The organism is Arthrobacter sp. Y3221048, assembly GCF_059092685.1.
The window spans coordinates 346,030-403,115 of sequence record NZ_JBNHHX010000004.1 but is presented as its reverse complement, the minus strand read 5'-3'; the positions used below and the strand labels follow the sequence as shown (position 1 = coordinate 403,115).

Here is a 57,086-nt window from a genome sequence, read left to right as displayed (position 1 = left end):
CGAACACGGGATCACGGCCGACATCGAACTGGTGGGCGCGCCGGACCTCGACCAAGCCTATGACCGCATGGTGGCCGGCGACGTTGCCTACCGGTTTGTCCTGGACATCGCCACGCTGAACCGCTGAATGATGCGCTGACCGTGATGGATCGACTGGCCGGGCCGTGACCGCACCGAGGCGCCGGGCCGACGGGAGCCTGACCGACTCCTACTGACCCCGAGTAACCCCAACCGACAAGGATTGCGTACATGAGCACCATCTTTACCAAGATCATCGACGGCGAGATTCCCGGCCGCTTCGTCTGGAAGGACGACGACGTGGTGGCGTTCCTGAGCATCGGCCCGCTCGCGGACGGGCACACGTTGGTGGTGCCGCGGCAGGAAGTGGACCGCTGGACCGACGCCCCGACCGACCTGCTGCAGAAACTCACCGCGGTCGCCCAGGCCATCGGCAAGGCCCAGGTGGATGCGTTCGGCGCCGCCCGTGCCGGCCTGATCATCGCCGGGTTCGAGGTGAACCACCTGCACCTGCACGTCTGGCCCTCCAACTCGGAGGCCGAGTTCGACTTCAAGCGGGCCCAGCGGGACCCGGCCCCGGACGTGATGGACGAATCAGCCAAACGCATCCGGGCGGCGCTGCGCGAGGCCGGCCACGGGGACGTCGTCCCCGCCGACTGACGCGGAACGCCGCTTCCTGCCGCGTGGGAGTCTGGGCGCGGCGGGGGACGGCGACGTTGCACGGGCGGGAACGAGCGCGCGGCGCGGGTGGCAACCCTTTGCGAGAGTGCCTCAGTTCACGAGGCCCGCCCTCGAAGTCCACCCCTGTCCTCGAGGACAGGGTCAATAACCCCTGTCTTGGCAGCCAGACCCTGTCCTGGTGCCCAGGTCAGGGTCAGCGGGCGATGACTTGGCGGCCGGCCCCTGTCCTCGCCGCGGTGACACGGACGGTGCCCTGCGTCAGCCGGCGAGGGCCTCGTTCAGGGCAGTTCGGACGCGCTTCTCGGACACCGAATATGCGGTGCCGAGTTCCTGCGCGAAGAAGCTGATCCGTAGTTCTTCCAGCATCCAGCGAACCCTGTCCAGCCCCGAGCCGTCCAGGTTGCCGGGCTTCAGCGCCGCCCGCGCGTCGTCGTACTCGTCTTCGAGCCGCTGCACGACGGCCATGTGCTGCACGTCCCGGCCCACGGCAGTCGGCAGTTTTTGCAGCCGGCGCTCGATCCCCTCCAGATAGCGCGGCAGCTGGCTGAGCTGCGCGTAGCCCGTAGCCGCCACGAATCCGGGGAAGACCAGCTGCTCCAGTTGGCTCTTGACGTCGGAGAGCGGGCTGATCAGGGCCAGGCTGGCGTTGGACTTCAGCTCCTTCTGGATCCGCCGGGTGCTGGAGAGGATCTTCTCCACGGTGGCGGTCACGGTGAAGACGGTGTCGATCAGTTCCGCGCGGACCTGCTCGTACAGTGCGTCGAAGCCGGCCCGGGTGAACGGCAGTTCGGCCGGCACCAGCTTATCCACCGCGGCCCGCGTGCAGTCGTCGATCAGCGACGCCACCGAACCGTGCGGGTTCTGCGTGAACGTCAGCTTCTCCGTATTGTTCAGGTGGTCCAGCACGTACCGCTGCGGCGAGGGCACCCGCAGCACCAGCAGCCGGATGATGCCCGAGCGCATGGCCGCCTGCTGGCCGGCCGGCGTCTGGTAGACGCGGACACCGACGGTGCTGCCTTCGTCCACCAGGGCCGGATACCCGGTCACGGTGTGCCCGGCCACCTCGCGCCTGACCTCGCGGGGCAGGTCGCCGTCCGGCCAAGCGGTCAGGCCGCTGCGTTCCTGCAGGCCCGTGACGGCCTGCCCAGAAGTGCCCGACGCCGGTGTCCCGGCAGCGGGGGCCGCACCGGTGCCGGCCGCGCCGGCGGCGGAGCCCTTGCCGCCGCCGCGCTTCTTGCCGGGGGCGCCGCGGCGCTCACCCGGCGACGGCTGGGCGGTCTTGGGCGTCGCGCCCAGCGACTCGGCGATGGCCCGCCGGTTGGCCGGCGCAAAATCCTGCTGCAGCCGGGCCAGGTCCTTGGCCTCGTCCAGCACCTTGCCGTTGCCGTCGAGCACGCGGAACGCCATGCGCAGGTGCGGCGGCACGGCGTCCCAGTTCCAGGAGCCGGGCGGGATGATGTGCCCCTTCAACCGGCGCAGCACCAGCTCCAGCGCGGGCTCCAGTTCATCTTCGGCGGGATCAAAGTCCGCCGCCAGGGCCGCCGCCGCGCTCCGGGCAACGTCGGGGGCCGGAACGAAGTTCTTGCGGACCTGTTTGGGCAGCGACTTGATCAGCGCGGTCACCAGCTCCACCCGCAGGCCCGGGATCTGCCAGCGGAACGGGGCTGCGTCCAGCTGGTTGAGGAACAGCACCGGCACGTGTACCGTCACGCCGTCGGACGGGTCCGGGGTTGCCCCCAATGCCACCGGCGAGAATTCGTAGCTCAACGGGAGTTCGAAGGTCCCCTGCTGCCAGGTCTTCGGGAACGCCGAGGTGTCCAGTTCCTCGGCGTCGGCGGCCAGCACGGCGTCCGGATCGAAATCCAGCAGCGCCGGATTTTCCGCCCGGGCGTCCTTCCACCACTTGTCGAAGTGGCGTTCGGAGACCACCTCGGGGCCGATCCGCTCGTCGTAGAACTCGAACAGCGTTTCGTCGTCCACGCGCAGGTCGCGGCGGCGCATCCGGGTCTCCAGTTCCTCGACCTCGGCCAGCAGCTTGCGGTTGCGGTGGAAGAACTTGTGGTGCGTGTGCCAGTCGCCCTCCACCAGGGCATGGCGGATGAACAGCTCGCGGCTGAGTTCCCGGTCGATCCTGCCGTACTGGATCCGGCGCTGCGGGACGATCGGCACCCCGTACAGGGTGACCTTCTCGTAGGCCATCACGGAGCCCATCTTCTTGGACCAGTGCGGCTCCGAATACGTGCGCTTGCACAACTGCGGGGCAATCTCTTCGGCCCAGGCGGGATCGAATTTAGCCGCCACTCTGGCCCACAGCCGGGAGGTTTCCACCAGCTCGGCGGCCATCACCCAGTCCGGCGACTTCTTGAACAGCGCCGAGCCGGGGAAGATGGCGAACCGGGTGCCGCGCGCGCCGGCGTATTCGCGCTTGCGCTCCTCGTAGACGCCAATGTGGCTGAGCAGGCCGGCGAGCAGGGACTTATGGATGTCGTCGTGCCTGCCCACGGGGTCGACATCCCCCGATTCGAGGGAGATGCCCAGCGGCTTGGCCAACTGGCGTAGCTGCGCGAACAGGTCCTGCCACTCCCGGACCCGCAGGTAGTTGATGAACTCGGTGCGGCACAGTTTGCGGAACTGGGTGGAGGAGAGCTCCTGCTGCCGCTCCTGCAGGTACCGCCACAGGTTCAGGATGCCGGTGAAGTCGGACTTCTCGTCCACGAAGCGCTTGTGCTTCTCGTTGGCCTGCTGCTGCTTGGCCGCATTGTCCCCATGGGAACGTTCCCGCGGGTCCTGGATGGTCAGCGCCGCCGCCAGGACCATCACCTCGCGCACGCAGCCGCGCTGGCCCGCTTCCACGATCATGCGGCCCAGCCGCGGGTCCACCGGCAGTTGCGCCAGTTTGCGTCCGACGGCGGTGAGCCCCGCCTTCGCCGCGGGCGCTCCCTTGGCGCCGGGCTCGGGCAAGGCACCGAGTTCGCGCAGGAGGGTGACGCCGTCGTTGATCGCGCGGGACTCGGGCGGCTCCACGAACGGGAACGCTTCGATGTCCTTGGGGCCGCGGGCCACGCCCATGGCGGTCATCTGCAGGATGACCGCGGCCAGGTTCGTGCGCAGGATCTCGGGGTCGGTGAACTCGGGCCGGGACTCGTAGTCCTCTTCGGAGTAGAGCCGGATGGCGATGCCGTCGCTCACCCGGCCGCAGCGGCCCGAGCGCTGGTTGGCCGAGGCCTGCGAGATGCGCTCAATCGGCAGCCGCTGGACCTTGGTCCGGTGCGAGTAGCGGGAGATGCGCGCCGTGCCGGTGTCGATCACGTACTTGATGCCCGGAACGGTCAGCGACGTCTCGGCCACGTTGGTGGCCAGCACGATCCTGCGCTGGCCGCCCGGGGAGAAGACACGATGCTGCTCGGCCAGCGACAGCCGGGCATACAGGGGCAGGATCTGGGTGCCGGCCAGCCTGCGGTTGGTCTTGATCCTGGCCGTGAGGGCGTCGGCGGCATCGCGGATTTCGCGCTCGCCGGAGAAGAAGACCAGGATGTCGCCCGGCGCCTCCAGGGACAGCTCGTCCACCGCATCACAGACGGCGTCGAGCGGGTCGCGGTCTTCTTCGAGCTCGTCCACGTCCGGGTTGTCGGGGTCGGTGGCCGCCGGCTGGTTCAACGGGCGGTAGCGGATTTCCACCGGGTAGGTCCGGCCGGAAACCTCGATCACCGGCGCCGGTTCGTCGCCGCTGCCGAAGTGCCGGGCAAAGCGGTCCGGATCGATCGTCGCGGAGGTGATGATGACCTTCAGGTCCGGACGCTTGGGCAGGATTTGCCTCAGATAGCCCAGGATGAAGTCGATGTTGAGGCTGCGTTCGTGGGCCTCGTCGATGATGATCGTGCTGTACTTCTTCAGGAGTTTGTCGTGCTGGATCTCGGCCAGCAGGATGCCGTCCGTCATCAGCTTGATCCGGGTTTCCCGGCCGACTTCGCCGGTGAAGCGGACCTGGAAGCCGACCTCCTGGCCGATCTTCACGTCCAGTTCCTCGGCGATGCGTTCGGCCACCGTCCGGGCCGCCAGCCGCCGGGGCTGGGTGTGGCCTATCAGCCCCTGCTCGCCCAGGCCCAGCTCCAGGCACATCTTCGGGATCTGCGTTGTCTTGCCGGAGCCGGTTTCGCCGGCGATGACGGTCACCTGGTTCGCGGCGATGGCCGCCATGATGTCCTCGCGCCGCTCTGAAACCGGCAGGGCCGCGGGGTACGTGATGTTCACAGCCATGATTGACCTCAGTCTAGTCGCTGGACCGGCCGCCCCGGACCGGCCGCAGGGGAAGCCCGGGGAGGCGCGTGCCCGTGGACGAAAATAACTATCCGGCGACAACCGGAGGCAATTTGTCCTGTGGACGAGACGTATCTCATATGGTTGTCCTGACCCCGCGGTTCTGATTAGACAATGTGACTCGGTTCACAGGTAAGATCTTCAGGACGCTCCCGCAGGGTTGCCTGCCATAACCGCCGGCGCCGATGACGACGCCGCGTGTGGCGGACCGCTTCAGCCGCGCCGGGGAGGGGCGGCGAGGCGGAAAAGTGCCGGACTATCCGGCACGTGATGGACATTCGAAAGGAACATTGTGAAGAAACGTTCGACCATGTTCGGCCTGGGGTCTGGCCTGCTGGCCACCGCCCTGCTTGTTTCCGCGTGCGGCAATGCGGGATCGACCGAGGGCAATGCCGCCGAAGGCAGCACCAAATCGGTGGAAATCGGCATCAGCCAGATTGTCTCGCACCCGTCCCTGGACGCGGCCCGCGAGGGGTTCAAGAAGGCGCTGGCCGACAACGGCTACGTCGAGGGCGAGACCGTGACCTACGACGAGCAGAACGCGCAGGGCGACCAGGGCACCGCTACCTCCATCGCCGGCAAGTTCGCCAGCGACCAGAAGGACCTCATCCTTGCCATCGCGACACCCACCGCCCAGGCGGCAGTGCAGGCCATCGTCGACACCCCGATCCTGTTCACCGCGGTCACCGATCCGGAGTCCGCTTCGCTGGTGGAAAGCATGGACGCTCCGGGATCGAACGTCAGCGGTACCTCGGACCGCAACCCGGTCGAAGAGCAGCTGGCCCTGGTCAAGGAGCTGAACCCGGACGCGAAGTCCGTGGGCATCGTCTACTCCTCGGGCGAGGTCAACTCCACCGTCCAGGTGGAATGGGCCAAGGAAGCGGCCAAGGAACTGGGCCTGGAGATCAAGGAAGCAGCAATCTCCAACTCCGGTGAAGTCCAGCAGGCCGCCGAGTCGCTCGACGTCGACGCGTTCTACGTACCGACCGACAACAACGTGGTGTCCGCCCTGGAGTCCCTGATCCAGGTGGCAGAGTCCAAGAAGATCCTGACGATTGCCGCCGAGGGCGACTCGGTGAAGCGCGGCACGGTGGCCACCTACGGCATCAACTACGAAAAGCTGGGCTACCAGACCGGCGAGATGGCAGTGAAGATCCTCAAGGGCGAGGCAGAACCGGCATCCATGCCGGTGGAGACTCAGTCCGAGCTGGAACTCTACGTCAACCCGGCTGCCGCTAAGCGCATGGGTGTGACCCTGCCGGACGGCTACGCCGACACGGCTGACCACGTCTTCGAGTAAGCCCGAACTTCCAGCTCGAGCCGAAGAAGTCCGCAGTCCATCCGGCGGCCGGCCAGCCCGGCCGCCGGATCGACGCCACGAGAGAACCAAGGTCCTTTACCTATGATTACCGCGGTTGAGCTTGGGCTGATCTACGCGATCATGGCCCTGGGGGTCTACCTGACCTTCCGCATCCTCGATTTTCCCGACCTGACGGTCGACGGCAGTTTCACCACCGGCGCCGGAGTCGCCGCCATCAGCATCATCAACGGGATGCCGCCGGTCACGGCCACCGTCCTGGCCTTCATCGCCGGCATGGCTGCCGGCACCGTCACCGGCCTGCTGCACACCAAGGGCAAGATCAACGGCCTGCTGGCCGGCATCCTGACGATGATCGCCCTCTACTCCATCAACCTGCGCATCATGGGCCGGGCCAACCTGCCGCTGTTGCGCGAAGACACCCTGATCACCCCGCTGCGCGAGTCGGGGATGCTCGGCGGCATCGGCGCCATCGCCATCTTCCTGCTGGTCGCGCTGGTCGTGAAGGTGATCATGGACTGGTTCCTGCACACCGACATCGGACTGGCCATGCAGGCGACCGGCGACAACGAACAAATGATCCGCAGCTTCGGCGTCAGCACGGACAACCAGAAGATTTTGGGCCTGGCCTTGTCCAACGGGCTCGTGGCGGTCTGCGGCGCGTTCATCGCCCAGTACCAGGGCTTCGCCGACATCGGCATGGGCATCGGCCTGATCCTGGCCGGCCTGGCCTCGGTGATCATCGGCCAGGCGATCTTCGGAACCCGCCTGATCTGGATCGCCACCTTGGCCGTGGTGCTCGGTTCCGTGCTGTACCGCGTGGTCATCCAGCTGGCCCTCCAGGCCGGCCTGCAGCCGAACGACATGAAGCTGGTCTCGGCCGTGCTGGTGGTCATCGCGCTGGTGCTGCCCCAGTGGAAGGTCTTTCGCCGTGTCGGCGGGCTCGGAAAAATGAAGAAGTCCCTGACGGGAGCGAAGGGCTGACATGCTGGATATCAAGAACGTTCACAAGACCTTCTTCGCGGGCACCGTCAACGAGCGGGTTGCCCTGCAGGAGATCAACCTGTCCCTGGCCGCGGGCGAATTCGTCACGGTGATCGGCAGCAACGGCGCCGGCAAATCAACCATCCTGAACATCACCTCCGGCAAGCTGCGCCCGGACGTCGGCACGGTGAGCATCGACGGCAAGGACGTCACCAGGCTGGCCGACCACCAGCGGGCCCGCTTCGTCGGACGCGTCTTCCAGGACCCGATGGCGGGAACGTCACCGGAGATGACCATCGAACAGAACCTGGCCATCGCCTACGAACGCGGCAAGCGCCGCGGACTGCGCCCCGGCGTGACCCGCAAGAAGCGCGAATTCTTCAAGGAAGAGCTGCGTTCGCTGGAGCTCGGGCTGGAGAACCGGCTCAAGGCCAAGGTGGGCCTGCTCTCGGGCGGCCAGCGGCAGGCACTGTCGCTGCTGATGGCCACGTTCAGCAGCCCGAAAATCCTGCTGCTGGATGAGCACACCGCGGCCCTCGATCCGCAGCGCGCGGAGCTGGTCAGCCGCCTGACCGCGGAAGTGGTCGACCGGCACCGCCTGACCACGCTGATGGTGACCCACAACATGGAGCAGGCGCTGCGGCTGGGCACCCGGCTGATCATGATGCATGAGGGCCGGATCATCCTGGATCTGGACCAGGAACAGAAGCAGAAGGCCACCGTGCCGGATCTGCTGCACGAGTTCGAGAAGATCAAGGGCGTGGTCGACGACCGCACCATGCTCCAGTAGCGTCCGCGCTCCCGGAGCCATCGGCCCGCGTCAACGTACGACGGCGGCTGTCCCACCTATGCGGTAGGGGGCGGCCGCCGTTCCCGTGCCGGCGGCAGCAGCCAGCCGGCCCGCGAGCTCCGCGGCGCGCTGCCGGAATTCCGCCGGCTCCAGGATTTCGAACGCAAGGCCGGTGGCGGCCAGCTCCACCAGTGGGTAGTCCAGCGAATCGTAACCCGCCCGCAGCAAGGTGGCGCCGCCGTCGTCGGACAGGACGGCGATGTTCGGCGGGATCCTCTCCGCGACTGCCTGCAGCGGAGCGTGGATCCGTACCACCACGTCGAACCTGTACGGGGACCTGGTGATCGATTGTTGGACGTAGGCGGCCAGGTCCGGCTGCGGCAGCTGCCGCGGGGCAAAGCGTTCACGGGCCGAGGGAACCGATTCGAACCGGTCCACCCGGAAGGTGCGCCAGTCCTGCCGGCCCGTATCGTAGGCCACGAGATACCAACGGCGGCCGGTGTCCACCAGCCGGTACGGTTCGGCCAAACGGCGGCCGGACTCGCCGTCTGCCTTGGCGTAGCGGAAGCCGATCACGCGCCGTTCGGCAATGGCGGTGGAGATCCCGGTCAGCACCTCGGGATCCACGGCGGCGGTGGGGCCGGCCAGGGTGACCACGGCGTTCTTCAGGGTGGAAAACTTGGGGCGGAGCCGCGCGGGCAGCACCTGCTCCAGTTTGGTCAGCGCCCGAAGCGAGGCCTCGCCGACGCCGGCCACCGGGCTCGCGGTCACCGCCCCTAGGCCCAGCGCGACGGCGAGCGCTTCGTCGTCGTCCAGCAGCAGCGGCGGAAGCTGCGCGCCCGCGCCCAGCTGGTAGCCGCCGGCGACGCCGGGGGACGCATTGATGGGATAACCGAGGTTGCGCAGCTTGCCGATGTCGCGGCGCACCGTGCGTTCGGTGACGCTCATGCGCTCGGCCAGGGCGGAGCCGGTCCACTCCCGGCGCATCTGTAGCAGGGAGAGCAGCTGCAACAGCCGCGCGGACGTTTCGAGCATGGCCCACCTGTCATCTGCAGCCGGAGCGTGCGGAATCATGCAGCACGCGCGGGTGCCGGTAGCTCCGGCAACAGGGCCACTCTAGTCCTGATTGAGGACAGGAGCTGTCCGGTATGCAAACCGGGGTGGCGCCGGGAAACTCTGCGCCGTGCCAGGGTCGTGGCCGGCTCTGGGCAAACGGCCGGCTGCCCGGCATGATGGACTCCCAGGCTCCGGAGCCGAGGAGCCGCCGTTGGGGAGGAGCCGGCATGCCTTTCAATGCAGCCGAGGAGTTGCTCGAGCAGCTGACCTGGCATTGGGACGCCCAGGCCCGGCCGCGGCTGGAGGGCCTCACTGACGAAGAATACTTCTGGGAGCCGGCCGAGGGATGCTGGAACGTGCGCCACCGCGGCACGAGTACGGCACCGATGGCGGTGGGCGCCGGTGATTTCACGATCGACTTCGCACTTTCGGAGCCGGTGCCGCCGCCGGTAACCACTGTCGCCTGGCGGCTGGGCCACATTCTGGTGGGCGTGCTGGGCAGCCGGAACGCCTCGCACTTCGGCGGTCCGCCGGTCTTGTACGAATCGTTCGACTATCCGGGCACGGCGTCAGCGGCGTTGGAGTTGCTGGACGAATACTATGCGCGCTGGATTGCGGGAGTCCGTGCACTCGGCGACGAGGGGCTGGCGCTGCCCTGCGGGCCCGCCGAGGGCCCCTATGCCGATCGCTCCATGGGGACGCTGGTGCTGCACATCAACCGGGAAATGATTCATCATTTGGCCGAGGTCGCACTGTTGCGCGACCTCTTCGCCCACCGCCAGTAGTCCCGGAACCGGGCGGACCCGAGGGGCCAAGCCCGGCCGGACGTGCCGGCCGGGGGGGGGCAGGCCCCGCAGGTCCCTCCCGGAGGGAGGCCGTCGGTGCGGACAGGGGGTGGGGTCAGGCCAGTCGGGCGAGGTCGGTGTAGGGGCGGCTCGGGGTGGAGCCGGCCGTCCAGTCGGCCTGCGAGCGTTCCGGCGGGGTGATTCCCCGTCCGTCACGGAGGATCAGCCGGAGGGTACCGGTGATAACGAGGAGTGCCAGGGCGGTGATCAGGAGGAGTTCCATGCCTCCATGGTGGTCCTGCCGCCGACCAAAAAAGAGTGGCAGAAACGACCATAAAGCATAAAAAACTGCCATACTGGGGACATGCTGAAAAAAGTGGCCTTGGTAGTGCTTCCGGGAGCTGCCCCGTTCGAATTCGGGGTGGTCTGCGAAGTCTTCGGCATCGACCGGTCCGACCGCGGGACCGGCGTTCCGGCGTTCGACTTCCGGATCTGCACTCCTGAGCCGGGGACCGTCGGCACCAAGCTGGGGTTCTCCCTGAATGTCCCGCTCGGACTGGAGGCCGCCGCCGACGCCGACCTGGTGGTGGTGGCACCGTACCAGCGCATGGACCAAGCCCCCGAAGCACTTCTGCAGGCCCTGCGTGCCGCCCATGCCCGCGGCGCCTGGGTGTTGTCCGTGTGCTCGGCGGCCTTCGTGCTGGCCGAAGCGGGCCTGCTGGACGGCCGCCGCGCCACCACGCACTGGCAGTACTCGCACCAACTGGCTGCCGAATATCCCCGGGTCGACGTCGACGAAAACGTGCTGTACGTGGAAGACGACCGCATCATCACCAGCGCCGGCACGGCCGCGGGAATCGACGCCTGCCTGCACCTGGTCCGGACCGAACTCGGGGCATCCGTGGCGACGGCCATCGCGAGGGACATGGTGGTGCCGCCGCACCGGGCCGGAGGCCAGGCGCAATATATTGACCGGCCCATGTCGCTGGCCGGCTGCCATACCCTCAAAGACCTGCTGGCGTGGCTCACCGAAAACCTGGCCCAAGAGGTAAGCGTTGCCCAGCTGGCCGCCCGGGTGCACATGTCCGAGCGCACCTTCGCCCGGCGGTTCCGGGCCGAGACCGGCGCGACGCCGGCGGCATGGATCAACGCTCAGCGGGTGCTGCGCGCGCAGGAACTGCTGGAGGAATCGGACCTGAACGTCGAAGAGATTGCCCGGATCACCGGGTTTGGCCAGGCGGTGCTGCTGCGCCACCATTTTGCCAAGGCCGTCGGCGTGAGCCCTGCCTCCTACCGCCGCACCTTCCGTGGCAGCGGCGCCACCGCCGGCGCGCGGCAGCCGGCAGGCAGTGCGGCCGGCTAGGGGCTGGTTCTCACCCCGGCAACCGGGGGAGTGGCCTTGTCCCGCGGCCGGTGTGCATGCACAATCATAAGTGTGCTTAGTAGTCCGTCGGGCGACGCGCGGCGGATGGTCACGGCGCATCGAGGCTTCGGGTGCGCGCACTCGAAGCGAATAAGGGAGAACCGGTAATGAGTTCAGCAGAAGGGGCCAGGAGCCCGAAGCAGCGGCGCAATGAAGTGGTAGCGGCGGAGAGGCGCCAATTCGGCGGCATCAAGTGGGGTTCGGCGTTCTTCGGCTGGCTCGCGGCTACCGGGATCGGGGTCATCCTGACGGCGCTCGTAGCCGCCATCGGCACGGCAGTGGGGATCGCCGAGAGCGCCGATCCTGCGCAGGTTGCCGATCAAGCGTCCCAAAACCTGGGGACGGTCGGAATAGTGGGCGGCATCATCTTGGCCGTCATCCTGTTCATCTCGTACTTCTGCGGCGGATACGTCGCGGGCCGGATGGCCCGCTTCGACGGGGTCAAGCAGGGGTTGGCCGTGTGGCTGTGGGCAATTGTGGTTGCGATTGTGCTGGCCATCCTGGGTCTGATCGCCGGCAGCCAGTTCAACGTCCTGAGCGCCTTGAACAGTTTCCCCCGCGTGCCCCTCGGCGAAGGGGAGTTGACGACCGGCGGCATCGTTTTTCTAGTCGTCGCGGCACTGGTCTCGCTCGCCGGTGCCATTCTCGGCGGCAGGTCCGGAATGCATTTCCACCGCAAAGTGGACCAGGTCGGCGTCGACCGCCAATTCGACGGGCCGCGGGACGGCGAGTGACGCGGGTCCGGCGCTGGCCGACTGTTGTTAACGAGAGAATCCCCGGCGGTTTCGCCGGGGATTCTCCCTTGTCCTGCACATCAGTGCCCTCGATAGGATTCGAACCTACGGCCTTCTGCTCCGGAGGCAGACGCTCTATCCCCTGAGCTACGAGGGCGCGGCACCGGCTGATAACCCGGTGCCCTGCGGGACCTATTGAGCTTATCAGTATCTGAGCCGCCAGAAGAAATGCGCCCGGACCGGGCCCGGCGGCGACGGGGCGGGGGAGCGGCCGGTCCGGTGCGCAGGTCCGTCCGGCCGGGCGGCTGCGAGCCCGGTCACAGCCAGGCCGCCGAAAGCCGGGCGGATCAAGGGATTGCCCTATGCTTGTGGGGTGACTCCTGAAGAACTTTCCGCTGCCATTGCCGCCTGTCTGCAGGCCGCCGTCGACGCCGGCGACTTCGCCGTCGAAATGCCCAGCGAGGTCCGCGTGGAGCGCCCGAAGAACCGCGAGCACGGGGACTGGGCCACCAACATCGCCATGCAGCTGGGCAAGAAGGCCGGCATGAGCCCGCGCCAGTTCGCCGAAATCCTCAGCGCGCGGTTGGAGAAAATCGACGGCGTAAGCCGGGTGGACATCGCGGGACCCGGATTCCTGAACATCACCGTGGACGCCGCCGCCGCGGGAACGCTGGCCCGCAGCATCGTGGAGGCCGGCAGCGCCTTCGGCACCGCCAGCGACCTGGCCGGCCAGCGGATCAACCTCGAATTCGTCTCCGCCAACCCGACCGGTCCCATCCACCTGGGCGGGACCCGCTGGGCGGCACTGGGCGATGCCCTGGCCCGCATTCTGGCCGCCCAGGGCGCCGACGTCACGCGCGAGTACTACTTCAACGACCACGGGTCGCAGATCGACCGCTTCGCCCGCTCGCTGCTGGCGAAGGCAAAGGGCGAACCCGCCCCCGAGGACGGCTACGGCGGGGACTACATCGGCGACATCGCCCAGGCGGTGCTGCGGCAGAACCCGGATGCACTGTCGGCGGCCGACCCGCAGGAAGAGTTCCGCAGCCGCGGCGTCGAACTGATGTTTGCCGGCATCAAGGAATCGCTGCACGAGTTCGGTGTGGACTTCGACGTCTACTTCCACGAAAACTCCCTGTTCGAGGACGGCGCGGTCGAAAAGCTGCTCCAGCAGCTCAAAACCTCCGGCAGCCTCTATTTCCAGGACGGCGCCTGGTGGTTGAGGTCCACCGACTTCGGTGACGACAAGGACCGCGTCGTCATCAAGTCCGACGGCAACGCCGCATATATTGCCGGCGACATCGCGTACTTCAAGAACAAGCGGGACCGCGGCTTTGACCTGTGCATCTACATGCTCGGCGCCGACCACCACGGCTACGTTGCCCGGCTGAAAGCCGCCGCGGCTGCCATCGGCGACGATGCCGACCGGGTGGAAGTGCTGATCGGTCAGATGGTCAACCTGGTCAAGGACGGCAAGCCCATGCGGATGTCGAAGCGGGCCGGCACGGTGGTGACCATGGAGGACCTCGTCGATGCCGTGGGCGTGGATGCCGCCCGCTATGCCCTCACCCGTTCGCACGCCGATTCCAACATCGATATCGATCTGGACCTGCTGGTCAAGCACAGCAACGACAACCCGGTCTTCTACGTGCAGTACGCCCATGCGCGCACCTGTGCCGTCGCGCGCAACGCGGCCTCTTCCGGCGTGGACCGCAGCGCGTTCAATGCATCGCTGCTGGACCACGCCACGGAGAACGAACTGCTGGCGGTGCTCGGCGCCTACCCGTCGGTGGTCGCCACGGCCGCGAAGCTGCGGGAACCGCACCGCATCGCCCGGCACCTGGAAGTCATCGCCGGCGCGTACCACCGCTGGTACGACGCCTGCCGGGTGACGCCGATCGGCGACGGCGAAGTCACCGACACGCACCGTACCCGTTTGTGGTTGAACGCCGCCGTGACCCAGGTCCTGGCCAACGGCCTTGGCCTGCTGGGCGTCAGCGCGCCGGAGAGGATGTAATGCCCGCAGCACACGAAACCGCCGCCGCCTCTCCGCTGGCTCCGGACTGGCTCACCTGCCCGCAGGACGTCAACCGGCTGGACGCCAAGCTCTGGGCCCGGGACGTGTCCCGCGGTGCGGAGGGCGAACTGGAAATCTCCGGCCTCGGCGTCACCCGGCTCAAGGAACAGTTCGGCACGCCGCTGTTCGTGGTGTCCGAGGACGACTTCCGGGCCCGGGCGCGCGAGTTCAAGCAAGCCTTCGACGAGGCTTTCAGCACGCTCTGCGGCGGCGTGGATGTGTACTACGCCGGCAAGGCGTTCCTCAGCGTGGAAATCGCCCGCTGGGTGGCGCAGGAGGGGCTGCGGCTGGACACCTGCAGCGGCGGGGAGCTGGCCGTCGCCGCCCGCGCGGGCATCCCGGGGGAGGACCTGGGCCTGCACGGCAACAACAAGTCGGACGCCGAGCTCCACCGCGCGCTGGACATGGGGCTGGGCCGCATCGTGGTGGACAGCCTGGACGAACTGGCACGCCTCGGAGCCATCGCCGCGGCCCGCGGCGAGATGGCCAACGTGATGCTGCGGCTGACCCCCGGCGTGCACGCGCACACCCACGAGTTCATTGCCACGGCGCACGAAGACCAGAAATTCGGTCTCTCGATGGCCAGCGCCGACGACGGCGCGGGGCACGACGCCGGTGGGCAGCCCCAGTCGGCCGGCTCCCCGGCCGCACAGGCCGTGGCGGCGGCGCTGGAGCACGAGTCCATTAACCTGCTGGGCCTGCACTGCCATATCGGATCGCAGATCTTCGAACCGGAAGGCTTCGCGCTGGCGGCCGAACGGCTGCTCACGTTCGTGGCCGAGGTCAAGCAGGTCCACGGCGTGGAGCTGCACGAACTGGACCTGGGCGGCGGTTACGGCATCGCCTACACCGAGGCCGACGCCCCCCGCCCGCCGGCAGAACTCGCCCAGGCGATGGCCGCCGTCGTGCGGTCCGTCACCGGGCGGCTGGGCATCCGGGTGCCGCGGATCTCGATCGAACCGGGCCGGGCAATCGCCGGGCCCAGCACGTTCACGCTGTACTCGGCCGGCACCCGCAAGACCGTCCAGGTGGACGTGGACGGCGGCGGCAGCAGCCCGCGGCGCTACGTGTCCGTGGACGGAGGCATGAGCGACAACGCCCGCCCCGTGCTCTATGACGCCGACTATTCGGCGGCGCTGGCCTCCCGTGTGACGGACGCGACCCCGATTATTTCCCGCGTGGTTGGTAAACATTGCGAGAGCGGTGACATTGTAGTCAGGAACGTTTACCTGCCCGAGGACATCGAGGCAGGGGACCTGCTGGCGGTGCCGGCGACCGGGGCCTATTGCTGGGCGCTCTCCAGCAACTACAACTACGTTGCCCGGCCACCTGTGGTTGCCGTGCGCGGCGGCGAGGCGCGGTTGATCATCCGAGGTGAAACCGAAGCCGACCTGCTGGCCCGCGACCTGGGCTGACCGCCGGTCGGGCAGCAGCCAATGCGAGTGAATAAAAGACTGAGAGTTTGGGCAGCATGAAAACGCTGAAGGTAGCACTGTTGGGATGCGGGAACGTCGGCGCCCAGGTGGCCCGCATCCTGATTGACGACGCCGATGTGCTCGCCGCACGGACCGGCGCGCGGCTGGAACTGACCGGCATCGCGGTGCGCAACGCCGCGGCCAAACGGGCCGTTGAACTGCCCGCCGAGCTGTTCACCACCGACGCCGCGACGCTGGTCAAGGACGCCGACATTGTGATCGAACTGCTGGGCGGCCTGGAACCGGCCCGGACGCTCATCCGCACCGCGATCGCCAACGGGGCCGCCGTCGTCACCGGCAACAAGGCCCTGCTGGCCGCCGACGGCCAGGAGCTGTACGCGCAGGCCGACGACGCCGGCGTCGAGCTCTCCTTTGAGGCGGCCGTGGCCGGGGCGATCCCGATCCTGCGGCCCATCCGCGAGTCGCTGGCGGGGGACCGCGTCACCAAGGTGATGGGCATCGTCAACGGAACCACCAACTACATCCTGGACCAGATGGATTCCACCGGCGCCCAGTTTGGCGAGGCGCTGGCCGCCGCGCAGGAGCTCGGCTACGCCGAAGCCGACCCCACCGCCGACATCGAAGGCCATGACGCCGCCGCCAAGGGCGCCATCCTGGCCGGGCTGGCCTTCCACACCGCGGTCGACCTGGCCGACGTCCAGTGCCAGGGCATCAGCTCCGTCTCCGCCGACGACATCGCCGCGGCCCGGGACGCCGGCTACGTGATCAAGCTGCTGGCGATCGCCGAGCGGCTGCGCGGCGCCGACGGCCGCGAGGGCGTGTCCGTGCGCGTCCACCCGACCCTGCTGCCGCGCCAACACCCGCTGGCCGCCGTGCACGGAGCGTTCAACGCCGTCTTCGTGGAGGCGGAAAACGCCGGCGAACTGATGTTCTACGGCCAGGGTGCCGGCGGTGCGCCGACCGCCTCGGCCGTGGTCGGCGACGTGGTCAGCGCCGCCCGGCGCATGGTCGGCGGCGGCCCGGGCCGGACCGAGACGGCGACGGTGGACCTGCCCGCCGTCGGGCTCGACTCGGTCAGGACCAGCTACTACATCGGCCTGGACGTGGCCGACCGGCCCGGTGTGCTGGCCCAGATTGCCGGCGTCTTCGCCGAGCACGGGGTCTCCATCGAAACCATGCGCCAGACCATCCACACCGAAGGCCCCCTGGATGCCGCCCACGACGGCGGCAAGGTGACCGCCGAGCTGCGCTTCGTCACCCACCGGGCCTCCGAGGCGTCGCTGGCCGCAACGGTCGAAGCCGTGCGCGGACTCGACATCGTCAACGCTGTTACCTCTGTCCTGCGAGTAGAAGGAATCTAAGTGGCCCACCAATGGCGCGGCGTCATCCGCGAATACGCGGACCGGCTGCCGGTATCGGAGCAGACCGAGATCATCACCCTCGGCGAAGGCGGCACCCCGCTGGTGCAGGCCAAGGCCCTCTCCGAACTGACCGGCTCCGAGGTCTACCTCAAGGTGGAGGGGATGAACCCCACCGGCTCCTTCAAGGACCGCGGCATGACCATGGCCATCACGGCGGCCGTGGAGGCCGGCGCCAAGGCGGTGGTCTGCGCGTCCACCGGCAACACCTCCGCCTCGGCTGCCGCCTATGCCACCCAGGCCGGGCTGAAGTGCGCGGTGCTGGTGCCGGCGGGCAAGATCGCCATGGGCAAGATGAGCCAGGCGATCGCGCACGGCGCCGAGATCATCCAGATCAACGGCAACTTCGACAACTGCCTGGAGGTGGCCCGCAAGCTCTCCGAGGCCTACCCGGTGTTCCTGGTCAACTCGGTGAACCCGGCACGCATCCAGGGCCAGAAGACGGCGGCCTTCGAGACCGTCGACTATCTGGGCGACGCCCCGGACATCCACGTGATGCCGGTGGGCAACGCGGGCAACATCACCGCGTACTGGAAGGGGTACCAGGAGTACGCGGCGCCGTACGAATCGGCCGTTGCCGGCATGCTCCCGCCGGTCGCCACCAAGACCCCCACGCTGTGGGGCTTCCAGGCCGCCGGCGCGGCGCCGCTGGTGCTGGGACACCCGGTGACCGAACCGGAAACCATCGCCACCGCCATCCGGATCGGCAATCCGGCCTCTTGGGACACCGCCGTCGCCGCACGCGACGAGTCCGGCGGGCTGATCGACTCGGTGACCGACGACGAGATCCTGGCCGCGCACCGCTGGCTCTCCTCCCGGGAAGGCGTCTTCGTGGAGCCGGGCTCTGCGGCGGGCGTTGCCGGCGTGCTCAAGAAGCACGCGGCCGGCGAGGTGCCCGCGGGCAAGACCATCGTGATCACGGTCACCGGCCACGGGCTGAAGGACCCGCAGTGGGCGCTGCAGACCCAGGACGGCAGCGAGGTGGCGCCGGTCAAGGTGGACTTCGACGTGGTCAGCGTGGCCAGCGCCCTTGGTCTTGAGTAGCAGCACCTTGCCGGGGGAGGGCACCGCGGTGGCCGGCCGCATCGCGCCCGGACAGCGCGTCACGGTGCGGGTGCCGGCCACCAGCGCCAACCTGGGTCCGGGCTTCGACAGCCTGGGCCTTGCCTTGGCGTACTTTGACACCGTCACGGTGGAATCGACCGACGACGGCGTCTTCCACGCGTCCGTGACCGGCGAAGGCGCGGCGGACCTGCCCTCCGATGAAAACCACCTGATTATCCGCACCTTGCGCAGCACGCTGCGTGAAGCGGGGTACGACGCCGGCGGGCTGCGACTTCAGGCCCGGAACCTCATTCCGCACGGCCGCGGCATGGGTTCCTCGGCCGCCGCCGTCGTGTCCGCCGTGCTGCTGGCCGACGCCCTGCTCCCGGAGCGGGAACGGCTGGGGGCGGCAAAAATCCTGCAGGTATGCTCGGCGCTGGAGGGCCACCCCGACAACGTGGCTCCGGCCCTGAGCGGACAGCTGGCCATCTCCTGGGAAGAAGACGGGGTGTTCTCCAGCACGTGCGTGCCGATCTGCCCGGACATCGTTCCGGTGCTGGCCATCCCGGCCCATGAGCTGTCCACGGAAACGGCGCGCAACCTGCTGCCCGAGTCCGTGCCGCATCACGTTGCCGCCGCCAATTCCGGCCGCGCCGCGCTGCTGGTCCACGCGCTGACCCGCGATCCGTCCCTGCTCAGGGCCGGCACCGAAGACTGGCTGCACCAGCGGCACCGGGCGCCGGCCATGGAACCGAGCGCCGCGCTCATCGCGGCGTTGCGCAGCCAGGGCCACGCCGCCGTCGTCTCCGGTGCGGGACCCACCGTGATGACCCTCGCCGCGGACGAGGCGGAAGCGGCGCAGGTCCAGCGGGCCATCGCCGCGCACCTCGAACACAGCGACATGCCGGGAGACTGGCGTGTGCTGAAACTGGCAGTGGACACAGATGGTGCTAAAGTGGAAGTGCACCCCCGGGATTAACCGGCGAGGACCTGCCGGATGCTCCGGATCAAGCAAGCCGAGTAGCCGTTTGGGCAGGATCCCCGTTCCAGGTGCAGCCTTTCAGGAGCCTTCCGCGGCACTCAACGGCGTTGCTGCCGGCCATCGGCCGGACAGGACCTCACTCGTTCCATCCGGACGGCTTGTTTCAAGGTTTTCATCTCTGATCACCCGGACTTGTTTCGGCATGACGCCGCAGGCAATACCGGACCCAGTCGGGCTTCTCATGCATCGGCCGGGTGGCAAACAACGCGGTGCGCTTCATATGCACACCGCCCGACGAGGGGGAAGGATCCTTCGTGACCGAAACCACTGACCTGACCGCAGGTGTGGAAACAATAGACTCTCCTGCACCGAAGAGTGCAGGCCTTGCCGGCCTGAAGCTGGCCCAACTGCAGGTGCTGGCGGGGCAGCTCGGCATCACCGGCGGCTCGCGGATGCGCAAGGGCGACCTGGTCGCCGCGATTTCCGACCACCAGCGTGGCTCTTCCGTAGCCGACCGCACGGCCAAGAAGGCCGACCAGCCGGTGCGCACCGAAGCGCCGGCGGCGGCCAAGGAAGAGACCGCCGGCCCGGCCGGCGACGGCGCAACCGGCGGCACGTCCGGTGGCGACCTGACCAAGGCGGCGGAGCGGGTCAGCCGCACCCGCAACCGCAACCGCCGCGCCAGCAGCGACGGCGCCGTGGCTTCCGCCGACGGGGAAGCAACGGCCGCCGCCACCGAAGCGCCTGCCGAAGCTCCGGCCGAGTCCCCGGCCCAGGCCCCCGCAGCGGACAACGCTCCGGCCGACGGTGAAGGACGCCAGGAGCGCCGCAGCCGCGGCCGCAACCGCCGTTCCGAATCCGGCCAGCAGGACACGCCCGAGACCAAGGCCGACGCCCCGCAGGAAGCCGCCGAGGGCAAGCCGGCCGAGGGCAGGCAGGACGAGAAGAAGGACAGCCAGGACGGCTCCGGCCAGCAGCAGCAGTCCGGCCGCGGCGACGGCCAGTCGGATCGCCGCAACCGCAGCCGCAACCGGAACGAAGCCGACCGCGACACCCGGGACAACCGCGACACCCGGGAGCGCGACACCCGGGACAACCGCGACACCCGGGAGCGCGACACCCGCGACACCCGCCAGGATGACGGCGACGACGGCGGCCGCGGCCGCAACCGCAACCGCCGCAACCGCCGCGACAACGACAGCAACAACACCCGCTACCGCGACCGCAACGAGCGGCGCCGCGGCCGCGACCGCGGCCCGGAGGTCGACGACACCGAGATTTCCGACGACGACGTGCTGCTGCCCGTCGCCGGCATCCTGGACGTGCTGGAGAACTACGCCTTCGTGCGCACCTCCGGCTACCTGCCCGGACCGAACGACGTGTACGTCTCGCTTGCCCAGGTCAAGAAGCACAACCTGCGCAAGGGCGACGCCGTCGTCGGTGCCATCCGCGCTCCGCGTGACGGCGATTCCGGCGGCCAGAGCAGCCGGCAGAAGTTCAACGCGCTGGTCAAGCTCACCTCGGTCAACGGCAAGCCGGTGGAGGACAACAAGGACCGCGTGGACTTCACCAAGCTGGTTCCGCTGTACCCGTCCGAGCGACTGCGCCTGGAGACCGAGCCGAAGAAGATCGGCCCCCGCGTCATCGACCTGGTGGCTCCGATCGGCAAGGGCCAGCGCGGCCTGATCGTCTCCCCGCCGAAGGCCGGCAAGACGTTGATCCTGCAGTCCATCGCCAACGCGATCACCACCAACAACCCCGAGGTCCACCTCATGATGGTGCTGGTCGATGAGCGGCCCGAAGAAGTCACCGACATGCAGCGCACGGTCAAGGGCGAGGTCATCGCCTCGACCTTCGACCGTCCCGCCGATGACCACACCACCGTGGCCGAACTGGCCATCGAGCGCGCCAAGCGACTGGTGGAGATGGGCATGGACGTGGTCGTCCTGCTGGACTCGATGACCCGCCTGGGCCGCGCCTACAACCTGGCCGCCCCGGCCTCGGGCCGCATCCTCTCCGGCGGCGTGGACTCGTCGGCGCTGTACCCGCCGAAGCGCTTCTTCGGCGCCGCCCGGAACATTGAAAACGGCGGCTCCCTGACCATCCTCGCCACCGCACTGGTGGAGACCGGGTCCAAGATGGACGAGGTCATCTTCGAGGAGTTCAAGGGCACCGGCAACATGGAACTGCGCCTGTCCCGCTCGCTGGCAGACAAGCGCATCTTCCCGGCCGTCGATGTCAACGCCTCGGGCACCCGGCGCGAGGAGAACCTGCTCTCGCCCGAAGAGGTCAAGATCATGTGGCGCCTGCGCCGCGTCCTCTCCGGACTGGACACCCAGCAGGCGCTGGAACTGCTCACCGGCAAGATCCGGGAGACGCAGTCCAACGTCGAGTTCCTGATGCAGGTCCAGAAGACGACGCTCGGCTCGAAGTCCGAAAACGACAAGTAGCTGCCTTAGCCGCCCACACGGGCCGGTCCCGCCTCTGCGCTCGGGCCGGCGTGTGCTGGGCGGCTTGTCGTTTAAGGGCGCATCGCCCGCACCACCGCCATTGCTATCTAGACTTGTTGTGAGTCGAAAGAGGTTTGAAGATGTTTGAGTCCGTTCAGGGGCTTCTTGACGAGCACGCCGAGCTCCAGAAGGAATTGAGCGACCCCGCCGTCTATGCCGACCAGGCGCGCGCGCGGAAGCTGGGGCGGCGGTCAGCGGAGCTGAACGGCATCGTCGAAGCGCACAAGCGCTGGTCACACCTGTCGGACGACCTCGAAGCGGCACGCGAGCTCGCCGACGAGGATCCCGAACTGGCGGCCGAGGTGCCCGGGCTCGAAGCCGAACTCGAAATCGCCCAGGAACGGCTCCGCCGCCTGCTGATCCCGCGCGATCCGGACGACGCCCGCAACGTGATCATCGAGGTCAAGGGCGGCGAAGGGGGCGACGAGGCCGCCCTGTTCGCCGGCGACCTGCTCCGGATGTACATGCGCTACGCCGAGTCCCGCGGCTGGAAGACCGAGATCATCTCCGCGACCGAGTCCGATCTGGGCGGCTACAAGGACGTGCAGATGGCCATCAAGGGCAGCTCCAACGATCCGGCCGAAGGCGTGTGGGCCCGGCTCAAGTTCGAGGGCGGCGTGCACCGCGTCCAGCGCGTCCCGGTGACCGAATCGCAGGGCCGCATCCACACCTCCGCCGCCGGCGTCCTGGTGCTTCCCGAAGTGGACGAGCCGGAAGAGATCGACCTCAGCCCCAACGACCTCAAGGTCGATGTCTACCGCTCCTCCGGGCCCGGCGGCCAGTCCGTGAACACCACCGACTCGGCGGTGCGCATCACCCACCTGCCCACCGGCATCGTGGTCGCCATGCAGAACGAGAAGTCCCAGCTGCAGAACCGCGAGGCCGCCCTGCGCGTGCTCCGGGCGCGGCTGCTGGCCCACCAGCAGGAGCAGATCGACGCCGCGAACTCCGAGACCCGCAAGTCGCAGATCCGCACCATGGACCGCTCCGAGCGCATCCGCACCTACAACTTCCCGGAAAACCGGATCGCGGACCACCGCACCGGCTACAAGGCCTACAACCTGGACGCGGTGATGAGCGGCGAGTTGGAACCGGTGATCCAGTCCGCCATCCAGATGGACGAGGAACACCGGCTGGCCGCCCTCGGCGAGGATAACTAGCCAGCAGTGCACCCCACGAACCTGGCCGAGGCCTTGTCCGCCGCCACCGCGCGGTTGGCCGAGGCCGGCGTCCCCTCGCCGCGGGTCGACGCCGAACTGCTTGCCGCCCACCTGCTGGGGGTTTCGCCGGGGCGTGTCCGCGCGCTGGCGCTGATGGGAGCGGATGCTCCACCCGGGCTCGAGGACCTGGTGGCCGAGCGCGCCACCCGCATCCCGCTGCAGCACATCACCGGCCGGGCCCATTTCCGGCATCTCGAACTGCAGGTGGGACCGGGCGTGTTCGTCCCGCGGCCGGAAACCGAAACCGTCGCCCAGCACGCGATCGACCGCGCCCGGGCTTTGCCCGCGGCCAAAGTGGTGGACCTGGGCACCGGCTCCGGCGCGATCGCCGCCGCCGTGGCCAGCGAAGTTCCCACGGCCACCGTCTACGCGGTGGAACTGAGCGCCCTGGCCCACGCCTGGGCCGAACGGAACCTGGCGCCGCTGGGCGTTACCCTCCTGCGGGAGGACCTGCGCACGGCGCTGTCCGCGCACGACGGAACCTTCGACGTCGTCGTCTCCAATCCGCCGTACATCCCCGCCGAAGCGGTCCCGCGCGAGCCCGAAGTGGCCGACCACGACCCGCAGATGGCGCTCTACGGCGGGGGAGCGGACGGCATGGAACTGCCGGCGGCCACGGCCGCCGCTGCCGCGCGGCTGCTGAAGCCGGGCGGCCATTTCATCATGGAGCATGCCGAAGTCCAGGCCGCCGCCGTGCTGTCCCTCCTGCGCTCGGCGGGATGCTGGCAGCAGGTGGCCACCCAGTACGATCTGACCGGGCGCGAGCGTGCCACGTCGGCTCAACGGTTATGAGAATGGAACAATGAGACTGTGAGCACTACGTATAACTGCGACGACGCCGCAGACCGCAGCGAGGGACTGGCGGCGGCACAGGCCGCCATCGCCGACCGGCAGTGTGTTGTCATGCCTACCGATACCGTCTACGGGATCGCCGCCGACGCGTTCTCGCCGCAGGCCGTGGCCACCCTGCTGGCCGCCAAGGGACGCGGGCGCAAAATGCCCCCGCCGGTGCTGGTGCCGCGGCCGCAGACCATGGACGGACTGGCCACCGACGTGAGTGATGAAGCCCGGGCCCTCGCCGACACCTTCTGGCCCGGCGGGCTGACCCTGATTTTCCGCGCGCAGCCGTCGCTGACCTGGGACCTGGGCGAAACCAAGGGTACGGTCGCCCTGCGCATGCCCAACGACGAACTGGCGCTGGAACTGCTGGCAGCCACCGGGCCGCTGGCCGTGTCCTCCGCGAACCGCACCGGCCAGCCGTCGGCGCAGACGGCCGCGCAGGCCCTGGAGCAGTTGGCCGAGTCCGTGGACGTCTACCTGGAAGACGGCTTTCGGCCGGTCGGGGGGACGACGGCGGTGCCCTCCACCATCGTCGACTGCACCTCCGCCACGCTGCGGGTGGTGCGCGAAGGCACCATCAGCCTGGAGACATTGCGGACCGTCGTACCGGGCATCCTGGGCCTGGGGGAGACGGCAGAGGCATGAGCCACGATTCCGCTCTGCCCCGCGGCAAGACCGCCAGCAGCGACCGTGCCCTCTGGCTCTGGTCGCAGATCCTGCTGGACTCCCTGGCCTGGGTCCTGGCCATCGTCCTGGCCGTCTTCCTGCGCTACGAGATGACGCTGAGCCTGACCAAGGTCCCGGGCATCATCCTGCTCTGTGCGGTGGCCATCGCGGCCCAAATAGCCGTCGGGTCCGCCTTCGCGCTCTATAAGGGGCGCTACAGTTTCGGCAGCTTCCACGAGGCCAAGCTGCTGGTGATGGTGACCATCTCGGTCTCGTTGATCCTGAGCGTCGGACTGCTGCTGTTCGGCATCTCGCTCGGGATCGCGCGCGGCACCGGCCTGATTGCCTTCCCCTTCGCCTGCCTGTTCATGGCCGCCGTCCGCTACCTGAAGCGCATGTATGTGGAAAGCAAGGCCAAGCCGGGCGACGAGGCCGAGCGGACGCTGATCTACGGCGCCGGTTTCGTCGGCAACAACATCGTGACCCGGATGAGCAACGACCCGGCCTCGCCGTGGCTGCCGGTGGGGCTGATCGACGACGATCCGGCCAAGAAGCACCTGCGCATCGCCTCCGTCCCGGTCCTGGGCCGGATGGAGGACCTGCCGGAGATCGCGCACCGCACCGGGGCGACCGTGCTGCTGGTGGCGATCGCGGACATCGACTCCGCGCGGATGCGACAGATCTCCGACAGCATCGCGGGCCGGAACATGCGGGTGCTGGTGGTACCGCCGCTGAAGGAGATGCTCACCGGACGGCAGGACTTCTCCTTCCGCGAGGTGGACATCGAGGACCTCATCGGGCGGCAGCCGGTGGACATCCACGTCGAAGAGATTGCCCACTACGTCACCGGCAAGCGCGTGCTCGTCACGGGCGCCGGCGGGTCGATCGGTTCCGAGCTGTGCCGCCAGATCCACGCGTTCCAGCCGGCCGAGCTGATCATGCTGGACCGCGACGAGACCGGGCTGCAGGGCACGCAGATCTCGATCACCGGCAAGGGCCTGCTCACGGGCAGGGACACCGTGCTGGCCGACATCCGCGACCCCGCCGCCCTCGAGGCCATCTTCCTGGACCGCAAGCCGGAAGTGGTGTTCCACGCTGCGGCGCTCAAGCACGTGTCGTTGCTGGAGCAGTATCCGGAGGAGGCCTGGAAGACCAACGTGCTCGGTTCGCTGAACGTGCTGCGCGCCGCCCGCGCCGCGCAGGTGGCGACCTTCGTCAACATTTCCACCGACAAGGCCGCCAACCCCACCACCGTGCTGGGCCATTCCAAGCGCGTGGCGGAAAAGCTGACGGCCTGGGTGGCGCAGGAAACCGGGCAGAAGTATGTCTCCGTCCGGTTCGGCAACGTGCTGGGCAGCCGCGGTTCGGTGCTGCCGCTGTTCAGCGAGCAGATCCGCAAGGGCGGTCCGGTCACGGTCACCGACGCCGCGGCCACCAGATTCTTCATGACGATTCCGGAAGCCTGCCAGCTGGTGATCCAGGCCGGCGCCATTGGCAGCGGCGGCGAAGTGCTGATCCTCGACATGGGCGAACCGGTGAAGATCCTGGACGTCGCCGAGCGGATGATCGCGATGTCGGGCAAGGACGTGGAAATTGTCTTCACCGGCCTGCGCCCCGGCGAGAAGCTGCACGAGGACTTGATCGGCGAGGGCGAAAGCGATTCCCGGCCGCTGCACCCCAAAATTTCGCACGCCTCCATCGAGGGGCTGGACCCGGACCGGATGAGCCTGGCCGAGTGGAAGAGCCGGCAGGACCTGGTCGCGGCCTCGACGGGCGCGATGGACGTGGTCCCGGCGGCAGCGGCCGCCGATGACGAACTCGAGGCCGGACTCAAGGCCGACGGGCGGGAGCGGGCGTCGTGACCGCAGCCGTGGTGGCCGTTGCCGCGGCCCTCCTGCTCAGCCTGTTGCTGCCGTTCGCGCTGATCCCGATGCTCAAGCGGCTCGGCGTACTCGACGTGCCGAACGAGCGGTCCTCGCACACCCGCGTCGTCGTCCGCGGCGTGGGCATCACCGTGGCGGCCGGGCTGCTGGCCGGGCTGCTGATCGCGGCGCTGGGGGGTGCCGCCGACGCGCCGCGGCTGCTGCTCGCGGTCGCCGGGGTGTCCGCCGCCGCCGCGCTGTTGGGCTGGATCGAAGACTTACGGGGACTGTCCATCCGCGGACGGGCCGCGCTGCAACTGGGCATCGGAGCCGGCGGCACCGCGCTGGCCATCGGACTCACCGGCCAGACCTGGTGGTGGCTGCCGCTGGGCGCACTGGCCCTGGCGGCCTACATCAACATCGCCAACTTCATGGACGGCATCAACGGGATATCCGGGTTGCACGGCCTGGCCGTCGGACTGATGTTCGCCGCTACCGGTGCCGTCACCGGCCACGGCTGGCTCGTGGTCGGCGGGACCGTGGTGGCGGCCGCGTTTGTGGCGTTCCTGCCGTGGAACCTGGGCCGTGGAAACGTCTTTCTGGGCGACGTCGGCAGCTACCTGCTCGGGGCGAGCCTGACCATGCTGGGCATCACCGCCTTTTTGGACGGCGTGCAGGCGGAGTACCTGCTGGGACCGGTGGCCATCTACCTGGCCGACACCCTCGCCACGCTGCTGCGCCGGATCAGCGCGGGGGAGCGGTGGTATGCGCCCCACCGCCAGCACGCCTACCAGCGGCTGACGGACGTGAGCTTCAGCCACCTGCAGTCGGCGCTGCTGGTCACCGGCTGTTCGTTGCTGACCGGCTTCTGCGGTTACCTGGCGGCCGAATCGGGCCTCGCGGGCAAGGCGGCAGCCATCGCCGCGTGCGCCGCCGTCGTCGTTTTTTATCTGCGCGCGCCGGTGCTCTTTAGCCGCCGCTCTTCAAACGCCGCAAGACCGCCGGCGTAACAGCCGGGCCCGACTCGTCGGCAAGTTCTATCTCATGTAGAATAAACCCGGCCGTTCCGGCCCCCACAGCGATCGAAAACGGACTTCCAATGCGCGCTTCCCGCCACGACGGCTACCCCGCCGCTGGCGCAGCTGTCGCTGCATCCGGTCCCACGCGGTCGCCGTGGCTGAAGATCCTGCGGTCCGCCCTGGTCGCCGGCGGCGCCACCGCCGTGCTGATCATCGTGATGTCGACGGTGGCCGCGGGTGCGGCCGGCGCGCTGAGTGCCCTGCTCGGCGCGGCGCTGGTGGTGCTGTTCTTCGCCATCAGCCTGCTGGTGGGCCATTTCGTGGGACGGTCGAATCCTTCCGGCGCCATCGGCGCCTTCATTGCCACCTACATCATCAAGGTGGTGGGTTTTGGGGCCGCGCTCTTCCTCATCGGGACCCCGATGTGGCTCGAGCGGACCTGGTTCTTCGTGGCGGCGGTGGCCACCGTGGTGGTCTGGCAGGCGGCTGAAGTTTTTGCCTTCTCGCGGACGCGCCACCAGCTGTACGCGGATCCCGAACCGGAGCCGGCAGACAGCCGGCAGCCCACGAAAGGGGAGACCGGACATGGCAGCTAAAGGCACTTCCGGCCCCGCGCGGAGCGGTTCCGGGGACGACTCCACCTACCAGGGCGGCAACACCGTCCTCACCTATATCCTTGGCGGGATCATCGCCTGGGGTTTGATAGGCTGGGGTTTGGACTATCTGTTGGATACCCGCTGGCTGATTTTCGCCGGTGCCGTTCTGGGCGCTGGAGGCGGATATTATCTGGCCCGCAAACACAACCTCACGCGCGGCGCCCGGCGCCGCCATGAGGACGGCGCGGGGGACCACACCTAAATGTCAGAAAACTTCATATGGTGGCCTGCCTCGATGGCGACCCACCCTGAAACGCCCAAAGATGGACACTGCAGAGAGGAAACGCGTTGATCGCGCTTGCGCTTCCGGCGGCCGCTGATGAAGGTGGCTTCGTCCCACCGACCCTCGAAGATATGCATCTACCGGAGGTTCTCCCGTGGATGGCCCCGTACGGTGAGGGCTTCGGCAAGCAGATGCTGCTGGTCCTGCTGTCCGTCGCACTGATTTCCTGGTTCTTTGTGGCGGCCTCCCGCCGCCGCCAGCTTGTCCCCGGCAAGCTGCAGCACCTGGGCGAAATGAGCTATAACTTCGTCCGCAACTCGGTGGGCAAGGACATCATCGGTGAGCGCGATTTCAAGCCGTTCGTCCCGCTGCTGCTGGCACTGTTCTTCTTCATCCTGGTGAACAACCTCTTCGGCTCCATCCCGCTGCTGCAGCTGCCGACCCCGTCGCACGTGGGCACGGCCTACGCACTGGCCGGCATCGTCTACATCACCTGGATTGCGCTGGGCATCAAGAAGCACGGCATCGGCTACTTCAAGCTCGCCGTCGTTCCGTCCGGTGTGCCGAAGGCGATCCTCCCGCTGGTCGTCCTCATCGAGATCATCTCCACGTTTTTGGTCCGCCCGGTCACGCACAGCCTCCGTCTGTTCGCCACCATGCTGGCCGGCCACCTGATCATCATGCTGGCCGCCGCCGGATCCGAATTCCTGATCATGGATGCCGACTTCTGGTTCAAGCCGCTGGGTATCCTGACCCTCGCCGGCGGCGTGGGCATGTACTTCTTCGAAATCCTGATCCAGGTCCTGCAGGCGTACGTGTTCGTCCTGCTGACCGCGATCTACATCCAAGGCTCCCTGGCCGAGGAACACTAAATTTCCCCGCTGGGGAAGAACCTGAACCAACAACCTGCCCGCGTGGGCATCTTGAAAGGAAAATAATGGAAGGCAATATCAACCTCGTCGGTTACGGTCTCTCCGCTATCGGCGGTGCCATCGGTGTGGGCCTCGTGTTCGCTGCTTACATCAACGGCGTTGCCCGTCAGCCGGAGGCACAGCGCGTGCTGCAGCCGATCGCATTCCTGGGTCTCGCGCTGACTGAAGCTTTGGCCATTCTTGGTCTGGTGTTCGCGTTCGTCCTCTAACCAGGGCAACGCGGACCATCCACACCGAGTAGATAGGACGGGTGAGATATGAATCAGGCAATGATCCTCGCCGCCGCGGAGGGTGCCAACCCTCTGATCCCTAACATCTGGGAAATCGTCGTCACGCTGATCGGCTTCGCGATTCTCATGTACATCGTCGCCAAGTTCGTCGTTCCGGCGTTCGAGAAGACGTATGCGGAGCGCACCGAAGCCATCGAGGGCGGGATCGCCAAGGCGGAGGCCGCCCAGGCTGAAGCCAGCGCTGCGTTGGACGAGTACAAGCAGCAGCTGATGGACGCCCGCGCGGAGGCCAACCGCATCCGCGAGGACGCCCGCGCCGAAGGCGCCCAGATCCTGGCGGAGCTGAAGGAAAAGGCCCAGGCAGAGGCTGCACGCATCAGCGAGCAGGCCCAGGTCCAGATTGACGCAGAGCGTCAGGCCGCCGTGACATCGCTTCGCAGCGAAGTCGGCACCCTGGCCACCGAACTGGCCGGCAGGATTGTCGGCGAGTCGCTGAACGACGACGCACGCGCTGCCCGCGTCGTGGACCGCTTCCTCGCCGACCTTGAGTCTCAGAGTGCAGGTGCTGCTAAATAATGGCCGGTGTATCGAGCGAGTCACTGAAAGCGGCACAGCAGGAACTGGAGGCTAAGCTTCCCACCGCTTCGCTGTCCCTGGCAGAGGAACTCTTTGGGATCCTGGGCCTGCTGGACAGCAATGCCGGTCTGCGCCGTGCCCTGACCGATCCGGCGCGCGACAGCACGGAGAAGGCCGACATGTTCGGCCGTCTCCTCGAGGGGAAGGTCTCGGCTGATGCCCGGGCCATCGCGACCTCGTTGGCTGCCGCGCGTTGGGCCTCTGCGCGCGACATCGGGGACGCCTTGGAGACCTTGGCGGCAACCACGGCTGTCGCCGTTGCAGAGGGCCAGGGTGTTGACGGACTCGAAGGTCTGGAGAGGGACCTGTTCGCGTTCAACCGCATTGTCGGGTCGGACCACGACCTGCAGCGTGCCCTGCTTGAACCCCAGGCTTCGGACGAAGCCAAATCGGCGCTGGCACTGAAGCTGGTGCCGGCCGCGGGTCCCGTAGCACAGCTGCTGATCCGGCAGGCGGTGACCGCCCCGCGCGGCATCAAGCCTACGGCCCTGGTAGAGCGGTTCATCCAGTTGGTGGCCAAGCGCCAGCAGCGTTGGATCGCGGAGGTCAGCGTTACCCGTCCGCTGACCAGCGAACAGATGAACCGCCTGCAGGCCGGGCTCAACCGGTTGTACGGCCGGGAGCTGCGGATCCACTTCAACGTTGATCCACGGCTGGTTGGCGGCGTGCGGGTCATGGTCGGGGATGAGGTCGTGGATGCGTCCGTGATCTCCCGCCTGGCCGAACTCCGCCGGAGTCTCGCGGTCTAGTCTCCTCACGGAGACTGGGCCGGAAGCCTCACACAGACTGAAAAACACACCGGTCGTCGCGCACCACGCGATGATCATAAACACAGGAGAGCAGGGACTGCAGATGGCCGAATTGACCATCAACGCCGACGACGTCCGCAATGCGCTGAACGAGTTCGCGGCGTCCTATGAACCCGGAAGCGCCGAGCGGGTCGAAGTCGGCCACGTGACCACCGCCAGCGATGGCATCGCCCGTGTCGAGGGTCTTCCCTCGGCCATGGCGAACGAACTGCTGCGTTTCGAGAACGGCGTCCTGGGCCTGGCCCAGAACCTCGACACCCGCGAAATCGGCGTGGTGATCCTCGGTGAATTCACCGGCATCGAAGAAGGCATGGAAGTTCACCGCACCGGTGAGATCCTGTCCGTACCGGTCGGCGACGCCTTCCTGGGCCGTGTCGTGGACCCGCTGGGCCTCCCGATCGACGACAAGGGCCCGATCGAATCGCACGAGCGCCGCGCACTGGAGCTGCAGGCCCCGGGCGTTACCCAGCGCAAGTCCGTGCACGAGCCGCTGCAGACCGGCATGAAGGCCATCGACGCGATGATCCCGATCGGTCGCGGACAGCGCCAGCTGATCATTGGCGACCGCCAGACCGGCAAGACCGCCATCGCCGTCGACGCCATCTTGAACCAGAAGGCCAACTGGGAGTCCGGCGACGTCAACCGGCAGGTCCGCTGCATCTACGTGGCGATCGGCCAAAAGGCATCGACCATCGCTGCCGTCCGCCAGACCCTGGAGGACAGGGGTGCGCTGGAGTACACCACCATCGTGGCGTCCCCGGCCTCCGATCCCGCCGGCTTCAAGTACCTGGCGCCCTACGCCGGTTCGGCCATCGGCCAGCACTGGATGTACTCCGGCAAGCACGTGCTGATCATCTTTGATGATCTCTCCAAGCAGGCCGAAGCCTACCGCGCCGTGTCGCTGCTGCTGCGCCGCCCGCCGGGACGCGAAGCCTACCCGGGCGATGTGTTCTACCTGCACTCCCGCCTGCTGGAGCGTTGTGCCAAGCTCTCCGACGAGCTGGGCGCGGGTTCGATGACCGGCCTGCCGATCATCGAGACCAAGGCGAACGACGTCTCGGCCTACATCCCGACCAACGTCATCTCCATCACGGACGGCCAGATCTTCCTGCAGTCCGACCTGTTCAACGCCAACCAGCGTCCCGCCGTGGACGTCGGCGTGTCCGTCTCCCGCGTGGGCGGTGCGGCCCAGGTCAAGGCCATGAAGAAGGTCTCCGGCACCCTGAAGCTGGACCTGGCCCAGTACCGGGACATGCAGGCGTTCGCGATGTTCGCCTCGGACCTCGATGCGGCGTCGCGCCAGCAGCTGACCCGCGGTGCCCGCCTCATGGAGCTGCTGAAGCAGGGCCAGTACACGCCTTACCCCGTGGAAAACCAGGTTGTGTCCATCTGGGCCGGCACCAACGGCTACCTGGACGATGTTCCGGTCGAGGACGTCACCCGTTTCGAGACCGAGTTCCTCTCGCACCTGCGGCACCGCAGCTCGGTGCTGACGACGATCGCCCAGACGAATCTGCTCGAGGATTCCACCGTGGACGAGTTGAAGTCGCAGATCGTGGACTTCAAGCAGGGCTTCTTCGGGGAGGGCGACAGCCGCTTGGTTGGCGCCGGCCACGAAGAGTACGACCCCCTGGCCGAAGACGAAGTCGCCCAGGAACAGATCGTCAAGCAGAAGCGCTAATTCATCTTCGTTGGCCGGGCGGAACCACTAACGGTTCCGTCCGGCCGCCGAGGACGAGGAAAGGAAGAGTATGGGAGCCCAGATTCGGGTCTACCGCCAGAAGATCGCATCGACTTCGTCGCTGCGGAAGATCTTCAAGGCGATGGAGCTGATCGCCGCCTCACGCATTGGCAAGGCCCGCAGCCGCGTCGCGGCCTCGTTGCCGTACGCCAATGCGATCACCCGTGCCGTTTCTGCCGTGGCCTCGCAGTCCGAGATCGACCATCCGCTGACCACCGAGCCGGAGCAGATCCGCAGGGCCGCCGTGCTCGTGCTGACCTCCGACCGCGGTCTGGCGGGATCGTACTCCGCGTCGGTGCTGAAGCAGGCCCAGTCCCTGACCGAGCTGCTTCATGGAGAGGGCAAGGAAGTCCGCCACTACCTGGTCGGCCGCAAGGCACAGGCCTACTTCGACTTCCGGAACATTCAGTACCAGGAGGTCTGGACCGGCGGAACAGACGCTCCGGAGTTCGCGACCGCCCGCGAGATCGGCGAGGCACTGCTCTCCGACTTCAACACGGCGTACGAGGACGGTGGCGTAGACGAGCTCCATATTGTCTACACCCGCTTCAAGTCCATGGTTGTCCAGGAGCCTGCGGTCATCCGACTGCTGCCGCTGGAAGTCGTGGAAGAAGAGGCCACCGCAGAGACCGATCTGCTGCCGCTGTACGAGTACGAGCCGGAGCCCGAGCAGGTTCTGGACGCACTGCTGCCGCGCTACATCGAGTCGCGCATCTTTGCCGCCCTGCTCCAGGCCGCTGCCAGCGAGCTGGCGGCACGCCAGCGCGCGATGAAGTCGGCCAGCGACAATGCCACGGACCTGATCGAGAAGTACACCCGTCTGCGCAACAACGCGCGCCAGGCAGAGATTACGCAGGAACTCACCGAGATTGTCGGTGGCGCGGACGCCCTGGCGGCGTCCTGATAAGTCCCTGCAGCAACAGCACACATAACCACGCCATCGAAACTGAGAAGTGAGAAAGATGACTGCCCAAACCATCGAGCACGGAACCGGTTCCGTCGCTACGGGCGCTACCGGCCGTATCGCCCGTGTCATCGGCCCGGTTGTCGACGTCGAATTTCCGGCGGACGCAATCCCCGCAATGTACAACGCCCTCACCGCTGAGGTGACCCTCAACGGCGAGACCCGCACCATTACCTTCGAGACCTCGCAGCACCTGGGCGACAACCTGGTCCGCGCGATCTCGCTGCAGGCCACCGACGGCCTGGTCCGCGGCACCACGGTCCAGGACCTTGGCTCCCCGATCACCGTGCCCGTGGGCGACGGCGTCAAGGGCCACATCTTCAACGTCCTGGGCGAGCCGCTGGACGTCGAAGCATCCCAGCTGGAAATCACCGAGCGCTGGCCGATCCACCGCAAGGCACCGAACTTCGCCGAGCTGGAAGGCTCCACCGAGATGCTGGAGACCGGCATCAAGGTGATCGACCTGCTGACCCCGTACATCAAGGGCGGCAAGATCGGCCTCTTCGGCGGCGCCGGCGTGGGCAAGACCGTGCTGATCCAGGAAATGATCACCCGTGTGGCCCGCAACTTCGGCGGTACTTCGGTGTTCGCCGGCGTTGGCGAGCGTACCCGCGAGGGCAACGACCTCTGGGTGGAAATGGAAGAAGCCGGCGTGCTCAAGGACACCGCCCTGGTGTTCGGCCAGATGGACGAGCCGCCGGGAACGCGACTGCGCGTGGCCCTGTCCGCCCTGACCATGGCGGAGTACTTCCGCGATGTGCAGAAGCAGGACGTGCTGCTGTTCATCGACAACATCTTCCGCTTCACGCAGGCCGGTTCCGAGGTTTCCACGCTGCTGGGCCGCATGCCCTCGGCCGTGGGCTACCAGCCGAACCTGGCCGACGAGATGGGCGTGCTGCAGGAACGCATCACCTCCACCAAGGGCCACTCGATCACCTCGATGCAGGCGATCTACGTCCCCGCGGATGACTACACCGACCCGGCTCCGGCGACGACCTTCGCCCACCTGGACGCGACTACGGAACTTTCCCGTGAAATCGCCTCCCGTGGCCTGTACCCGGCTGTGGATCCGCTGACCTCGACCTCGCGCATCCTGGATCCGCAGTACATCGGGCAGGACCACTACAACACCGCGGTCCGCGTGAAGCAGATCCTGCAGAAGAACAAGGAACTGCAGGACATCATTGCCATCCTCGGCATTGACGAACTGGGCGAAGAAGACAAGATCGTCGTCGCCCGCGCCCGCCGCATCCAGCAGTTCCTGTCGCAGAACACCTACACCGCCAAGCAGTTCACCGGCGTCGAGGGTTCCACGGTCTCCATCAAGGACACCGTGGAAGGCTTCAGGGCCATCTGCGACGGCGAGCTCGACCACATCGCCGAGCAGGCCTTCTTCAACGTGGGCGGCCTGGACGACGTGGAGCGCCAGTGGGCCAAGATCCAGGAACAGACCGGGAAGTAAGGCCTGTGGCTAACATTTCTGCTGAACTGGAAGTTGAAATTGTTGCCGCGGACCACTTCGTGTGGTCCGGCCCGGCAACAATGGTCAGGGCGCGGACCAGCGACGGCGAGATCGGGATCCTGCCCGGGCACAGCCCGGTGCTGGCAGTCCTGGCCGCCGGCGAGCTGGCCATCGAGCCGGTCTCCGGTGAGCGCATCAACGTGAATGTCGACGGCGGGTTCTTCTCCGTCGACAGCAACCGGGTTGTCATCGTCGCAGACAATGCGACGATTGGCGACGGGGCTACGGCGGGAATCCGCTAGCCGCCGGTGAACGGTCTCGACGTCACGTTCGCCATACTGGCCGCAGTCTTCCTGCTGCTGGTGTTGGCACTGGTCGCCTTCGGGGTGCGCCGCTACCAGCTGCGGCGCGCCCTGGGCACCTTCGACGCCTCCATCGCCATGCTGCCCGGCAGCTGGCAGATGGGGGTTTGTCGTTATACGGACACGCATCTGGAATGGCTGCGCCTGCTGTCGTTGAGTCCCAAGCCGCGCTACCGGTTCCGGCGCAGTTCGCTGGAACTGCAGGGCTGGCGGCAACCGACCGAAACCGAGCGGGCCAAGATCCAGCCCGGCGCGATCGTCGTGATGCTCACGCACGAAAAACAGGATCTGTCGATGGCAATGACCTTCGACGTCTACGCAGGTCTCTCGTCCTGGCTCGAAGCCGGACCGGTGATCGGCATCGGCACCTGGCGTTGAGACCAATGTGCGGCGCGGCTCTCTGGGGAGCCGCGCCGTCCGCCTTTTAACCAGCACAGTCGTGCCGCAACCCTAGGATGGTTTTCATGGAGAACGTGATTGTGGTGCACGGGCCCAGCTCGCTCAACGGGCGGGTGGAGGTTCCCGGCGCCAAGAACAGCGTCTTGAAGCTGATGGCCGCGGTGCTGCTGGCTGAGGGCCGTTCCACGATCACGAATGTGCCCGACATCCAGGACGTCTGGATCATGTCGGAACTGCTGCGCCGGCTCGGCTGCGCGGTGGATTACGACGTCGACGCCGCCAGTGTCCATATCGACGTCCCTGCCGCACCGGCCCACCAGGCCGACTACGACCTGGTCCGCGCCATGCGGGCATCCATTTCCGTGCTCGGACCGCTCGTGGCACGCTGCCGGCAGGCGGAAGTGGCGCTGCCCGGGGGAGATGCCATCGGCAGCCGCGGCCTGGATATGCACCGGGCCGGGCTGGAACAGATGGGCGCCAGCATCAGCATCGACCACGGCTACCTGGTGGCCAAGGCGCCGCAAGGGCTGCACGGCACCCACCACCGCCTGCCGTATCCGTCGGTCGGCGCCACCGAAAACCTGATGATGGCCGCGACCCTGGCCCGGGGAGTGACGGTGATCGACAACGCGGCGCGGGAACCGGAGATCACCGATATTGCCGACCTGCTGGTCTCGATGGGCGCCCGGATCGAAGGAATCGGCTCGCCCACGCTGGTCATCACCGGCGTGGAGAGCCTGCACCCCGTGCGCCACAGCACCGTGCCGGACCGGATCGTAGCCGGGACCTGGGCCTTCGCCGCTGCCATCACCGGGGGAACAGTGGACGTGGCCCGGTCAAATCCCGGCCATCTGGCCGTGGTTCTGGACAAGCTGGCGCAGGCCGGGTGCCGGATCACCAGCAGGGATGACGGCTTCACGGTGGAAGGACCGCAGCGGCCGCGGCCGATCAACGTCTCCACGCTGCCGTACCCCGGATTTCCCACGGACCTGCAGCCGTTCGTCGTCGCGCTGAATGCCGTTGCGGACGGGCACGGGATGGTGACGGAAAACGTGTTTGAGGCGCGCTGGGGTTTCACGTCCGAATTGGCCCGGCTGGGAGCGGTGGTGCGGCTGGACGGGCACCACGCGCTGATCAAGGGGGTACCGCAGCTCTCCGGCGCCCCCGTGGAGGCCAACGACATCCGCGCCGGTGCCGCGCTGGTCATCGCCGGGCTGGTGGCCGACGGCACCACCGAGGTCCACGGCGTGGAGCACATCGACCGGGGATATGAGCGGTTCGACGAGCGCCTGCGCGCCCTGGGCGGAGACGTGGTCCGGCTGGGACCGCCGAAGCTGCCCGCCTGACGCCGGAATGAGCAGAACCCCTCCGAAAGCATCGGAGGGGTCCTGCGTGCGGTGCGGTGGCGTGGACAGCCCCGCACCGCTAAGCGCAAGCGGCTAGATGATGGTGACGCCGGTGGCCTGCGGGCCCTTGGCTCCCTGGCCGATCTCGAAGCTCACGCGCTGGTTTTCGTCGAGGGTCTTGAATCCGCCCGACTGGATTTCAGAGTAGTGAACGAAGACGTCGCCGTCGGCCTCATCCGGTGTGATGAAGCCGAAGCCCTTTTCCGCGTTAAACCACTTAACGGTCCCCTGTGCCATTTAAATCTCCTCATCGTGGAACAAAAACAAGCCGGCACACCTCGTACCAACCCGGTTACTCCGTGGAAGATCCAAACGACACGGCCTGCGGGCCGGACGCCGTGGAGCTTCACACTCGCAACACGTCTTGCGAGCATGAAAACCACACCTACACAAAGACTGAGTTAAGCATCACATAAGCCCCATGGGCGGTCAACGGTACAAAGGATAATTCAATCTTTTATTAAGGAAGAGTTCGATCCGCGGTTATGTGCCGGTTCCTGGGCTCCGAGCCGGCGCCGGCCGCAGGAAGCGCGCGTTGTTTTACGAGTCCCGGGAATCAGAACAGGCGGGATTCGGCGTCGTCCACGCCGCGCATCTCGTCGTAGTCCAGGGTCAGGCAGTCGATGCCCCGGTCGGTGGCGAGCACCCGCGCCTGCGGCTTGATCTGCTGGGCCGCGAAAATCCCCTTGACCGGCGCCAGCAGGGGATCGCGGTTGAGCAGCTCCAGATAGCGGGTCAGCTGTTCCACGCCGTCGATGTCCCCGCGCCGCTTGAGCTCGACGGCCACGGTGCCCCCCTCGGCGTTGCGGGCCAGGATGTCCACGGGGCCGATCGCCGTCATGTATTCCCGCCGCACCAGCGTGTGGCCGGGGCCGAGGCGGTGGATCTGTTCGGCCAGCAGGCGCTGCAGGTCGGCCTCCACGCCGTCCTTGACCAGCCCCGGGTCGACGCCCAGATCGTGGCTGTATTCGTGCAGGTGCTCGTGGATGCTGATCACCAGGCGGTCGTCGCTCTTGGCGTGCTGGACGTGCCAGACCTCCTGGACGCCCGAGTCGGCGTCGTCGGCCTCCGGCTCCGCCACCCGGAGATTGGCCGGCGGGCTCATCCAGTTGAGCGGCTTGTAGGAACCGCCGTCGGAATGGATCAGGACGGAGCCGTCCGCCTTCACCATCAGCAGGCGGGTGGCCAGCGGCAGGTGGGCGCGGAGGCGGCCGATGTAATCAACGGAGCAACGGGCAATGACAAGACGCACAGTAGGCCACTTTACCGGTGCCCGGTGTGTGGTCGGTCCGGGCACCCGTGGACCGGCCGCCACCTGTGGACCGGCTCGGCACAAGTGGATCGTCCCGGCACAAGCGTGGTCCGGCGTGGTTCGGTCCGGGCCGCGCCGGTGGGGCAGAATGGTGGCATGCCCCGTTCCAACCGCCCGCGCCGCCGCTCAGGCACAGGCAGCAGCAAGTGGACGCGGGCCAACGAGCTGGACCTGGACCGCGCCCGCGCCGGCATACCGGAGCGTCAGAATGCGCCCGACGGCGAATGGAACGTGCGGCGGGTCACCCCGCCGAACGCCGCCAAGGAGTACACCTGCCCGGGCTGCAACCGGACGATCGGCCCGGGCATCGAGCACTTGGTCGCCTGGCAGGCCGACTCGTTGTTCGGTGGCGAGACGGCGCTGGCCGAGCGGCGGCACTGGCATCCGCGCTGCTGGCAGACCCGCAGTTTCCGCTACCGCTGACCGGAACCGTCAGTTCCGGTCCTGCCGGACGATGAAGACGTCCTTCAGCAGCAGCATCACCGATGCCGCGGCCGGAATCGCCATCAGCGCGCCCAGCACACCCATCAGCGAACCGCCGGCAATCACGGCAATCACCGCCACGGCCCCGGGTACGGCCACCGCGCGCTGCATGATGCGCGGCGACACGAAGTACGCCTCGATCTGCAGGTAGGCAAAGTAGATGATGGCGAACAGCACCGCCGGCTGCCAGCCCGCGGTCAGGGCAACCAGCGAGACGAATACGCCGGCAATCACGGCGCCGATCAGCGGGATGAAGGCAAGCAGGCCGACGACGAAGGTCAGCAGGGCGGTGAACGGCACCTGCGCAATGGTCATGGCGATGAATGCCACCGCGGCGTTGATCAGTGCCACGCAGGCCTGGCCGATCACATAGCTGCCCACGCTGCCGGTGATCTCTTCGGACAGGCGCTGCACCTGCCGCCGCTTGGAGCGCGGGGCCAGCCGGTAGGCCCATACCTTCAGCGCCGGAAGCGACGCCAGGAAGTACAGCGTGAGCACCAGCACGATCAGCGCCCCGAACGCGCCCTGGAGGACGGCGCTGCCGACGCCGAGGACGCCGCCGAAGATGCCGGTGACGTTCTCGGAACTGGCAAAGAACCTCTCCAGTTCGACGTCGATGCGCTCCCGGACCTGGAACTGCTCATCAATGGTCTGGAAAATGGCCGAGTTCAGGACGTCCTCGACATAGCGGGGAGCGTTGGCCACGATCTGCGTGGTCTGGTTGACGATGGTCGGGATCAGCGTGGAGATGAACGCCGCGATCAACCCGGCCAGGATCAGCACCACAATGATGACGCCGGCCGGACGCGGCAGCCCCTTGCTTTCCAGCCAGCGGACGATCGGGTCGAGCCCCAGGGCAATGAAGAGCGCCGCCGCGATCCACGCCAGCAGCTCACCGACGTTGGTCAGCACGAAGTAGAGCAGCAGCGCGAAACCGACGCCGACCGTTGCCATGAATCCGAAGTGGATCGGGTGCCGGGCGGGGGAGAAGTCGGTGCTGACGCGCCCGTCGCGGGCGGCGGCGGGCGAGTCGTCCTCGGGCGGCATCTGGAAGCGGACGCGCGGCCGGGCCCGGGGCATTGACGACCCGATGCGCCCGAGGGCACCCAGGACCGCGTGCCGGCGCGCCGCCATGACCGGCGCCGAAGCCGGTAACGCCGCTGTCGACGCGGCAGGATCCGGCACCGGCGCATGGACGTCGGCCGGCAGGCCCTCGGCTGGCGATCCGTTGCCGCCAGCGGGCGTGGGAGCATCCCGGTGTTCGCTCACGCAGCATCCTCTCTTCCGCCTGCAGCCGCTGAAGCAACGGGCGGGCGCACTCGTCGCGCGCTAAGCAACAACGGCGCAGGATAGGGGGCAATTCTGAGCGAAAGACTACCAGTCCGGTAGGGTGTGGCAGCGGGTGCCGACGGCAAAAGGGCAAAAGGTTGCCCGCGGCGGACTAAGTGTCCGGCCGCGCACGGGCGGCGGAGAGGGTTCGTTACCATAGGGTTATAAAGCATGACCGATGGCGGGCACCCTGCCGGCACCTCAAGGCTTGGGCGTCCCTGCGGCCCTTCCTTCCTGCAGCGATCGACGATTGGTATTTTTGTGCGTTTTAAGATTTCAGTGGCCCTGATGGTGATCGGCCTGCTGGCCATCGCGCTGGGCATCGCCCAGCGGACCGTCTGGGCACCGCCCGAACGCGCCTCGGCCACCTACACGGCAGCCGATGCAACCGCCCCCGTGACCGTCATTGAGCCCGAAGTCTTCGGGGTCCACGAAGAAGAAGTGGACGTTTCAGTGGAGGCCGACGGCGAGTTCCTGCTGGCCATCGGCCGCGCGGGCGACGTCGAGGCCTGGGTCGGAGAGGCAGCGCACACCTCCCTGACCGGCATCGAGGACGGGCAGCTGCAGGGGACCGTGACCGAGGGCGAGGCCAAAGTGCCGAACCCGGCGGGATCCGACCTCTGGGTGAGCCAGCAGCAGGCCGAGGGCAGCCTTGAGCACCGGTGGGTGGCCCCGGCCGACGGCGAGTGGTCCATCCTGCTGGCAGCGGACGGCACTGAGCCGGCGCCGACCACCGTGACCGTCACCTGGCCGAACGACACCTCCGTGCCGTGGTCGCTGGCCCTGATGATCATCGGCGCCCTGCTGCTGGTGCTTGGGGTGGCGATGGCCGTGGTGTCTCGCCGTCCGAACCGGCCCGTCCCCGGCGACGACTCCGACCCCCGGGGCGGAAGTGGCCGCCCGAACGCAGGCGGCCCGGAAACGGCGGCGCTGGTACAGCCGGGCCGCGGTGCCCCGGTCGATCGTTCCAGCCAGGCCGTGCCGCCAGGCGCCGGCCTGCAAAAGCCCGAAGAGGGCGACCGGTCGGCGGGCCGCCGTTCCCTGATGGTCCGCCCGAAGCTTAGCCTGCGCGCCGCAGCCGCGGCGGGTGCAGCCGTGGTCCTGGCGTCCGGCGCCGTGCTTCCCGCCCAGGCCGCGTCTCCGGCGGCCCCCTCCCAGGACGCCGGAGACGCCGCCGGCCACCCGGTGCTGCTGGAAGGCCAATTGACCCGGATCATGGATTCGGTGGCAGCGGCAGTCTTGGATGCCGACTCGGCGCAGGATTCCGGCAAGCTGAAGCCGCGGGTCGCCGGGGCCGCCCTGACCGTCCGCGAGGCCAACTACAAGGTGCGGGCTGAAAACGGCGAGGCGGCGGCTCCCGTTCCGGTGGCCGCCGGGCCGATCCTGACCTCGATGGTCAGCACGAGTGCCGACTGGCCGCGGACGGTCGTGACGGTCACGGAGGGCGAGGACAATCCGGTGCCGCAGGTGATCGTGCTGGTGCAGCAGGATCCGCGCTCGAACTATCGGATGGTGGGCGCGCTCCAGATGCTGCCGGGCACCACCTTCCCCCAGGTCTCCACCGAGAGCGGCGGGACACCGGCCGTGGCGCCGGACGCCGAGGAAGGCCTGTTGCACTCGCCGCAGGCGGCCGTGAAGATGGTCGCGGAGAATCTCGACGACGGCAAGCACAAGGACGCGATCGGAAAGAACACCTTCTCCGAGCAGATCCAGGCGTTCCAAAAAGACCAGGTCAAGTCCAACAAAAACGCCGACATCTCCTTCAGCCGCAGCGTCGACGACGGCTCGTTGCGGGCGCTGCGCACCGCCGACGGCGGCGCCGTGGTGTTCGGCCACATGGAGTCGGTGATGAGCAGCCTGCCGGCCGAAGCCGGTGCCACCGTGGAACTCTCGCCCGAGTTCGCGGCGCTGGCCGGGGAGGACTCCACCACGGAAGGCGTGGACGTGACCTACGGCGAGTCCGTCTTCCTGTACGTGCCGCCGGCAGGCTCCGACGACCGGCTCACGTTGGTGGGCGTTGCCCAGGGCCTGGTGGACGCCGAGCTGAAGTAGGTCCGGGTCCGACCGGGCCGCGCTCCCGGCCCGGTCGGGAAATTCCGGACGCCGACCAAGACGTATTAGTGTGATGTCATGACCACTCCAACTCCAGGACAGGGCCCCGCGCCGTCTTCCGTCAGCCTCCGCGGCGCCGTCGACCTGTCCGCGCTGAAAAAGCCGCAGCCGCCGGCAGGAGGCATGCCGGCCCCGGCCGCCGGGGCGCCGGCAGCGGGCGAAGGCGAAGCACCGGGCTACATCGTCGAGGTCAACGAGCAGAGCTTCCAGGCGCTCGTCCAGTTGTCCGCCCAGGTCCCCGTGATCGTGGAACTGACCGCGTCGTGGAGCGATATGGCGCAGCAGCTGGCCTCCGCCATGGCGGAGGTGGCGAACGAGTTCGCCGGCCGCTTTGTGCTGGCCCGGGTTGACGTCGATGCCAGTCCCGGCATCGCACAGGCCTTCCAGCTGCAGAGCGTGCCCGCCGCCGTCGCGCTCCTGAAGGGGCAGCCGATCCCGCTGTTCCAGGGTGCGGCCACGGCCGACGAGCTGCGGCAGTTCGTCAATGAGCTGCTCAAGGTGGCCCAGGCCAACGGCGTGACCGGCACGGCCCCCGGTGCCGGGGAAGCTCCGGCCGAGGAGGAGAAGCCGCTGCCGCCGCTGCACCAGGAAGCCTTCGATGCCATCGAGGCCGGCGACTTTGATCGCGCCGCCGCGGCGTACCAGAAGGCCCTGGCCGAACAGCCGGCAGACGACGAGGCCCGCACCGGCCTGTACCAGGTCCAGTTGCTGCAGCGGCTGCAGGGGGCCGATGCGGCCGCGCTGCGCGCCGCTGCCGCCGACCGGCCCGACGACCTGCAGGCCCAGCTGGCCGTCGCCGACCTGGACGTTTCGGGCGGCCATGTGGAGGACGCCTTCGCCCGCCTGGTGGGGTTCATCAGCCGCCATGCCGGGGATGAACGGGAGGCCGCCCGGGCACGCCTCGTGGAGCTCTTCGACGTGGTGGGAGCCACCGACCCGCGGGTTTCCAAGGCACGCCAGGCCTTGGCCAGGGCGCTCTTCTAAATGGCGGAGGCTGTGGCCGGCGGCCTCTTCGAGCCGCTGAGGCTGCGCGGGTTGCAGCTCAGGCACCGTGGGTGGGTGGCGCCGATGTGCCAGTACTCGGTGCGGCGCGAGGATGCACCCGGAACGCCGAACGACTGGCACCTGATGCATCTGGGCCAGTTCGCTGCCGGCGGGGCCGCGCTGATCCTCACCGAGGCGACCGCGGTCAACGCCGCCGGCCGGATCAGTCCCGAGGACACCGGCATCTGGACCGACGAGCAGGCCCAGGCGTGGGGCAGGATCACGGAGTTCGTGCACCGCTACGGCTCGGCGGACACCAAGATCGGGATCCAGCTGGCCCATGCCGGGCGCAAGGCGTCGACCTACGCGCCCTTCGCCCCGGAATCCGGATCCGTGCCGCCTGCTGCAGGCGGGTGGCGGACCGTGGGCCCCACGGCTGAGGCCTTTGGACGCTATGCGGCGCCGGACGCCCTGGACGAGGCCGGCATCCGGCAGGTCATCGCGGACTTCCGCGACGCGGCGGTCCGTGCCGTTTGGGCCGGCTTCGACACCATCGAGATCCACGCCGCCCACGGCTACCTGCTGCACCAGTTCCTCTCGCCGCTGGTGAATACCCGGACCGACGGCTGGGGCGGTACGGCGGCCAAGCGTGCCCGGCTGCTGCTGGAGGTGGTGGAGGCTGTCCGCGGCGTCATCCCGGACGCCATGCCCCTGCTGCTCCGCGTCTCCGCCTCCGACTGGTCGGACGGAGGGCTGGAGCCGGAGGCAGTGGCCGACGTGGTGGAACAGGCGGCAGCCCGCGGAGTGGACCTGGTCGATGTCTCCAGCGGCGGCGCGGTGCACGGGGCGAAAATCCCGCTGCAGCCGGGGTACCAGGTGCCCTTCGCGGCCGCCATCCGGCGCCAGGCCGGCATCCCGACCGGCGCCGTCGGACTCATCACCACGGCCGCGCAGGCCGACTCCATCATCACGGAGGGCTCGGCGGACGCGGTACTGCTCGCCCGGGCGGCGCTGCGGGACCCGCACTGGTGGCAGCGCGCCGCCGTCGAACTGGGCCACGACCTGGACTGGGCGCCGCAGTACGAGCGTGCCGCCGTGACGGAGAAATATTAGTCCTTGCGGATCAGGTGCCGGTGAACTCCCGGTTGTTAGCGTGGACACATGACTTCGCACCCATCACAACCTCCGGTCCAGCAGCCGGACGAGCAGAACAACGGCGCGGTACCGGTACCGGCCGGCGGCGCCCCGCACGGGGCCCCGCCCCATGGCGCCCCGGACCTGGCTGCCGCACCCGCCCAGGCGCCGGCTGCCGCACCCGCCCAGGCTCCCGTTCCCGCCCTGGCGGTGCGCGGCCTGGCCAAGCGGTTCGGCGACAAGATCGCCGTCAACGGCGTTAACCTGGACGTGCCCGCCGGGTCCTTTTACGGTTTGGTGGGGCCGAATGGGGCCGGCAAGACCACCTCGCTATCGATGGCCACCGGGCTGCTGCGGCCGGACTACGGCCAGGTGTGGGTACACGGCGTTGACGTCTGGGCCGAGCCGCTGAAGGCCAAGCGGCTGATGGGCGTGCTGCCCGACGGCGTCCGGCTGTTCGACCGGCTGACCGGCGAGCAGCTGGTCACCTATGCCGGGCTGTTGCGGGGCATGGACCGGGAGACCGTGGCCGCGCGCGTACCGGATCTGCTGCGGGCCATGGACCTGGCCGACGACGCGGGCACCCTGGTGGTGGACTATTCCGCCGGCATGACGAAGAAGGTCGCCCTGGCCACCGCCCTGATCCATGCGCCGAAGCTGCTGGTGCTGGACGAACCGTTCGAGGCAGTAGACCCGGTCTCCGCGGCGAACATCCGCGACATCCTGCACGACTACGTGGGCTCCGGGGGCACAGTGATCGTCTCCAGCCACGTCATGGACCTGGTCCAGCGCATGTGCGACCACGTGGCAGTGATCGCCGGCGGCAACGTGCTGGCCGCGGGCACCGTGGACGAAGTCCGCGCCGGTGCGAGCCTCGAAGAGCGCTTCGTGCAGCTGGTCGGCGGGCGGACCCAGGCGGAGGGGCTCGAGTGGTTGCGCACCTCGTAAGGCTGAAGCTGGCGCTGCTGCGCAACGGCTTCAAACGCAGCCCGTGGCAACTGGTAGGCGTGATCCTTGGCGGCCTGTACGCGATCGGCATGCTGAGCCTGCTGATTTCCGGGCTGTTCTTCCTCAGCCATACGGAGCCGGACATGGCGCGCATGGTGGTGGTGCTGGGCGGCTCCGCGGCCTTCCTGGGCTGGGCGCTGATCCCGATGATGGCCACCGGCGTGGACATGACGCTGGACCCGGCTCGGTTCGTGACCTACGCCGTGCCCATGCGCCAACTGCTGCTCGGGCTCGCCATCGGCGGTCTGGTCGGCATCCCGGGCGTGGTGACGCTGGTCGCCGCGCTCGGGCACGCGGCCGCGTGGTGGCAGCACCCGGCGGCGCTCGTGTCCGCCGTCCTGTGCGCCCTGGTCGCAACGCTGACGTGCGTGGTGCTCTCCCGCGTGACGACGTCGGCGTCCACGACGCTGGCCAGCTCGCGCCGGTTCAAGGACCTCAGCGGCGTCATCGGCATCATCCCGCTGGTGCTGCTGGGACCGATCATGGTCGGCATCGTTGAAGGTTTCCGCAGCTCACAGGACTTCCTGCCGGCGCTGACGGAGGGCCTGGCGTGGTCGCCGCTGGGCGCGGTCTGGGCCGTGCCCGGCGACCTGGCCCTGGGCAACTGGGGCGCGGCCGGGGCCCGGCTGCTCATCGCGGTAGCCTTCCTGGCCGTGCTGGCCTGGCTCTGGAAGCTCAGCCTGGCCCGTGCGCTGGTCACGCCGCCGTACAACGCCGTGTCCCGGAAAGCGGGCGGCCGGCTGGGCTGGTTCTCCCGGATGCCCGGCACCCCGGCCGGGGCCGTGGCGGCGCGCGCGCTCATCTACTGGTTCAAGGATCCCCGGTACGGGGCGTCGTTGGTGTCCATTCCGCTGATTCCGGTGGCGGTCTTCTTCGGCCTCGCGCAAACCGGCGACTTCACCTTCATGCTGTGGCTGGGCCCGATGATTGCCTTCCTGCTGTCCTTCGGCATCGCCGCGGACATCGCCTACGACAACACGGCGTTCGCGCTGCACGTCACCACCGGCGTGAGCGGGCGGGCGGACCGGATCGGCCGGGCCGCGGCCTGCGCGGTGATCGCGCTGCCGGCCACCGCCGTGCTGACCGTGCTGCCGTTCGTTTTCATCGGCGGGTGGCACCTGTTGCCGCCCGTATCCGGCGTCGCCCTCGGCGTGCTGCTGACCGGCCTGGGCCTGTCCAGCCTGGTCTCGGCCCGCTACACCTACAACGTGCCGCTGCCGGGCGAGAGCCCGTTCAAGACCCCGCCCGGGTCCACCGCCCGGATGATGGTGGTCCAGCTCGGCGGCCTCGGCGTGCTGGTGCTGCTCTCGCTGCCGGAGCTGGTGCTGGCGTTGATCGGTGTCTTCACCGGCGACGCGCTGTGGGGCTGGTTGGCGCTGGCTGTCGGCCTCGTGCTCGGCGCGGTCCTGCTGGTGGTCGGCATCGAGCTGGGCGGCCGCTGGTATGACCGCCGGACGCCGGAACTCCTCCAGGCCGTGGCCAAAAACAAATAGCACACAAACGCGGCCGCGGCGGCGGGCGACGACGACGGGGGAGCCGGGCTCCGCCGTCGTCGTTCCTGTTTCAGGGGTTAAGATGGGTGGCATGAGTCTTCCTCCGGATCCTTTCGAAAACGACCCCCGCGCGCCGCAGACCCCGGGCGGGTCCACCGCGACGATCGAGCGTGAAGAACTCCGCGAAGAGCTTGAGCCCGGTGACCGCGAACGCTTTGCGCACTACGTCCGCAAGGAAAAGATCATGGAGTCGGCGCTGTCCGGCGAACCGGTGATCGCCCTGTGCGGCAAGGTGTGGGTGCCCGGCCGCGACCCGAACAAGTTCCCGGTATGCCCGGACTGCAAGGCCATCTACGAGGGCCTGCGCCCCGGCGGCGACGATTCCGGTAAGAAGAAGTAGCAACCGTTCCCCCCTCCACACGCGCGGGCGCGTCCGGTGCCCGCCGCGCTGACCCCTGCCTGCAAAGAAAGCTAGCCCTGGTTCCTTGATGCCCGAATCCACTGCCGTCCGCGCGCCCGGCGCCATGTCGGCTGCCTACCGGCCGCTGACCATCGGCCTGCTGACGGTGATCACGCTGGCGGCGTTCGAGGCGGTGGCGGTGGCGACGGCGATGCCGGTGGTGGCGGCCGACCTGGAGGGCAAGTCCGCCTACGGGCTGGCATTCTCCATGTTCCTGACCGCTTCGCTGCTGGCCAGCGTGGTGGCAGGGGTCTGGTGCGACGCGAAGGGCCCGCGCCCGGCGCTCGCCGCAGGGCTGGTGCTGATGGTCGCCGGCCTCGTCCTGTCCGGGGTGGCCGGGCAATTCTGGATCTTCACCGCGGGCCGGGCCGTGGCCGGGCTGGGCGGCGGCTTCGCGATCGTGGCGGTCTACGTGATCATCGGGCAGGTCTATCCGCAGCGGCTGCAGCCGGTGGTCTTCGGCTGGCTGGCCGCGGCCTGGGTGGTGCCGTCGCTGGTGGGGCCGCTGGCCGCCGGCGTCGTCGCCCAGTACCTTTCCTGGCGCCTGGTGTTCTACGGCGTGGCGCCGATCTTCCTGCTGGCCGTGCTGGTCATCTGGCCGCAGACCGGCAGCGTGGGAGCCCCGGAGAACCCGACCACCGACAAGCGCGGCGGGCGGCTGCAGGCGATGCGGGGCCTGATGCTGGCCGGCGGCGTGTTCCTGGCCCAATGGGCCTTGTTCGAAGCGGTCGCCGGCGGGCCCGCCGGGAAGCTGGTGCTGTTGTACGTGCTGGCGGCCGGCGGTGTGGTGCTGGCGCTGGTGGCCCTGCCCAGGCTGATGCCGCCGGGCACCCTGCGGCTGCGCCGCGGGCTGCCCAGCGTTATCGCCACCCGCGGACTGATCAACCTGGCGTTTTTCGGCGCCGAGGCGTTCATCCCGCTGATGCTGGTGGCGGCGCACGGCGTCTCGCCGGCGACCGCGGGCCTGGCCCTGACGGCCGGTGCGGTCGGCTGGAGCATCGGCTCCTGGCTGCAGGCACGCGTTGAGGCCGCGCGGCACCGGCTGCTGGTGATCGGATCCGGCATCCTGACCGCCTGCATGGGGCTGATGGCACTGGTGTCCGCACCGTCGGTGCCGCTCGGGGCGCTCATCGTCGTCTGGGCGCTGGCCGGGTTCTCGATGGGCATGGCGTTGTCCACCACGTCGGTGATGGTGCTGAAGCTGTCCGCACCCCAGGAGCGCGGACGGAACTCCGCGTCGCTGCAGCTGGCCGATCAGCTGGGCGGCGTGGTGGGTACCGCCGGGGCGGGCGCATTGTTCGCGCTGCTGCGGGACCCGGACAACCCGGGCACGGTCGGCGTCTACGTGGTGATCTGGCTGGTGCTGGCCGTGGTGGCGGCGGGCGGGATCGCCACCGGCTGGCGCAGCGCGGAACGGACTGAAAACGGACAGGAACAACGGGAGGAGGCCAGCAAGTGAGCAACGACACACTATTCGGCGCCGGTCCGGTGCTGCCGCCGGCTTACCCGGAACGGGCCGCCTGGGGCACCGCCCCCAAACTGCGCCAGTGGCAGGCGGAGGCCCTGCAGAAGTACTTCGAGATGGCCCCGCAGGACTTCCTGGCCGTGGCTACCCCCGGCGCGGGCAAGACCACCTTCGCGCTGCGCGTGGCCACCGAACTGGTGGACCGGGGGATCGTCAACCGGATCACCGTCGTCGCCCCGACCGACCACCTCAAGCGCCAGTGGGCGGACGCCGCGGCGCGCGTGGGGCTGGCCATCGATCCGAACTTCAAGAACTCGGACGGTTCGCACGGCCGCGATTTCATCGGCGTCGCCGTCACCTACGCGCAGGTGGCCATGAAGCCGCTGTTGCACCGGGCCAAGACCGAGGCCGCCAAGACGCTGGTGATCCTCGACGAGATCCACCACGGTGGTGACGCCCTCAGCTGGGGCGACGGCATCCGCGAGGCCTTCGAACCCGCGGCCCGGCGCCTGGCGCTGACCGGCACCCCGTTCCGCTCGGACACGGCGGCGATCCCGTTCGTGGAGTACGCCGAGGACAGGGACGGCATCCGCCGCTCGCGGGCCGACTACACCTACGGCTACGGCAGCGCCCTGCGCGACCACGTGGTGCGCCCGGTCATGTTCATGGCGTACTCCGGGCAGATGCGCTGGCGCACCAGCTCGGGGGACGAGTACGCGGCGTCGCTCGGCGAGGCCGCCGTCACCAAGGACATCACGGCGCAGGCCTGGCGCACGGCGCTGAACCCGCAGGGGCAGTGGATCCCGTCGGTGCTGGCGGCGGCCGACAAGCGGCTGACCGAGGTCCGCCGGGCGGTGCCCGACGCCGGCGGGCTGGTGATCGCCACCGACCACGAGGACGCGCGGGCCTACGCCGGCCAGCTGAAGAAGATCACCGGGGAATCGCCCACCGTCATCCTTTCGGACGACGCCGGTGCCTCCGAAAAGATCGAGGCCTTTTCGGCCGGCGACAGCCGCTGGATGGTCGCCGTCCGCATGGTCTCCGAAGGCGTGGACGTGCCCCGGCTGTCGGTCGGCGTGTATGCCACCTCGACGGCCACCCCGCTGTTCTTCGCGCAGGCGGTGGGCCGCTTCGTGCGCGCCCGGAAGCGCGGCGAGACGGCGTCGGTGTTCCTTCCGTCGGTGCCGAACCTGATGGAACTGGCGAACCAGATGGAGCTGGAACGCGACCACGCGCTGGACCGGCCGGACAAGGACAACGACGAGGGCTTCATTCCCGAAGAGGCCCTGATGGAGCAGGCCAACCGGGAAGAGAAGGCCTCGGACGAGCTGACCAAGCAGAAGTTCGAAGCGCTGGACTCCCAGGCGTCCTTCGACCGGGTGCTGTTCGACGGCGCCGAGTTCGGTACCGGGGGAGAGCTCGGCAGCGAAGAGGAACTGGACTTTTTGGGCATCCCGGGGCTGCTGGACGCGGAGCAGGTGGGCATGCTGCTGCGCCAGCGCCAGCAGGAACAGCAGTCGCGCAAGCGCAAGCGTTCCGGCGGAGCCGCGGATCCCGAGCCGGCCCCGGCCGTGGTCGACCACCGGCAGCTGACCGAACTGCGCAACCAGCTGGCCAAGAACGTTTCCGCCTGGTCGGCGCGCTCCGGCATGCCGCACGGGGTGGTCCACTCCGAACTGCGCCGGGTCTGCGGCGGCCCGCCGGTGGCCCAGGCCAACGAGGAGCAGCTGAACAAGCGCCTGAAGAAGCTCCAGGACTGGTTCATCGGCCGGAAGTAGCCGGCTGCGGGCAGGCCTGGCCGCCGGTCGTGGTCGACGCGGGTTTCGGTCGGGGGCCCGCATGGCCGTGGGGCAGCCCGACGCCAGTGACGGCGCAGCGTCCCGCCCGGCCTGGAGCCGAGGTCGGGGGATGGCTGCGAAGTCAGGGCGTATAAACGGTGATCTCGCAGCCCGACCCTGACCTCGCGATGAGGTCAGGGGTGCGGACGGTGACCTCGCAGGGGGACTCCCGGCAGAATCCCGCGCGATCCGGCTACTCGATGACGTCGATGCCGTAGTCGCTGAACTCGGCCAGGGTCTTCTCGACGCGTCCGGCGTTGATTCCCGCCGACAGCGCCAGGTTCACGGCGGTGGCGTACCCGGCCTGGACGGCATCGAGGGCGGTCTGGCGGACGCAATAGTCGGTTGCCAGCCCGGCCACCACCACCTCGTCCACCCCGTGCTCCTGCAGCCAGTCGTCCAGGCTGGGCATCTCGGTGACTTCTTCCTCCTCGTCGCCCTCGCGTTCGCCGGTGGCCACCTCGTCCGCCGGTGCCAGCAGGCCGTCGAAGCCGGAGTAGCCGGCGTCGTACTGGCCCTTGCGGAAGTAGGCGTCGATCCGTTCGGTGTCCAGGTCCGGGTGCAGGTCGGCCCCGCGCGTCCCGGCGACGCAGTGCCGCGGCCAGCTGTCCACGAAGTCCGGCGCTTCGGAGAAATGGCCGCCCGGATCCACGTGCCAGTCCTGCGTCGCGACCACGACGTCGTATTCATCCGGCCGGGTCTCCAGGTGCTCGCTGATGTCGGCGGCGGTTTTCGCTCCGCCGTCGACGGCCAGGGCACCTCCCTCGCAGAAGTCGTTCTGGACGTCGACGATGATCAGTGCGCGTGTCATGGCTGCTCCTCGAATTCGGTGGGAATGGCGGCCTCGCCGCGCTGCAGCCGGTTCACGGCGCCGGGCAGCTCGGCCATGGAAGCGGTGTGGCGTTCAGCGGCGCGGCGGACGCCCTCGGCGCCGGTCCAGCCGTCCGCCAGCTTGCCGTTGGTGACGAACTGCTGCAGCAGCGGCCGGTCGTTGCCGTCGTCGAGGGGCCGGTGGCCGATGCCGACAACCTCGGCCGTCGCGGCCCCGTGCTCGTCCAGTCGGCGCAGCGCGTATTTGCGTCCGCCCACGGAAATCTTGTTCTTCGATGCCTTCGCCACCGACACCTGCTCGCCGTTGCTGCCCTCGCGGCTGACCAGTTTGTAGACCATGCTGGCGGTGGGCGCGCCGGAACCGGTGACCAGCGCGGTGCCGACGCCGTAGGAGTCCACCGGAGCCGAGGCCAGGGCGGCGATCGCGTATTCGTCCAGGTCCGAGGTGACGGTGATGCGGGTGTGGTGGTTGCCCAGGTCGTCCAGCAACTGGCGCACCCACTGGGCCTGGGCGATCAGGTCGCCGGAATCCAGCCGCACGCCACCCAGCTCCGGCCCCGCGAGGTCAACGGCAGTGCGGACTGCGGTTTCGACGTCGTACGTGTCCGCCAGCAGGGTGGTACCGACACCCAGCGACGCCAGCTGCGCCTCGAAGGCCTGCTGCTCGGTGTCATGCAGCAGGGTGAAGGAATGGGCGGCGGTTCCCACCGTCTTGACGCCGTATCGGTAGCCGGCTTCGAGGTTGGAGGTGCTGGAGAAGCCGCCGATCACCGCGGCCCGGGCGGCAGCCACGGCCGACTCCTCGTGCGTGCGCCGGGACCCCATCTCGATGCAGGGCCGGCTGCCGGCCGCGCCGGTCATCCGCGAGGCCGCCGAGGCGATGGCGCTGTCGTGGTTCAGCACGGACAAGACGAAGGTCTCCAGGACGCACGCTTCGGCAAAGCTCGACTCCACCACCAGGATCGGCGAATACGGGAAGTAGGCCTCGCCCTCGGCATAGCCGTAGATGTCGCCGGAGAAACGGAAATCGGCCAGCCAGTCGATGGTGCGCGCGTCCACCACGTTCGTGCGGGCCAGGAAATCCAGCTGGTCCTCGGAGAACGTGAAGTGTTCCAGGCCCTCCAAAATCCGGCCGGTTCCGGCCACCACGCCGTACCGGCGTCCTTCCGGCAGCCGCCGGGCGAACGCCTCGAAGACCGAACGCCGGTGGGCCGCGCCGGAATGCAGGGCGGCCTGGAGCATGGTCAGCTCGTAATGGTCGGTGTACAGGGAGGTGCTGGGATGCGTCCAGCCTGCTGCATTGTTCACATCCACGACTCTAATCCTGTTTCGCCGTCTGGGTAGATCCGCGCCGCCGTCGGGCTCTCTTGGCACGCCCTGCCTACAATGGAAGCCATGACCGTGAGCATCCTTCCCTCCTGCACAACCGTGCTGGACGCGGATATCGAGACGTCCCGCCGGACGGAATCCGCCGAACTTACGGCCAAGGACACCCCGTGGGTCGTCATCGTGTGGAACGATCCGGTCAACCTGATGAGCTACGTCAGCTATGTCTTCCAGAGCTACTTCGGCTATTCGGAAACCAAAGCCCGCAAGCTGATGCTCGAGGTGCACCAGCAGGGCAAGTCGGTGGTGGCGACGGGCAGCCGCGAGCAGGCCGAGCGGGACACCGTGGCGATGCATTCGTTTGGCCTGTGGGCCACGTACCAGAAGGCGGACCAGGCGTAGATGGCCAAGGCATTCAAGCACACGCGCAAGGGAATCACCGGGTACCTGGAGCCCGCCGAGCGGGACCTGATCCGGAAGCTGTTCGGGGACGTCATCGCCATGCTGGAGGTTGACCGGCAGGACGAGGATCCCCTGGCCGCGATGGTGGGCTTGGACATGGATGCAGCCAAACCCCGGGACCCTGCGCTGCTGCGGCTGCTGCCGGATGCGGTGGAGCACGACGACGGCGAGGCGCTGGAGTTCCGCAAACTCACCGAACGCACGCTGCGGGAGGACAAGCTCGGGGCGTTGCGCGCCAGCGCGCTGCTGCTCGAACAGACGCCGCTGCACCTGACCGACGAGCAGGCCCGGCTGTTCGCCCGTGCCGTCAACGACGTTCGCCTGGTGCTGGCCGAGCGGCTGGAGATCCGCACCGACGAGGACGCCCAGGCCCTGCATGAGATCGACGACTGGTCCCAGGCCGAGGACCTGGAAACCTACCTGGCGTTGGTCTACAACTTCATGACCTGGCTCCAGGAGACCCTGATGCAGGCCCTGCTGGACGGGCTGGGGCACCCGTCAGGCGGGCACCGCTGAGCTACGCCGCGGCGCGTCTCTAGCTGCCTGGACCCGAGGCGGGGCCCCGGCGGGGGACCCCGTGGACGGGCCGCGGGGTTTCCCTCGAACCCGAGGCGGGCACCCCGGCGGCGCCCGCTTCGGAGGGAGCCGCGGACTCCGCGGACCCAGGCCCTGCCGCAGCCTGGCGGAGGCCGCCGTCGTCGGGAATGCACTGTGAGATGGCTAACAGAAGCGGGGCTGAAGTTCGCCCAAGCACACGCCGACGCCTTATCCTCTAGAGAAATATGAGCCCGGAAGGCAGTGACATCCCGATGTTGATCCAACCCGCAGCTCCGATCGGCATCTTTGATTCCGGGGTGGGCGGGCTGACCGTGGCCCGCGCAGTGATAGACCAACTGCCCAACGAGTCCATCTTGTACGTTGGCGACACCGCCAACGGCCCCTACGGTCCGCTGCCGATTGCCGAGGTGCGGGCGAATGCGCTGGGCGTGATGGATGAACTGGTGGACGCCGGCGTGAAGCTCCTCGTGATCGCCTGCAACTCCGCTTCCGCCGCCGTCCTGCGCGACGCCCGGGAGCGATACACCGCCCGCTACGGCATTCCGGTGATCGAGGTGATCCAGCCGGCCGTCCGCCGCGCCGTCGCCTCCACGCGGAGCGGCAGGATCGGCGTGATCGGCACGTCGGCCACCGTCGGTTCCCGCGCCTACGAGGACACCTTCGCCGCCGCACCGCACCTCGACGTGACCTCCGTGGCCTGTCCCCGCTTCGTGGAATATGTGGAAGCCGGCGTCACCGCGGGCCAGGACTTGTTGGCCACCGCCGAGGAGTACCTGGACCCGCTCAGGCGTGCCGACGTGGACACGCTGGTGCTCGGCTGTACGCACTATCCGCTGCTGACCGGCGTGATCTCCTATGTCATGGGCGACGGCGTGACGCTGGTTTCGAGCGCGGAAGAGACGGCCAAGGACGTGTACCGGTCGCTGGTTTCCCACGATCTGCTGCGCCCGGAAGGGACGCCGGGCCAGCACCACTTTGTTGCCACCGGTGACGCCGCGTCCTTCGAGGTGCTGGCGCGACGGTTCCTGGGGCCGGAGGTCATCGCCGTGGAGCATGTGGACCACGTGGCCGCGCACTATCCCACCGGCAGCATGGCCAGGATCACCCCCGAGATGGTTGCCGCCGCACGCGCCGAGGGGCAGGCGGGCCCGAAAATTTCGCCGTTTGCCGGTGCGTCGGGGCAGTACAACCTGGGGGACCGGGCATGAACCTGACCATCGTCGGCTGCAGCGGCTCGTTTCCCGGGCCGCTGTCCCCGGCGTCGTGCTATCTGGTCAGTGCCGACGACGGCGAGCGGACCTGGCGCATCCTGCTGGACCTGGGCAACGGTGCCCTGGGCACCGCCCAGCGCTACATGGCGTTGGAGGACATTGACGCCGTCTTCCTGAGCCACCTGCACCCGGACCACTGCATGGACCTGTGCGGCCTGCACGTGGCGGTGCGCTGGAATCCCGACGGCTGGACCAAGGGGCGCATCCCCGTGTGGGGGCCGGCGGCCACGGCGGACCGCATGGCCACTGCCTACGGGCTGGAGCTGGATCCCGGCATGAAAGAGGAGTTCGATTTCCACCTCTGGGCGGAACGGGAGCCTGTGAAGCTGGGCCCGTTCACCATCACCCCCTATCCCGTGCGGCACCCGGTCGAGGAGGCCTACGCCATCCGGGTCGAGGCTACGGAGCCCACCCCCGAGGGGCCGGTCACGCGGGTGCTCGCCTACTCGGGTGACACCGACAGCTGTCCCGAACTGGTCGAGGCGGCCTTCGGCGCGGACATGTTCCTGTGCGAGGCCGCCTTCCACGAAGGCCGCGACGACGGCGTCGACGGCGTGCACCTCACCGGAAAGCGGGCCGGCGCCGCCGCCACCGAGGCCCAGGTCCGGCGGCTCCTGCTGACCCACCTGCCCGTCTGGAACGACTCGGTGCGGACCGTCAACGAGGCCCGCGAGACTTACGTCGGCGACCTGGCCGTGGCGGTAGCCGGTGTGAGCTACGTCGTGTGAGCGGCTGAGGCCGCCGTGAGCGGCTGCGGCCGCTGCGAGCCGATAGGGTGGACCCATGATTGACGTTGATCCCGGTTCCGCCATGCCCGCTGCCGCCGCCCGAGCCGACGGCCGGACACCCGAACAGTTGCGCCCGATCAGCATCACGCGCGGCTGGTCCAACCAGGCCGAAGGATCGGCGCTGATCGAGTTCGGCAACACCCGCGTGCTCTGCACCGCATCGGTGACGGCAGGCGTTCCGCGTTGGTTGAAGGGCGAAGGACGCGGCTGGGTCACGGCCGAATACGCGATGCTTCCCCGCGCCACCAACACCCGTTCCGACCGCGAATCCGTCAAAGGCAAGATCGGCGGCCGCACCCATGAAATTTCCCGGCTGATCGGCCGCTCGCTGCGCTCGGTGATCGACACCAAGGCGCTGGGGGAGAACACCATCGTCTTGGACTGCGACGTGCTCCAGGCCGACGGCGGCACGCGCACCGCGGCCATTACCGGGGCATTCGTTGCCCTTGCCGACGCGTTGCACTGGGCGAAAGAGCAGAAGCTGATCGCCCGTTCCGCCCGGCCGCTGACCGATACCGTCGCCGCCGTGAGTGTCGGCATCATCGACAGCGTGCCGATGCTGGACCTGCCCTACGTCGAGGACGTTCGCGCGGAAACGGACATGAACGTGGTGGTCACCGGATCCGGCCAGTTCGTGGAAGTCCAGGGCACCGCCGAGGGCGCGCCGTTCGACCGTGCGGAACTCGACGCGCTGCTGGACCTGGCGCTTGCCGGCACGGCCCAGCTGGCCCAGATCCAGCGGGACACACTGGCGGAGACGCTGGGAGAAGTCATCCGTGGCTGACACCGGGGCAGCAGGCACCGGGCTCGGCGGGGCGCCGGCCGCCGGGCCGGAGACCAAGCCCCGGCTGGTCCTGGCCACCCGCAACCAGGGAAAGTTGCGTGAATTGCGCGAACTGCTGCGCGGGCAGATACCGGGGCTGGACGTGGATACGCAGGTGATTGACGCGGCCACGGCCGGGGTCCCTGACGTACCCGAAACCGGATTGACCTTCGCCGAAAACTCCCTGTTGAAGGCACGCGCCGTCGCCGAGGCCACCGGACTGGTCGCGGTGGCCGACGACTCGGGCCTGGCGGTTGACGTACTCGGTGGGGCGCCCGGCATCTTCTCGGCCCGCTGGGCCGGAAAACATGGCGACGACGAAGCGAACCTGCGCCTGCTCTTGAACCAGTTGTCCGATATCGCGCCTGAGCATCGCGGCGCCGCGTTCGTCTGCGCAGCAAGCGTTGTG

53 protein-coding genes, 1 tRNA gene and 1 pseudogene (2 of these 55 only partly in view) are annotated in these 57,086 nt (G+C 68.3%); 46 read left to right on the top strand and 9 right to left on the bottom strand.

Annotated elements, in window-relative coordinates; all coding sequences use genetic code 11:
- Window positions 1-127 carry the final stretch of an NAD(P)-dependent alcohol dehydrogenase gene (locus AC5RVS_RS14340; RefSeq protein ID WP_493989227.1) on the top strand. 1,034 nt of this gene lie to the left of the window's left edge, so the window shows 127 of its 1,161 coding nt (coding positions 1,035-1,161); its start codon lies beyond the left edge, outside the window; it ends in the stop codon at window positions 125-127.
- A gap of 122 nt (window positions 128-249) precedes the next feature.
- Entirely contained in the window at window positions 250-678 is a 429-nt protein-coding gene (locus AC5RVS_RS14335; RefSeq protein ID WP_494108633.1) for an HIT family protein, read from the top strand.
- Between the two features lie 279 nt (window positions 679-957).
- On the opposite strand, the gene hrpA is transcribed toward AC5RVS_RS14335, so the two are convergent.
- Window positions 958-4,956, bottom strand: coding sequence for an ATP-dependent RNA helicase HrpA (gene hrpA / locus AC5RVS_RS14330; protein ID WP_494108632.1), 3,999 nt, complete (start codon window positions 4,954-4,956; stop codon window positions 958-960).
- Window positions 4,957-5,326: 370 nt separating this feature from the next.
- Here hrpA and AC5RVS_RS14325 point away from each other — a divergent pair, with 370 nt between their 5' ends.
- The 3 genes from AC5RVS_RS14325 (at window position 5,327) to AC5RVS_RS14315 (ending at window position 8,108) form a co-directional block, all read left to right on the top strand.
- Window positions 5,327-6,316, top strand: a complete 990-nt coding sequence (locus tag AC5RVS_RS14325; protein WP_494108694.1) for an ABC transporter substrate-binding protein — start codon at window positions 5,327-5,329, stop codon at window positions 6,314-6,316.
- Between the two features lie 102 nt (window positions 6,317-6,418).
- The gene (locus AC5RVS_RS14320) at window positions 6,419-7,318 is read left to right on the top strand and encodes an ABC transporter permease (protein WP_493989230.1); all 900 of its coding nucleotides are present in this window, start codon (window positions 6,419-6,421) and stop codon (window positions 7,316-7,318) included.
- Window position 7,319: 1 nt separating this feature from the next.
- Window positions 7,320-8,108, top strand: coding sequence for an ABC transporter ATP-binding protein (locus AC5RVS_RS14315; protein ID WP_493989231.1), 789 nt, complete (start codon window positions 7,320-7,322; stop codon window positions 8,106-8,108).
- A gap of 30 nt (window positions 8,109-8,138) precedes the next feature.
- On the opposite strand, the gene AC5RVS_RS14310 is transcribed toward AC5RVS_RS14315, so the two are convergent.
- Window positions 8,139-9,143 (bottom strand): helix-turn-helix transcriptional regulator, encoded by a 1,005-nt coding sequence (locus AC5RVS_RS14310; protein WP_494108631.1) that lies wholly within the window; start codon window positions 9,141-9,143, stop codon window positions 8,139-8,141.
- Between the two features lie 248 nt (window positions 9,144-9,391).
- Here AC5RVS_RS14310 and AC5RVS_RS14305 point away from each other — a divergent pair, with 248 nt between their 5' ends.
- The gene (locus tag AC5RVS_RS14305; RefSeq protein WP_494108630.1) at window positions 9,392-9,949 is read left to right on the top strand and encodes a DinB family protein; all 558 of its coding nucleotides are present in this window, start codon (window positions 9,392-9,394) and stop codon (window positions 9,947-9,949) included.
- Window positions 9,950-10,064: 115 nt separating this feature from the next.
- On the opposite strand, the gene AC5RVS_RS14300 is transcribed toward AC5RVS_RS14305, so the two are convergent.
- A complete protein-coding gene (locus tag AC5RVS_RS14300) occupies window positions 10,065-10,232 on the bottom strand; it encodes a hypothetical protein (RefSeq protein WP_494108629.1) in 168 nt (55 codons plus the stop codon).
- A gap of 81 nt (window positions 10,233-10,313) precedes the next feature.
- Between AC5RVS_RS14300 and AC5RVS_RS14295 the strand changes: the two genes are divergently transcribed.
- On the top strand, window positions 10,314-11,312 hold the full coding sequence (locus AC5RVS_RS14295; RefSeq protein ID WP_494108628.1) for a GlxA family transcriptional regulator: 999 nt from the start codon (window positions 10,314-10,316) through the stop codon (window positions 11,310-11,312).
- Window positions 11,313-11,479: 167 nt separating this feature from the next.
- Window positions 11,480-12,106: a hypothetical protein gene (locus AC5RVS_RS14290; protein ID WP_494108627.1), complete on the top strand. Its 627-nt coding sequence runs from the start codon at window positions 11,480-11,482 to the stop codon at window positions 12,104-12,106.
- Window positions 12,107-12,190: 84 nt separating this feature from the next.
- Here AC5RVS_RS14290 and AC5RVS_RS14285 read toward each other — a convergent pair.
- A tRNA-Arg gene (locus AC5RVS_RS14285) sits at window positions 12,191-12,263 on the bottom strand.
- 216 nt (window positions 12,264-12,479) lie between these two features.
- Between AC5RVS_RS14285 and argS the strand changes: the two genes are divergently transcribed.
- From argS to murA, 23 genes and pseudogenes are all read left to right on the top strand, one after another.
- The gene (argS, locus tag AC5RVS_RS14280; RefSeq protein WP_494108626.1) at window positions 12,480-14,123 is read left to right on the top strand and encodes an arginine--tRNA ligase; all 1,644 of its coding nucleotides are present in this window, start codon (window positions 12,480-12,482) and stop codon (window positions 14,121-14,123) included.
- On the top strand, window positions 14,123-15,598 hold the full coding sequence (gene lysA / locus AC5RVS_RS14275) for a diaminopimelate decarboxylase (RefSeq protein WP_494108625.1): 1,476 nt from the start codon (window positions 14,123-14,125) through the stop codon (window positions 15,596-15,598). Before argS ends, lysA begins: the two co-directional genes overlap by 1 nt.
- A gap of 56 nt (window positions 15,599-15,654) precedes the next feature.
- The gene (locus tag AC5RVS_RS14270) at window positions 15,655-16,980 is read left to right on the top strand and encodes a homoserine dehydrogenase (protein WP_494108693.1); all 1,326 of its coding nucleotides are present in this window, start codon (window positions 15,655-15,657) and stop codon (window positions 16,978-16,980) included.
- A complete protein-coding gene (thrC, locus tag AC5RVS_RS14265; protein WP_494108624.1) occupies window positions 16,981-18,081 on the top strand; it encodes a threonine synthase in 1,101 nt (366 codons plus the stop codon).
- Window positions 18,074-19,060, top strand: coding sequence for a homoserine kinase (gene thrB, locus AC5RVS_RS14260; RefSeq protein ID WP_494108623.1), 987 nt, complete (start codon window positions 18,074-18,076; stop codon window positions 19,058-19,060). Before thrC ends, thrB begins: the two co-directional genes overlap by 8 nt.
- A 317-nt stretch (window positions 19,061-19,377) precedes the next feature.
- Complete coding sequence (rho, locus tag AC5RVS_RS14255) at window positions 19,378-21,513, top strand: transcription termination factor Rho (protein ID WP_494108622.1); 2,136 nt, start codon at window positions 19,378-19,380, stop codon at window positions 21,511-21,513.
- A gap of 140 nt (window positions 21,514-21,653) precedes the next feature.
- On the top strand, window positions 21,654-22,733 hold the full coding sequence (gene prfA / locus AC5RVS_RS14250) for a peptide chain release factor 1 (RefSeq protein ID WP_493989242.1): 1,080 nt from the start codon (window positions 21,654-21,656) through the stop codon (window positions 22,731-22,733).
- A gap of 6 nt (window positions 22,734-22,739) precedes the next feature.
- Window positions 22,740-23,585 carry a peptide chain release factor N(5)-glutamine methyltransferase gene (prmC, locus tag AC5RVS_RS14245; protein ID WP_494108621.1) on the top strand — a complete coding sequence of 282 codons (846 nt, stop codon included), beginning with the start codon at window positions 22,740-22,742 and terminating at the stop codon, window positions 23,583-23,585.
- Between the two features lie 18 nt (window positions 23,586-23,603).
- Window positions 23,604-24,263 (top strand): annotated as a pseudogene (locus AC5RVS_RS14240) (L-threonylcarbamoyladenylate synthase); the annotation flags it as partial.
- An 11-nt stretch (window positions 24,264-24,274) separates the two neighbouring features.
- Window positions 24,275-26,161, top strand: coding sequence for a polysaccharide biosynthesis protein (locus AC5RVS_RS14235; protein ID WP_494108620.1), 1,887 nt, complete (start codon window positions 24,275-24,277; stop codon window positions 26,159-26,161).
- On the top strand, window positions 26,158-27,171 hold the full coding sequence (locus AC5RVS_RS14230; RefSeq protein WP_494108619.1) for an MraY family glycosyltransferase: 1,014 nt from the start codon (window positions 26,158-26,160) through the stop codon (window positions 27,169-27,171). Before AC5RVS_RS14235 ends, AC5RVS_RS14230 begins: the two co-directional genes overlap by 4 nt.
- A gap of 89 nt (window positions 27,172-27,260) precedes the next feature.
- Window positions 27,261-27,776 (top strand): Cg1360 family ATP-synthase-associated protein, encoded by a 516-nt coding sequence (locus tag AC5RVS_RS14225; RefSeq protein ID WP_493989247.1) that lies wholly within the window; start codon window positions 27,261-27,263, stop codon window positions 27,774-27,776.
- A complete protein-coding gene (locus tag AC5RVS_RS14220) occupies window positions 27,766-28,038 on the top strand; it encodes a hypothetical protein (protein WP_493989248.1) in 273 nt (90 codons plus the stop codon). Before AC5RVS_RS14225 ends, AC5RVS_RS14220 begins: the two co-directional genes overlap by 11 nt.
- Window positions 28,039-28,124: 86 nt before the next feature.
- Window positions 28,125-28,931 (top strand): F0F1 ATP synthase subunit A, encoded by an 807-nt coding sequence (gene atpB, locus AC5RVS_RS14215; RefSeq protein ID WP_493989249.1) that lies wholly within the window; start codon window positions 28,125-28,127, stop codon window positions 28,929-28,931.
- Window positions 28,932-28,996: 65 nt separating this feature from the next.
- Window positions 28,997-29,200 carry an ATP synthase F0 subunit C gene (gene atpE / locus AC5RVS_RS14210; RefSeq protein WP_074701684.1) on the top strand — a complete coding sequence of 68 codons (204 nt, stop codon included), beginning with the start codon at window positions 28,997-28,999 and terminating at the stop codon, window positions 29,198-29,200.
- Between the two features lie 48 nt (window positions 29,201-29,248).
- Window positions 29,249-29,797, top strand: a complete 549-nt coding sequence (locus AC5RVS_RS14205; protein ID WP_493979718.1) for a F0F1 ATP synthase subunit B — start codon at window positions 29,249-29,251, stop codon at window positions 29,795-29,797.
- A complete protein-coding gene (locus AC5RVS_RS14200) occupies window positions 29,797-30,606 on the top strand; it encodes a F0F1 ATP synthase subunit delta (RefSeq protein WP_494108618.1) in 810 nt (269 codons plus the stop codon). The genes AC5RVS_RS14205 and AC5RVS_RS14200 overlap by 1 nt, the downstream gene beginning before the upstream one ends.
- Window positions 30,607-30,709: 103 nt before the next feature.
- Window positions 30,710-32,347: a F0F1 ATP synthase subunit alpha gene (atpA, locus tag AC5RVS_RS14195; RefSeq protein WP_493989251.1), complete on the top strand. Its 1,638-nt coding sequence runs from the start codon at window positions 30,710-30,712 to the stop codon at window positions 32,345-32,347.
- A 70-nt stretch (window positions 32,348-32,417) separates the two neighbouring features.
- Entirely contained in the window at window positions 32,418-33,311 is an 894-nt protein-coding gene (locus AC5RVS_RS14190; protein ID WP_493989252.1) for a F0F1 ATP synthase subunit gamma, read from the top strand.
- A 58-nt stretch (window positions 33,312-33,369) separates the two neighbouring features.
- A complete protein-coding gene (gene atpD, locus AC5RVS_RS14185) occupies window positions 33,370-34,833 on the top strand; it encodes a F0F1 ATP synthase subunit beta (RefSeq protein WP_493979722.1) in 1,464 nt (487 codons plus the stop codon).
- Between the two features lie 5 nt (window positions 34,834-34,838).
- Complete coding sequence (locus AC5RVS_RS14180) at window positions 34,839-35,135, top strand: F0F1 ATP synthase subunit epsilon (RefSeq protein WP_493989253.1); 297 nt, start codon at window positions 34,839-34,841, stop codon at window positions 35,133-35,135.
- A gap of 6 nt (window positions 35,136-35,141) precedes the next feature.
- Window positions 35,142-35,573 carry a DUF2550 domain-containing protein gene (locus AC5RVS_RS14175; RefSeq protein ID WP_493989254.1) on the top strand — a complete coding sequence of 144 codons (432 nt, stop codon included), beginning with the start codon at window positions 35,142-35,144 and terminating at the stop codon, window positions 35,571-35,573.
- An 86-nt stretch (window positions 35,574-35,659) separates the two neighbouring features.
- The gene (gene murA, locus AC5RVS_RS14170; protein ID WP_494108617.1) at window positions 35,660-36,940 is read left to right on the top strand and encodes a UDP-N-acetylglucosamine 1-carboxyvinyltransferase; all 1,281 of its coding nucleotides are present in this window, start codon (window positions 35,660-35,662) and stop codon (window positions 36,938-36,940) included.
- Window positions 36,941-37,033: 93 nt separating this feature from the next.
- Here the strand turns inward: murA and AC5RVS_RS14165 are convergent, their stop codons facing one another.
- A complete protein-coding gene (locus AC5RVS_RS14165; RefSeq protein WP_493989256.1) occupies window positions 37,034-37,237 on the bottom strand; it encodes a cold-shock protein in 204 nt (67 codons plus the stop codon).
- Window positions 37,238-37,556: 319 nt separating this feature from the next.
- Window positions 37,557-38,252, bottom strand: a complete 696-nt coding sequence (nucS, locus tag AC5RVS_RS14160) for an endonuclease NucS (RefSeq protein ID WP_494108616.1) — start codon at window positions 38,250-38,252, stop codon at window positions 37,557-37,559.
- A gap of 156 nt (window positions 38,253-38,408) precedes the next feature.
- Between nucS and AC5RVS_RS14155 the strand changes: the two genes are divergently transcribed.
- On the top strand, window positions 38,409-38,735 hold the full coding sequence (locus tag AC5RVS_RS14155) for an Rv1322 family protein (RefSeq protein ID WP_494108615.1): 327 nt from the start codon (window positions 38,409-38,411) through the stop codon (window positions 38,733-38,735).
- Window positions 38,736-38,744: 9 nt separating this feature from the next.
- On the opposite strand, the gene AC5RVS_RS14150 is transcribed toward AC5RVS_RS14155, so the two are convergent.
- Entirely contained in the window at window positions 38,745-40,064 is a 1,320-nt protein-coding gene (locus AC5RVS_RS14150; RefSeq protein ID WP_494108614.1) for an AI-2E family transporter, read from the bottom strand.
- A 321-nt stretch (window positions 40,065-40,385) separates the two neighbouring features.
- Between AC5RVS_RS14150 and AC5RVS_RS14145 the strand changes: the two genes are divergently transcribed.
- The 8 genes from AC5RVS_RS14145 to AC5RVS_RS14110 all read left to right on the top strand — a co-directional run bounded on the left by AC5RVS_RS14145 (window position 40,386) and on the right by AC5RVS_RS14110 (window position 50,558).
- Window positions 40,386-42,176 carry a DUF8094 domain-containing protein gene (locus AC5RVS_RS14145; RefSeq protein WP_494108613.1) on the top strand — a complete coding sequence of 597 codons (1,791 nt, stop codon included), beginning with the start codon at window positions 40,386-40,388 and terminating at the stop codon, window positions 42,174-42,176.
- 78 nt (window positions 42,177-42,254) lie between these two features.
- Complete coding sequence (locus AC5RVS_RS14140; protein ID WP_494108612.1) at window positions 42,255-43,220, top strand: tetratricopeptide repeat protein; 966 nt, start codon at window positions 42,255-42,257, stop codon at window positions 43,218-43,220.
- Entirely contained in the window at window positions 43,221-44,333 is a 1,113-nt protein-coding gene (locus AC5RVS_RS14135; protein ID WP_494108611.1) for an NADH:flavin oxidoreductase/NADH oxidase, read from the top strand.
- Window positions 44,334-44,381: 48 nt separating this feature from the next.
- The gene (locus tag AC5RVS_RS14130) at window positions 44,382-45,302 is read left to right on the top strand and encodes an ABC transporter ATP-binding protein (protein WP_494108610.1); all 921 of its coding nucleotides are present in this window, start codon (window positions 44,382-44,384) and stop codon (window positions 45,300-45,302) included.
- Window positions 45,284-46,855, top strand: a complete 1,572-nt coding sequence (locus tag AC5RVS_RS14125; RefSeq protein ID WP_494108609.1) for a transporter — start codon at window positions 45,284-45,286, stop codon at window positions 46,853-46,855. Before AC5RVS_RS14130 ends, AC5RVS_RS14125 begins: the two co-directional genes overlap by 19 nt.
- Window positions 46,856-46,946: 91 nt before the next feature.
- A complete protein-coding gene (locus AC5RVS_RS14120; protein WP_493979734.1) occupies window positions 46,947-47,255 on the top strand; it encodes a DUF3039 domain-containing protein in 309 nt (102 codons plus the stop codon).
- A gap of 88 nt (window positions 47,256-47,343) precedes the next feature.
- On the top strand, window positions 47,344-48,774 hold the full coding sequence (locus tag AC5RVS_RS14115) for an MFS transporter (RefSeq protein WP_494108608.1): 1,431 nt from the start codon (window positions 47,344-47,346) through the stop codon (window positions 48,772-48,774).
- Window positions 48,771-50,558, top strand: coding sequence for a DEAD/DEAH box helicase (locus AC5RVS_RS14110; protein WP_494108607.1), 1,788 nt, complete (start codon window positions 48,771-48,773; stop codon window positions 50,556-50,558). The genes AC5RVS_RS14115 and AC5RVS_RS14110 overlap by 4 nt, the downstream gene beginning before the upstream one ends.
- Before the next feature lie 253 nt (window positions 50,559-50,811).
- Here AC5RVS_RS14110 and AC5RVS_RS14105 read toward each other — a convergent pair whose 3' ends face one another.
- The gene (locus AC5RVS_RS14105) at window positions 50,812-51,429 is read right to left on the bottom strand and encodes an isochorismatase family protein (protein WP_494108606.1); all 618 of its coding nucleotides are present in this window, start codon (window positions 51,427-51,429) and stop codon (window positions 50,812-50,814) included.
- Entirely contained in the window at window positions 51,426-52,757 is a 1,332-nt protein-coding gene (locus tag AC5RVS_RS14100; RefSeq protein ID WP_493989268.1) for a nicotinate phosphoribosyltransferase, read from the bottom strand. Before AC5RVS_RS14100 ends, AC5RVS_RS14105 begins: the two co-directional genes overlap by 4 nt.
- Window positions 52,758-52,844: 87 nt before the next feature.
- Between AC5RVS_RS14100 and clpS the strand changes: the two genes are divergently transcribed.
- The 6 genes from clpS to rdgB all read left to right on the top strand — a co-directional run.
- Complete coding sequence (gene clpS / locus AC5RVS_RS14095; protein WP_493989269.1) at window positions 52,845-53,177, top strand: ATP-dependent Clp protease adapter ClpS; 333 nt, start codon at window positions 52,845-52,847, stop codon at window positions 53,175-53,177.
- Window positions 53,178-53,753 carry a DUF2017 domain-containing protein gene (locus AC5RVS_RS14090; protein ID WP_493989270.1) on the top strand — a complete coding sequence of 192 codons (576 nt, stop codon included), beginning with the start codon at window positions 53,178-53,180 and terminating at the stop codon, window positions 53,751-53,753.
- Window positions 53,754-54,046: 293 nt separating this feature from the next.
- Window positions 54,047-55,003 carry a glutamate racemase gene (murI, locus tag AC5RVS_RS14085; RefSeq protein WP_494108605.1) on the top strand — a complete coding sequence of 319 codons (957 nt, stop codon included), beginning with the start codon at window positions 54,047-54,049 and terminating at the stop codon, window positions 55,001-55,003.
- Window positions 55,000-55,794 carry an MBL fold metallo-hydrolase gene (locus tag AC5RVS_RS14080; protein ID WP_493989272.1) on the top strand — a complete coding sequence of 265 codons (795 nt, stop codon included), beginning with the start codon at window positions 55,000-55,002 and terminating at the stop codon, window positions 55,792-55,794. Before murI ends, AC5RVS_RS14080 begins: the two co-directional genes overlap by 4 nt.
- A 55-nt stretch (window positions 55,795-55,849) precedes the next feature.
- Window positions 55,850-56,638, top strand: coding sequence for a ribonuclease PH (gene rph / locus AC5RVS_RS14075; protein WP_493989273.1), 789 nt, complete (start codon window positions 55,850-55,852; stop codon window positions 56,636-56,638).
- Between the two features lie 64 nt (window positions 56,639-56,702).
- Window positions 56,703-57,086, top strand: the 5' portion of a protein-coding gene (gene rdgB, locus AC5RVS_RS14070; protein ID WP_493989306.1) for an RdgB/HAM1 family non-canonical purine NTP pyrophosphatase. It continues 225 nt past the right edge of the window; 384 of the gene's 609 nt are visible here — the first part of the coding sequence; the start codon lies at window positions 56,703-56,705; the stop codon falls past the right edge of the window.

Excerpts from the sequence above, each read along its gene's own strand:
- AC5RVS_RS14335 (WP_494108633.1), top strand. The coding sequence starts at position 250 with ATGAGCACCATCTTTACCAAGATCATCGACGGCGAGATTCCCGGCCGC.
- hrpA (WP_494108632.1), bottom strand. The coding sequence starts at position 4,956 with ATGGCTGTGAACATCACGTACCCCGCGGCCCTGCCGGTTTCAGAGCGG.
- AC5RVS_RS14325 (WP_494108694.1), top strand. The coding sequence starts at position 5,327 with ATGTTCGGCCTGGGGTCTGGCCTGCTGGCCACCGCCCTGCTTGTTTCC.
- AC5RVS_RS14320 (WP_493989230.1), top strand. The coding sequence starts at position 6,419 with ATGATTACCGCGGTTGAGCTTGGGCTGATCTACGCGATCATGGCCCTG.
- AC5RVS_RS14315 (WP_493989231.1), top strand. The coding sequence starts at position 7,320 with ATGCTGGATATCAAGAACGTTCACAAGACCTTCTTCGCGGGCACCGTC.
- AC5RVS_RS14310 (WP_494108631.1), bottom strand. The coding sequence starts at position 9,143 with ATGCTCGAAACGTCCGCGCGGCTGTTGCAGCTGCTCTCCCTGCTACAG.
- AC5RVS_RS14305 (WP_494108630.1), top strand. The coding sequence starts at position 9,392 with ATGCCTTTCAATGCAGCCGAGGAGTTGCTCGAGCAGCTGACCTGGCAT.
- AC5RVS_RS14300 (WP_494108629.1), bottom strand. The coding sequence starts at position 10,232 with ATGGAACTCCTCCTGATCACCGCCCTGGCACTCCTCGTTATCACCGGT.
- AC5RVS_RS14295 (WP_494108628.1), top strand. The coding sequence starts at position 10,314 with ATGCTGAAAAAAGTGGCCTTGGTAGTGCTTCCGGGAGCTGCCCCGTTC.
- AC5RVS_RS14290 (WP_494108627.1), top strand. The coding sequence starts at position 11,480 with ATGAGTTCAGCAGAAGGGGCCAGGAGCCCGAAGCAGCGGCGCAATGAA.
- lysA (WP_494108625.1), top strand. The coding sequence starts at position 14,123 with ATGCCCGCAGCACACGAAACCGCCGCCGCCTCTCCGCTGGCTCCGGAC.
- AC5RVS_RS14270 (WP_494108693.1), top strand. The coding sequence starts at position 15,655 with ATGAAAACGCTGAAGGTAGCACTGTTGGGATGCGGGAACGTCGGCGCC.
- prfA (WP_493989242.1), top strand. The coding sequence starts at position 21,654 with ATGTTTGAGTCCGTTCAGGGGCTTCTTGACGAGCACGCCGAGCTCCAG.
- AC5RVS_RS14235 (WP_494108620.1), top strand. The coding sequence starts at position 24,275 with ATGAGCCACGATTCCGCTCTGCCCCGCGGCAAGACCGCCAGCAGCGAC.
- AC5RVS_RS14225 (WP_493989247.1), top strand. The coding sequence starts at position 27,261 with ATGCGCGCTTCCCGCCACGACGGCTACCCCGCCGCTGGCGCAGCTGTC.
- AC5RVS_RS14220 (WP_493989248.1), top strand. The coding sequence starts at position 27,766 with ATGGCAGCTAAAGGCACTTCCGGCCCCGCGCGGAGCGGTTCCGGGGAC.
- atpE (WP_074701684.1), top strand. The coding sequence starts at position 28,997 with ATGGAAGGCAATATCAACCTCGTCGGTTACGGTCTCTCCGCTATCGGC.
- AC5RVS_RS14205 (WP_493979718.1), top strand. The coding sequence starts at position 29,249 with ATGAATCAGGCAATGATCCTCGCCGCCGCGGAGGGTGCCAACCCTCTG.
- AC5RVS_RS14200 (WP_494108618.1), top strand. The coding sequence starts at position 29,797 with ATGGCCGGTGTATCGAGCGAGTCACTGAAAGCGGCACAGCAGGAACTG.
- atpA (WP_493989251.1), top strand. The coding sequence starts at position 30,710 with ATGGCCGAATTGACCATCAACGCCGACGACGTCCGCAATGCGCTGAAC.
- AC5RVS_RS14190 (WP_493989252.1), top strand. The coding sequence starts at position 32,418 with ATGGGAGCCCAGATTCGGGTCTACCGCCAGAAGATCGCATCGACTTCG.
- atpD (WP_493979722.1), top strand. The coding sequence starts at position 33,370 with ATGACTGCCCAAACCATCGAGCACGGAACCGGTTCCGTCGCTACGGGC.
- murA (WP_494108617.1), top strand. The coding sequence starts at position 35,660 with ATGGAGAACGTGATTGTGGTGCACGGGCCCAGCTCGCTCAACGGGCGG.
- AC5RVS_RS14165 (WP_493989256.1), bottom strand. The coding sequence starts at position 37,237 with ATGGCACAGGGGACCGTTAAGTGGTTTAACGCGGAAAAGGGCTTCGGC.
- AC5RVS_RS14155 (WP_494108615.1), top strand. The coding sequence starts at position 38,409 with ATGCCCCGTTCCAACCGCCCGCGCCGCCGCTCAGGCACAGGCAGCAGC.
- AC5RVS_RS14140 (WP_494108612.1), top strand. The coding sequence starts at position 42,255 with ATGACCACTCCAACTCCAGGACAGGGCCCCGCGCCGTCTTCCGTCAGC.
- AC5RVS_RS14135 (WP_494108611.1), top strand. The coding sequence starts at position 43,221 with ATGGCGGAGGCTGTGGCCGGCGGCCTCTTCGAGCCGCTGAGGCTGCGC.
- AC5RVS_RS14130 (WP_494108610.1), top strand. The coding sequence starts at position 44,382 with ATGACTTCGCACCCATCACAACCTCCGGTCCAGCAGCCGGACGAGCAG.
- AC5RVS_RS14120 (WP_493979734.1), top strand. The coding sequence starts at position 46,947 with ATGAGTCTTCCTCCGGATCCTTTCGAAAACGACCCCCGCGCGCCGCAG.
- AC5RVS_RS14115 (WP_494108608.1), top strand. The coding sequence starts at position 47,344 with ATGCCCGAATCCACTGCCGTCCGCGCGCCCGGCGCCATGTCGGCTGCC.
- AC5RVS_RS14105 (WP_494108606.1), bottom strand. The coding sequence starts at position 51,429 with ATGACACGCGCACTGATCATCGTCGACGTCCAGAACGACTTCTGCGAG.
- clpS (WP_493989269.1), top strand. The coding sequence starts at position 52,845 with ATGACCGTGAGCATCCTTCCCTCCTGCACAACCGTGCTGGACGCGGAT.
- AC5RVS_RS14090 (WP_493989270.1), top strand. The coding sequence starts at position 53,178 with ATGGCCAAGGCATTCAAGCACACGCGCAAGGGAATCACCGGGTACCTG.
- murI (WP_494108605.1), top strand. The coding sequence starts at position 54,047 with ATGTTGATCCAACCCGCAGCTCCGATCGGCATCTTTGATTCCGGGGTG.
- AC5RVS_RS14080 (WP_493989272.1), top strand. The coding sequence starts at position 55,000 with ATGAACCTGACCATCGTCGGCTGCAGCGGCTCGTTTCCCGGGCCGCTG.
- rph (WP_493989273.1), top strand. The coding sequence starts at position 55,850 with ATGATTGACGTTGATCCCGGTTCCGCCATGCCCGCTGCCGCCGCCCGA.